The sequence below is a fragment of the Spirulina sp. LEGE 11439 genome (assembly GCF_059821285.1).
This window is the reverse complement of record NZ_JCAMRX010000053.1, coordinates 1-43,093: the sequence shown is the minus strand read 5'-3', so window position 1 is coordinate 43,093 and position 43,093 is coordinate 1. Positions and strand designations below refer to the sequence as shown.

38 protein-coding genes and 3 pseudogenes are annotated in these 43,093 nt (G+C 44.2%); 22 read left to right on the top strand and 19 right to left on the bottom strand.

The features are described from left to right. Positions 1–133 precede the first annotated feature (133 nt). From AC6RV6_RS24720 to pcrA, 5 genes are all read left to right on the top strand, one after another. Positions 134–1,423, top strand: coding sequence for an FAD-binding oxidoreductase (locus AC6RV6_RS24720; protein WP_500243549.1), 1,290 nt, complete (start codon positions 134–136; stop codon positions 1,421–1,423). A gap of 389 nt (positions 1,424–1,812) precedes the next feature. Beyond that, the gene (locus tag AC6RV6_RS24715; protein ID WP_500243548.1) at positions 1,813–7,110 is read left to right on the top strand and encodes a PAS domain-containing protein; all 5,298 of its coding nucleotides are present in this window, start codon (positions 1,813–1,815) and stop codon (positions 7,108–7,110) included. A gap of 3 nt (positions 7,111–7,113) precedes the next feature. Continuing rightward, entirely contained in the window at positions 7,114–8,217 is a 1,104-nt protein-coding gene (locus AC6RV6_RS24710) for a hybrid sensor histidine kinase/response regulator (protein WP_500243547.1), read from the top strand. Positions 8,218–8,263: 46 nt separating this feature from the next. After that, positions 8,264–8,563, top strand: coding sequence for a PepSY domain-containing protein (locus tag AC6RV6_RS24705; protein WP_500243546.1), 300 nt, complete (start codon positions 8,264–8,266; stop codon positions 8,561–8,563). A gap of 61 nt (positions 8,564–8,624) precedes the next feature. After that, complete coding sequence (pcrA, locus tag AC6RV6_RS24700; RefSeq protein WP_500243545.1) at positions 8,625–10,964, top strand: DNA helicase PcrA; 2,340 nt, start codon at positions 8,625–8,627, stop codon at positions 10,962–10,964. A gap of 62 nt (positions 10,965–11,026) precedes the next feature. Here the strand turns inward: pcrA and AC6RV6_RS24695 are convergent, their stop codons facing one another. From AC6RV6_RS24695 to AC6RV6_RS24665, 7 genes and pseudogenes are all read right to left on the bottom strand, one after another. Next, positions 11,027–11,935, bottom strand: coding sequence for a heme o synthase (locus tag AC6RV6_RS24695; protein WP_500243544.1), 909 nt, complete (start codon positions 11,933–11,935; stop codon positions 11,027–11,029). Positions 11,936–12,005: 70 nt separating this feature from the next. Beyond that, complete coding sequence (locus AC6RV6_RS24690; protein WP_500243543.1) at positions 12,006–12,911, bottom strand: COX15/CtaA family protein; 906 nt, start codon at positions 12,909–12,911, stop codon at positions 12,006–12,008. A 325-nt stretch (positions 12,912–13,236) separates the two neighbouring features. Then, positions 13,237–13,842 (bottom strand): cytochrome c oxidase subunit 3, encoded by a 606-nt coding sequence (locus tag AC6RV6_RS24685; protein ID WP_500243542.1) that lies wholly within the window; start codon positions 13,840–13,842, stop codon positions 13,237–13,239. A gap of 80 nt (positions 13,843–13,922) precedes the next feature. Further along, positions 13,923–15,620: a cytochrome c oxidase subunit I gene (gene ctaD / locus AC6RV6_RS24680; RefSeq protein WP_500243541.1), complete on the bottom strand. Its 1,698-nt coding sequence runs from the start codon at positions 15,618–15,620 to the stop codon at positions 13,923–13,925. Positions 15,621–15,673: 53 nt separating this feature from the next. Further along, on the bottom strand, positions 15,674–16,675 hold the full coding sequence (locus AC6RV6_RS24675) for a cytochrome c oxidase subunit II (RefSeq protein WP_500243540.1): 1,002 nt from the start codon (positions 16,673–16,675) through the stop codon (positions 15,674–15,676). Positions 16,676–16,979: 304 nt separating this feature from the next. Continuing rightward, a pseudogene (locus tag AC6RV6_RS24670) lies at positions 16,980–17,147 on the bottom strand (CU044_2847 family protein); the annotation flags it as partial. A gap of 31 nt (positions 17,148–17,178) precedes the next feature. Then, on the bottom strand, positions 17,179–18,216 hold the full coding sequence (locus AC6RV6_RS24665) for an ABC transporter permease (RefSeq protein ID WP_500243539.1): 1,038 nt from the start codon (positions 18,214–18,216) through the stop codon (positions 17,179–17,181). A 148-nt stretch (positions 18,217–18,364) separates the two neighbouring features. Here AC6RV6_RS24665 and AC6RV6_RS24660 point away from each other — a divergent pair, with 148 nt between their 5' ends. After that, positions 18,365–18,541, top strand: a complete 177-nt coding sequence (locus tag AC6RV6_RS24660) for a hypothetical protein (protein ID WP_500243538.1) — start codon at positions 18,365–18,367, stop codon at positions 18,539–18,541. Positions 18,542–18,561: 20 nt separating this feature from the next. Further along, entirely contained in the window at positions 18,562–20,637 is a 2,076-nt protein-coding gene (locus AC6RV6_RS24655) for an AAA family ATPase (RefSeq protein WP_500243537.1), read from the top strand. A gap of 76 nt (positions 20,638–20,713) precedes the next feature. Here the strand turns inward: AC6RV6_RS24655 and rpsU are convergent, their stop codons facing one another. Both rpsU and rbp read right to left on the bottom strand, forming a co-directional pair. Continuing rightward, on the bottom strand, positions 20,714–20,893 hold the full coding sequence (rpsU, locus tag AC6RV6_RS24650; RefSeq protein ID WP_072621663.1) for a 30S ribosomal protein S21: 180 nt from the start codon (positions 20,891–20,893) through the stop codon (positions 20,714–20,716). A gap of 148 nt (positions 20,894–21,041) precedes the next feature. Further along, positions 21,042–21,290: an RNA-binding regulator gene (rbp, locus tag AC6RV6_RS24645; protein ID WP_500243536.1), complete on the bottom strand. Its 249-nt coding sequence runs from the start codon at positions 21,288–21,290 to the stop codon at positions 21,042–21,044. Between the two features lie 287 nt (positions 21,291–21,577). Here rbp and AC6RV6_RS24640 point away from each other — a divergent pair, with 287 nt between their 5' ends. The 5 genes from AC6RV6_RS24640 to AC6RV6_RS24620 are packed head-to-tail and all read left to right on the top strand — an operon-like array spanning position 21,578 to position 25,438. Then, positions 21,578–21,952 carry a hypothetical protein gene (locus AC6RV6_RS24640; RefSeq protein ID WP_500243535.1) on the top strand — a complete coding sequence of 125 codons (375 nt, stop codon included), beginning with the start codon at positions 21,578–21,580 and terminating at the stop codon, positions 21,950–21,952. Between the two features lie 24 nt (positions 21,953–21,976). Next, complete coding sequence (locus tag AC6RV6_RS24635) at positions 21,977–22,918, top strand: hypothetical protein (RefSeq protein ID WP_500243534.1); 942 nt, start codon at positions 21,977–21,979, stop codon at positions 22,916–22,918. 5 nt (positions 22,919–22,923) lie between these two features. Further along, entirely contained in the window at positions 22,924–23,667 is a 744-nt protein-coding gene (locus tag AC6RV6_RS24630; RefSeq protein ID WP_500243533.1) for an MBL fold metallo-hydrolase, read from the top strand. A 3-nt stretch (positions 23,668–23,670) separates the two neighbouring features. Beyond that, positions 23,671–24,510 (top strand): sulfotransferase domain-containing protein, encoded by an 840-nt coding sequence (locus AC6RV6_RS24625; protein WP_500243532.1) that lies wholly within the window; start codon positions 23,671–23,673, stop codon positions 24,508–24,510. Positions 24,511–24,526: 16 nt separating this feature from the next. Then, entirely contained in the window at positions 24,527–25,438 is a 912-nt protein-coding gene (locus tag AC6RV6_RS24620; protein ID WP_500243531.1) for a sulfotransferase family protein, read from the top strand. 56 nt (positions 25,439–25,494) lie between these two features. Here AC6RV6_RS24620 and AC6RV6_RS24615 read toward each other — a convergent pair whose 3' ends face one another. Beyond that, positions 25,495–25,629, bottom strand: a complete 135-nt coding sequence (locus tag AC6RV6_RS24615) for a hypothetical protein (protein WP_500243530.1) — start codon at positions 25,627–25,629, stop codon at positions 25,495–25,497. Positions 25,630–25,880: 251 nt separating this feature from the next. Here AC6RV6_RS24615 and AC6RV6_RS24610 point away from each other — a divergent pair, with 251 nt between their 5' ends. After that, a complete protein-coding gene (locus tag AC6RV6_RS24610) occupies positions 25,881–26,108 on the top strand; it encodes a hypothetical protein (RefSeq protein ID WP_500243529.1) in 228 nt (75 codons plus the stop codon). After that, a pseudogene (locus AC6RV6_RS24605) lies at positions 26,018–26,371 on the top strand (polyphosphate kinase 2 family protein); the annotation flags it as partial. The gene AC6RV6_RS24610 and the pseudogene AC6RV6_RS24605, both read left to right, overlap by 91 nt. An 82-nt stretch (positions 26,372–26,453) precedes the next feature. Here AC6RV6_RS24605 and AC6RV6_RS24600 read toward each other — a convergent pair. After that, positions 26,454–27,239, bottom strand: coding sequence for a DUF928 domain-containing protein (locus tag AC6RV6_RS24600; RefSeq protein WP_500243528.1), 786 nt, complete (start codon positions 27,237–27,239; stop codon positions 26,454–26,456). Positions 27,240–27,528: 289 nt separating this feature from the next. Between AC6RV6_RS24600 and AC6RV6_RS24595 the strand changes: the two genes are divergently transcribed. Beyond that, positions 27,529–29,211: a transglutaminase domain-containing protein gene (locus AC6RV6_RS24595; protein WP_500243527.1), complete on the top strand. Its 1,683-nt coding sequence runs from the start codon at positions 27,529–27,531 to the stop codon at positions 29,209–29,211. A gap of 75 nt (positions 29,212–29,286) precedes the next feature. Here the strand turns inward: AC6RV6_RS24595 and AC6RV6_RS24590 are convergent, their stop codons facing one another. The 3 genes from AC6RV6_RS24590 to AC6RV6_RS24580 form a co-directional block, all read right to left on the bottom strand. After that, positions 29,287–30,156: a pentapeptide repeat-containing protein gene (locus AC6RV6_RS24590; protein ID WP_500243526.1), complete on the bottom strand. Its 870-nt coding sequence runs from the start codon at positions 30,154–30,156 to the stop codon at positions 29,287–29,289. Between the two features lie 96 nt (positions 30,157–30,252). Beyond that, positions 30,253–30,909: a DUF4079 domain-containing protein gene (locus AC6RV6_RS24585; RefSeq protein ID WP_500243525.1), complete on the bottom strand. Its 657-nt coding sequence runs from the start codon at positions 30,907–30,909 to the stop codon at positions 30,253–30,255. 407 nt (positions 30,910–31,316) lie between these two features. Next, entirely contained in the window at positions 31,317–33,311 is a 1,995-nt protein-coding gene (locus tag AC6RV6_RS24580) for a protein kinase domain-containing protein (RefSeq protein ID WP_500243524.1), read from the bottom strand. Between the two features lie 330 nt (positions 33,312–33,641). Here AC6RV6_RS24580 and AC6RV6_RS24575 point away from each other — a divergent pair, with 330 nt between their 5' ends. The 5 genes from AC6RV6_RS24575 to cutA all read left to right on the top strand — a co-directional run bounded on the left by AC6RV6_RS24575 (position 33,642) and on the right by cutA (position 38,173). Further along, entirely contained in the window at positions 33,642–34,601 is a 960-nt protein-coding gene (locus AC6RV6_RS24575; RefSeq protein ID WP_500243551.1) for a ribose-phosphate pyrophosphokinase, read from the top strand. A gap of 336 nt (positions 34,602–34,937) precedes the next feature. After that, entirely contained in the window at positions 34,938–35,636 is a 699-nt protein-coding gene (locus tag AC6RV6_RS24570; protein WP_500243523.1) for an Npun_F0813 family protein, read from the top strand. Positions 35,637–35,667: 31 nt separating this feature from the next. Further along, positions 35,668–36,726, top strand: coding sequence for a transposase (locus AC6RV6_RS24565; RefSeq protein WP_500243522.1), 1,059 nt, complete (start codon positions 35,668–35,670; stop codon positions 36,724–36,726). 231 nt (positions 36,727–36,957) lie between these two features. Next, positions 36,958–37,806, top strand: a complete 849-nt coding sequence (locus tag AC6RV6_RS24560) for a pentapeptide repeat-containing protein (protein WP_500243521.1) — start codon at positions 36,958–36,960, stop codon at positions 37,804–37,806. 4 nt (positions 37,807–37,810) lie between these two features. Further along, positions 37,811–38,173: a divalent-cation tolerance protein CutA gene (gene cutA, locus AC6RV6_RS24555; protein WP_500243520.1), complete on the top strand. Its 363-nt coding sequence runs from the start codon at positions 37,811–37,813 to the stop codon at positions 38,171–38,173. 2 nt (positions 38,174–38,175) lie between these two features. Here cutA and AC6RV6_RS24550 read toward each other — a convergent pair whose 3' ends face one another. Together AC6RV6_RS24550 and AC6RV6_RS24545 are read right to left on the bottom strand one after the other, a co-directional pair. Next, positions 38,176–38,607: a hypothetical protein gene (locus AC6RV6_RS24550; RefSeq protein WP_500243519.1), complete on the bottom strand. Its 432-nt coding sequence runs from the start codon at positions 38,605–38,607 to the stop codon at positions 38,176–38,178. 19 nt (positions 38,608–38,626) lie between these two features. Next, positions 38,627–40,120 carry a Ycf46 family AAA ATPase gene (locus AC6RV6_RS24545; protein ID WP_500243518.1) on the bottom strand — a complete coding sequence of 498 codons (1,494 nt, stop codon included), beginning with the start codon at positions 40,118–40,120 and terminating at the stop codon, positions 38,627–38,629. A gap of 263 nt (positions 40,121–40,383) precedes the next feature. Between AC6RV6_RS24545 and AC6RV6_RS24540 the strand changes: the two genes are divergently transcribed. Then, positions 40,384–40,716 (top strand): type II toxin-antitoxin system Phd/YefM family antitoxin, encoded by a 333-nt coding sequence (locus AC6RV6_RS24540; RefSeq protein WP_500243550.1) that lies wholly within the window; start codon positions 40,384–40,386, stop codon positions 40,714–40,716. Here the strand turns inward: AC6RV6_RS24540 and AC6RV6_RS24535 are convergent. Both AC6RV6_RS24535 and AC6RV6_RS24530 read right to left on the bottom strand, forming a co-directional pair. Beyond that, positions 40,691–40,774 (bottom strand): annotated as a pseudogene (locus AC6RV6_RS24535) (hypothetical protein); the annotation flags it as partial. The gene AC6RV6_RS24540 and the pseudogene AC6RV6_RS24535 overlap by 26 nt on opposite strands. A gap of 12 nt (positions 40,775–40,786) precedes the next feature. Beyond that, entirely contained in the window at positions 40,787–41,368 is a 582-nt protein-coding gene (locus AC6RV6_RS24530; RefSeq protein WP_500243517.1) for a Uma2 family endonuclease, read from the bottom strand. 146 nt (positions 41,369–41,514) lie between these two features. Here AC6RV6_RS24530 and glyQ point away from each other — a divergent pair, with 146 nt between their 5' ends. After that, the gene (gene glyQ / locus AC6RV6_RS24525) at positions 41,515–42,390 is read left to right on the top strand and encodes a glycine--tRNA ligase subunit alpha (protein ID WP_500243516.1); all 876 of its coding nucleotides are present in this window, start codon (positions 41,515–41,517) and stop codon (positions 42,388–42,390) included. A gap of 34 nt (positions 42,391–42,424) precedes the next feature. On the opposite strand, the gene AC6RV6_RS24520 is transcribed toward glyQ, so the two are convergent. Then, complete coding sequence (locus AC6RV6_RS24520; RefSeq protein WP_500243515.1) at positions 42,425–43,039, bottom strand: TIGR04282 family arsenosugar biosynthesis glycosyltransferase; 615 nt, start codon at positions 43,037–43,039, stop codon at positions 42,425–42,427. Positions 43,040–43,093: the final 54 nt, after the last annotated feature.

The window sequence follows — 43,093 nt, the reverse complement described above, 5'->3', positions numbered from 1 at the left end:
TGGTGACTGGTGACTGGTGACTGGTGACTGGTGACTGGTGACTGGTGACTGGTAATTGGTGACTGGTGACTGGTGACTGGTGACTGATGACTGGTGACTGATACTATGATGCTATTGTCATAGGATCGAGTTTATGGAGCGAGGGATTGCTACGACCTTAGAAACGCTAACTGGGGTTGAATGGGTGGCTGGAGAGAAACTCAGAACAGATTGGCAAGAGCAACTCTATAATCTTAATTTATCTTCGATTGATGCGGTTTTTCCAGCAACGAGCGAACAACTTTCCCAAGTCATCACCGCCGCCGCTCGAGAACATTGGACAGTGATTCCTTGCGGAAATGGCAGTAAACTTTCTTGGGGAGGACTGGCACAGGAAGCACAACTCCTCATTAGTACTCAAAAACTCGATCGCATTATAGAACACGCTGTGGGCGATCTCACCGTCACTATTGAAGCTGGAGTCAAACTGGCTGATTTACAAGCCGCCTTACAACCCAGCCAGCAATTTTTACCTCTCGATCCCGCCTATCCTCAAGATGCAACTTTAGGAGGAATTGTCGCCACCGCAGACTCGGGCAGTTGGCGACATCGTTATGGGGGCGTGCGAGATTTATTGTTAGGATTCTCTTTTGTCCGGGCTGATGGAAAAATAGCCAAGGCTGGGGGACGAGTGGTTAAAAATGTGGCCGGATATGACTTAATGAAATTATTTTCCGGGTCTTATGGCAGTTTGGGGATTATCTCTCAATTAACCTTTCGGACCTATCCTTTACCGGCAGCATCGGGAATGATTTTATTAACCGGAGAAGCCGATAAAATTGCCTCGGTGTCGCAAACTCTGCTCAATTCATCTCTCAGTCCCACTCGAGTTGATTTGCTGTCGTTTGGGATATTGCAAGCCTTAGAAATAAAAGGAAAATTGGGTTTAGCCGTACAGTTTGCCAGTATCCCGGAAAGTGTCAAAGAACAACAAAAGAAAATCGCGAGTTGGGGAAAACAATTAGGATTAACGCCGATCTACGATCGCGAACTTTGGCCGCAGGTTCAACAACTGACTCGAGTTCGCACAAATCCCGATTCTGTTATTGCTAAAATTGGTATTCTTCCTTCCCAATCTGTTAAATTCTTACAAGAATTAGAGAGGATTTCACCACAGCAAAATTTAGGAATTATTCACAGTGGAAGCGGTTTGGGTTATTTGCATCTTCCCAGTGAAAATATTATTAGCAATCTCGAAAAATTGCGAGAGATGTGTCAAACCGAGCAAGGATTCCTAACTATTTTAGAAGCACCGATCGCAGTGAAACGAACATTAGATGCGTGGGGATATTCGGGAAATGCTTTAGAATTGATGCGACAAATCAAACAAAAATTCGATCGCGATCGCTTATTCGGTGCAGGCCGCTTTCTGGGAGAAATTTAATTATATTTTTGCGATCGCAACTATCTTCAATATTAGCTTTCGGTATTTTTGTGATTAATTTTTATTTTTCGCAGCGTTTTTTTGCTCTCAAACACTACCTTGTGATACTTCGTTGTGAAAAATGAGATAAACTTAACGTTAAGAAAACTTCATTTAAAAACTGGCTGCTCCGATTTTTTCCGATTACAATTGAGATGAAATTCACTGCATTTGTCCCGTCTCTCAAGTCGCAATTACAAATCAATGTAACGCTTTATCTTAATCTTTTAGTTATGTTTTTGACGACTCACGAACTGAATTTTGTCAACTTTTCCATCAGATCGGACTGAGGCGCGATCGCCGTATTGCCGATCGCTCGAGATTATTGACCATAATTCCTCGCTCAACTCATGTTACCTCGCGTTATGGCTCTTACTCCCCCAGAACTCGGCTTAGCAATCCTTCGCAATCCTGCGATTGTCTCCCCCAATATGACCCTCAGAGCGGCGATCGCCAAAATGAACGCTGAAGGCCATCAAAACGAACTCGAGAAAACTTCTCCCGCGAGTTGCGTTCTCGTCGTCGAAGCAGAACAGGCGATCGGTATTTTAACAGAGCGAGATGTGGTGCGTCTGATTGCTCGACAGCAATCCTTAGAGAATAAGACCGTAATACAAGTGATGGCTCATCCCATCGTTACCTTACGGGAGTCCGCCTTCACGGATTTAGCATGTGCCATCGACCTGCTCGGGCGGCATAACATTCGCCATTTACCCATCGTAGACGATCGCGATCGCCCAATTGGACTGGTAACCCCGGAAAGTTTGTGGCAAATCTCCCGAGAATCTTGCCATCTTGTCGAGACGTTGGCGGCCAAGGTGGCACATTTAGAGGCCGAGAAAATCGCGTTGCTGGAAAGTCGCACCGCCGAACTCGAAAAACAGGTAGAAGCGCGAACAACCAGCCTCAACGCGAAGGTAGAACGGGAAAAGCTGGTCGTTGAACTGGCTGCAAAAATCCAATCATCCTTAAACTTACCCCTCATTTTAGAGACCACCGTAGAGCAGATCCGCCAAGTATTAGACTGCGATCGCTTCTTAATCTACCAGTTTCAACCGGATTGGAGCGGCGTTGTTATTGCCGAATCCGTCCGAGGGGACTGGCTTTCAGCCCTCGGCAATCAAATTAATGATTCTTGCTTTCAACAGCAGGCTGCGACCCTCTACAATAACGACATTCCTATTGCCGTCAACGATATTAACAGCGCGGGTTATAGCGATTGCCACCTTCAACTGCTAGAGCGCTATTGCGTCAAAGCCAATCTCGTCTCGCCCCTTCGAGTTGCCGGGCAATTGTGGGGATTGCTCATCGGACATCAATGTACTGGCCCTCGCCAGTGGCATCCAGAAGATGTGACACTGTTGCAAGAAATCTCCCTTCATTTAGCGATCGCCCTCCAACAAGTCACCACTCACCAGCAATTACAGGCGGAATTGCAAGAACGCCAGCAAACCGAACAGACTTTAAAAAAAGCAGAAGAACGCTACAGTCTTGCCACTCGCGCCGCTCGGGTCGGGGTATGGGAATGGAATTTACGTACCGAGGAGTTTTATCTCGATGCCAATCTCAAAGCCCTCCTAGGCTACACCGATGGGGAAATTGCCAACGATCTCGAGGACTGGGCAAAATTCGTTCATCCCGACGATCGCGAAACCGTCATGACCGCCGCCCGAGACTGTATCGACGGGAAAACTCCTGAATATGTCTGCGAACATCGAATGCTGCACAAAAATGGTTCAATTGTGTGGATTTTGGTGCGGGGTCGGGTGTTGCGAGATGCCGAGGGCAACCCAGAACGCTTTTTAGGCACCGATACCGATATCAGCGATCGCAAGCAAGCTGAAATGCGCTGGCAAGAGAGCGAAGAGCGTTACGCCAGCTTAACCGCGACGGCTCCAGTGGGAATTTTTCATACAGATGCAGTGGGGCATTGTACCTACGTGAACGATTGTTACTGTCAGATCGCCGGACTGACTCCAGAAACCGCCGCTGGAGAAGGATGGCAAAAAGGTTTACACCCTGACGATCGCCCGGAAATCATTATCGAATGGGAAAGCTCTGTCCGAGAGAACCGCCCTTTTCGACTCGAATATCGCTTTCAACATGCCGATGGTGAGGTGAGATGGGTGTACGGTCAAGCCGTTGCCGAACGAGATGCTAACGGGGAAATCATCGGTTATGTGGGCATCATTACCGATATTAGCGATCGCAAACAAGCCGACGCTCAAATTCAAGAAATGACGCAACGGCTGGCACTGGCCACCAACTCCGCTAATATTGGCGTTTGGGATTTCGATGTGGTTGCCAATCGACTCATTTGGGACAAACGCATGTACGAACTTTACGGCATCGATCCCACAGAGTCCGGTGCGGTTTACGAAACTTGGAAAAAGGGCGTTCATCCCGACGATATGCCTATGGCTCATGCTGCGGTTCAAGCCGCGATTACTGGGGAACGGGACTTTCATACAGAATTTCGCGTTGTCTGGCCTGATGGGCAAGTGTGCTTTATCGAGGCTCACGCGATCGCCTTGCGAGATGAAACAGGAATCGCTCAACGCCTGATCGGGGTGAATTGGGATATTAGCGATCGCAAGCAAGCCGAAGCCGAGCGCTTACAAGCAAAGAAAGTCCGCCTCGAACTTAAATTACTCGAACAACTCTTTGACATTATCCTCGCGGGGTATTGGGATTGGGATATTGCCAACCACCAAGCCTATCTCAGCCCCAGCTTTAAGCGGATGTTTGGCTACGAAGATGATGAATTGGCCAACACCCTCGAAAGCTGGCAAAATTCGATCTTCCCCGAGGATTTGCCTTCAGTGCTGGACTGTTTCGATCGCCACGTTCGCAGTCGGGGTCAAATTCCCTTCTATAACGAGGTTCGCTATCGTCATAAAGACGGCTCCACGGTTTGGGCGATCTGTTCCGGGCAGGTCATTGAATGGGACGAAGAAGGCAATCCCTTGAGAGCGATTGGCTTTAATATGGATATCAGCGATCGCAAATGGGCAGAAGAACACCTGCGCCAGCTATCAACCCGCCTGAATTTGGCAGTAGAGTCCGCCGCGATCGGCATCTGGGATTGGGATATCGGCACAGATCGTCTCATCTGGGATCGACGGATGTGCGACTTGTACGGTATTGCCCCCGATGATTTTGCGGGCGTTTATGGTGCATGGTTGGCTCGCGTCCATCCCGACGATCGCCAGAGTGCCGAAGCAACCGTGCGCCAAGCCATGCAAAACGGCACGGATTTTGACAGCAAATTTCGCGTCATTCATCCCGACGGCAGCATCCATTTCCTGCAAGCCAATGCCCTCGTCCAGTACGACGATCGCGGCGAACCTCATCGGATGATCGGCATTAACTACGACATTAGCGATCTCAAACAGGCTGAGAGCGAACGACAGCAATTAATTCAAGAACTCTCCACTTTTAAACTCGCTCTCGATCGCTCGGCAATTGTTGCTATTACCGACGCTCGCGGCATCATTGTCTATGTTAACGATTACTTCTGCAATATTTCGGGCTACTCCAAAGACGAACTGATCGGCCAAACCCATCGTCTTGTCAACTCGGGCTATCATCCTCCTTCCTTTTTCCAAGAGATGTGGCAGACGATCGCGAGGGGCAAGATTTGGCGGGGTCAAATTTGCAATCGAACCAAAGACGGGCAGCCCTACTGGTTGGACAGTACTCTAGTTCCTTTTTTAAACGAAAAAGGACAACCCTTTCAGTATCTTGCCATTCGCTTTGACATCACCGATCGCCAAGAAGCCGAGCATATTATTCTCCAACAGGCAGGCCGAGAAAAACTCCTGCGCGAAATTACCCAGAAAATCCGGCAATCCCTCGACCTCCAGACGATTTTTGACACCGCTTGTCGGGAAATTCGCTCGGTACTCCAAGCCGATCGCGTTGGGATCTTTAAATTCGCTCCCAGTGCTGACTTTAGCGAGGGAGAATTTGTGGCAGAATCTGTAGTTACGGGGTTTGACTCTATTGTGGGAATTCCCGTGCGCGATCGCTGCTTTGGCGAACACTATGCCATCCTTTATACCCGGGGTCGGGTTTTGATTGCCGACGATATTTATCAAAATAATCTCAGCCCCTGTCATGCGGACATCTTGACTCGATTTAAAGTGCGTGCCTGTCTGGTGATGCCCTTGCTCTGCGGACAGGAATTATGGGGTTTGCTTTGCGTCCATCAATGTCGGAGCGATCGCCACTGGCAGCAGTCAGAAGTGGATTTAACCCATCAACTCGCCACCCAAATCGCGATCGCGATCCAGCAAGCCAACCTTTACGAACAGTTACAGCAAGAACTCAATGAACGCCAGCACGCCCAACAATTACTCACCGAGCGCAATCAACAATTGGCCATCTCTAACGAAGAACTCGCCCGCGCCACCCGTCTCAAAGATGAATTTTTGGCGAATATGAGCCACGAACTCCGCACCCCTCTCAATGCCATCTCGGGTATGACCGAAGGGCTGCAAGAGGGCATCTTTGGCGAGGTGAACCCGCAGCAACTTAAAGCCTTACACACCATCAAACAGAGCGGATCTTATTTATTGGAACTGATTAATGATATCCTCGATCTCGCCAAAATCGAATCGGGACAGATCGAACTCGAAATCGCCCCGACTTCCGTGGCTTCTCTGTGTCGCTCCAGTGTAGCCTTTATCAAACAACAGGCATTGAAAAAACGCATCCAAGTTGAGATCGAACTGCTTCCCGAGTTGCCCGATTTACTCGTAGACGAACGACGAATTCGCCAAGTCTTGATCAACCTGCTCGCCAACGCGGTCAAGTTTACACCGCAGGGGGGACGCGTCACTCTCAAGGTCAGTCATGAATGGGTTGCCCCTCCCGATCTAGCCGGCGTGACTTGGATGCAAAGTTACCGCACAAAACTTAAGGACAATTCAACGCAGAAAAACAAGGGATATCCCCAAAAATACTTGCGAATTGCTGTTATCGATACAGGAATCGGTATTGCTCCCGAACACATGGATAAACTCTTTCAACCCTTCGTCCAGATTGATAGTACCCTCAACCGTCAATATACAGGGACGGGTTTGGGGCTGGCTTTGGTCAAGCGCATTATCGAACTCCACCGGGGGGAAGTTGGACTATCCAGTGCGTTAGAGGTGGGCAGTTGCTTTGAGATCGGCCTTCCTTGCGTTAAGGCGATCGCCACTTCTTCTCACTCAGTAAATCCTAGTCTCAGTGGGATCGAAACCTGTCAGCCTTCTGGAGGGATATCCCCCCTAATCTTGCTGGCCGAGGATAATGAGGCTAATATTGTGACAATTTCAAGTTACTTGAAAGCCAAAGGCTATCGCCTACTTGTGGCGAAAAATGGAATCGAGGCGATCTCTCTCGCTCGGGACAAGCGCCCCAATTTAATTCTCATGGATATTCAAATGCCCAAAATGGATGGGTTAGAAGCCATTCAGCAGATCCGCCGCGCTCCCGATACCATTAACGTTCCTATTATTGCTCTAACGGCTCTAGCCATGCCTGGCGATCGCGATCGCTGTCTCGCTGCTGGAGCCAATGATTACCTTAGCAAGCCTATCCGACTGCAACAGTTAGTCGCGACCATTCAACATCATTTAGCCCCCCGAGAGGATAGATAGCCCATGAAAACCCCAATCATTTTAATCGTTGATGACGAACCCAATAATTTTGACACTCTCGAAACTCTCCTAAGCTCTGCCCCCAGCCAGATACCGGAGAAGCCAGACTATGAATTGTATTATGCGGCGAGCGGTCAAGAAGCGATCGCTTTTCTCGATATCTTACCCCCCGATCTGATTTTGCTGGATGTCATGATGCCGGGGATAGATGGGATTGAAGTTTGCCGACAGATTAAAGCCAATTTACAATGGCAATCGATTCCTATCATTATGGTGACGGCACTCACGGCCAAGGAAGATTTAGCTCGTTGCTTGGCAGCCGGAGCCGATGATTTCATCAGCAAACCCGTAAATCGATTTGAACTGCGTGCCCGCATTCAATCCCTTTTGCGAATCAAGCACCAGTACGATAACCTGCAAACTCTATTCAAACTGCGGGACGACATGGTAAAAATGATCGTTCACGATTTACGCAATCCTTTAACGGGAGTTTTAGCGAATTTGGAGATATTTAGAAGTATCGAACACCCCAAAAACAAACTCGCTTGCGAACTTTTGGATCGTGCCGAATCCTCGGCTCAAACCTTACGGAAACTCATTGACGATCTGCTGACTATTTCTTTAATTGAATCGGGAAAAATTCGCCTCAATCGCACGGAAGTCGATCTATGTGACCTCATCCATACAGCGATCGAAAATTTTGAAGCGATCGCCGCCCAAAAAAATCAGGTGCTAATCTCTCATTGCTCTCAAGACGCAAAATGTAAAATTTCCGTAGACTTTGCCATGATGCGGCGCATGGTGGATAACCTGATCTCGAATGCGATTAAGTTCTCTCCTAATGATAGTGAGATTCTTGTCAATGTCGAACTCCTCACTTCTGGCGACTCCAAAATTCAAGTGATCGATTCGGGATCGGGGGTTCCTGAAGCCTTACAGAAAAAGATTTTTGAGAAATACGAAGTCGGAACACCCATGCCGGATATCTCGCAAATTGGCTTGGGTTTAGCATTTTGTAAGATGGCAGTCGAGGCTCATGGCGGCAATATTTGCGTGAAAAGCAATCAACCCAAGGGGGCAATTTTTGAAATCGCTTTGCCCGCATAATGCCTTGATTTTCGGTACAATTGAAGACAACCCGTTCGACAGGCCAATGAATAAACGCACGTTTCGCCACTTACATCGCACCCTTGCCCCCATTGTAATGTTGCCCTTTGCAATTACGGCTTTAACTGGGATGGCTTATCGATTGGGACGAGCGTGGTTTGGCCTGCCTAAAGATAGCGTTCATTTTTTAATGAGCATTCACGAAGGTGAATATTTAGGCGATACCTTAAGACCGTTTTACGTACTGCTCAATGGTTTGGGATTGCTTTTCATGTTGGGCACAGGAGTCTTTGTTTGGATTCAAAGTTGGCGAATGGGTCGCGATCGCACCATCCAAGAAGATTGAGAAAAACGCGATCGCAATAGACTACAATAATTAGGTTGCCTATTTTGCACCAACATCTTTAATGAGTGCCCATTCCGATTTTTTGTCTCATCTCAACCCCTCCCAACGTCGAGCCGTCGAACACTTTGAGGGACCACTTTTAGTGGTTGCAGGAGCCGGATCGGGAAAAACCAGAGCGCTTACCTATCGCATTTATCATCTCATCAACGAGCATCGCGTCGCACCCGAGAATATCTTAGCCGTTACCTTCACGAATAAAGCCGCCCGAGAAATGAGGGAACGGATCGAACGCTTATTTGCTCAAAAATTGGCACTCGATAAATACCAAAAACCTTTGGATTCTCTCACTCCAGAAGAACAAATCCAACTCAAATCTAGAGTTTATCGTAAATATACCAAACCCCTTTGGGTCGGAACATTTCACAGTCTTTGCGCCCGCATTCTACGTTATGATATCAATAAATATCAGGATGAAAAAGGGAGAACTTGGCAGCGAAATTTCACTATTTTTGATGATTCTGACGTGCAAGGGGTTGTTAAAAATATTGTTATCAAACAACTCAATTTAGATGATAAAAAGTTTGAACCGCGCAGAGTTCGCTATGCCATTAGCAATGCAAAAAATCTAGGCTTATCTCCCGAAAACTATCAAAAGGAAAATCCCGATTATCGAGGGCGCATTATTGCTGAAGTTTATAACGAATATCAATCCCAATTAGCGGCGAATAATGCCCTTGATTTCGACGATCTCATTTTGATTCCCGTTCACCTTTTTCAACAAAATCAAACGGTTTTAGATTATTGGCATCGACAGTTTTATCATGTTCTTGTTGACGAATATCAAGATACCAATCGCATTCAATACGATTTAGTGCGTTTATTGTCGATGAATGGAGAAGAAAATAAAAAGAATTGGAATTGGCAAAAACGCTCTACTTTTGTCGTTGGCGATGCGGATCAATCGATCTATTCTTTTCGCATGGCAGACTTTACCATCCTTTTAGGCTTTCAAGAAGATTTTGGCGATGGCTTATCCGATGTCAAAACCAAAACAATGGTGAAATTAGAGGAGAATTACCGATCGCGAGAAAATATTCTTCTTGCTGCCAATGCTTTGATTGAGAACAATACTCAACGCATCGATAAGGTGCTGAAAGCCACTCGAGGAGAAGGAGAAAAAATCTTCATTTATAAAGCCGATGACGACCAAGGAGAAGCACAATTCGTACTTCGACAATTGCGACGGCTGACCCAAGAAAATCCCGAATTGGGTTGGGGAAGTTTTGCCATTTTATATCGCACTAATGCCCAATCTCGTGCCTTTGAAGATGTCTTGAGAACGGAAATTCCTTATACGATTGTCGGTGGTTTGAAGTTCTACGATCGCAAAGAAGTTAAAGATGCGTTGGCATATCTGAGAGCGATCGCAAATCCTGCGGATACCGTGAGTTTACTGCGGATTATTAATACCCCTTCTCGTAGAATTGGCAAAGCAACGATTGAAAATTTAGTGAAGGCGGCTCAGGAATTGGGTGTTCCTTTATGGGAAATCCTCAGCGATGAAACTTCCGTCAATACTTTAGGGGGACGTGCAGCGAAAGCGATTAATCAATTTTCTGCGACCATTAAAACTTATCAAGAACAACTGGAAAAGGCAGAAGCTTATCATATTTTAGACGGAATTATGAAGGATTCAGGGTATGTGCAAGCATTACAAGATAAAGGCACAGAAGAGGCAAATAATCGCCTCGAAAATATTATCGAACTCGGTAACGCAGTCTTACAGTTTCAAGAAGATAATGACGAAAAAGATTTACCTGCATTTTTAGCGAATGCCTCTCTTGCTTCCGATTTAGATAACTTAGAAGATGGACAAGAAGTGGTTTCTTTAATGACTTTACATTCTGCTAAAGGTTTAGAATTTCCCGTCGTATTTATGGTAGGGGTGGAACAAGGATTGTTACCGAATGCACGTGCCATGCGGGATCCTGCGGGATTAGAAGAAGAACGCCGTTTATGTTATGTGGGAATTACTCGGGCGCAAGAGCAATTGTTCATTACCCACGCACGAGAGCGTTATTTTTGGGGATCGAAAGAACATTGTTTGCCTTCACAATTTCTCGAAGAATTACCCGAAGATTTAATCGATCGCAATATCAAAATTACCCCCTCTTCTCGTCGCAAAAAGAAAGGTCGTAAAACGGCGATCGCGCTTCCTAACGATGCCGTAACCGAAATTTGGCAAGTTGGCGATCGCGTGTTACATAATATTTTTGGGGAAGGAGAAATTACTCATGTTTTCGGTACGGGAAAAAAGACCAATATTGCCATTAAATTTCCCGAACTCGGTCAGAAAATCATCGATCCGAAAGTGGCAAAATTGGCTAAGTTAAATGAGTAGTAACAAGCCATGAAATGAGTAGAGACAAGATATGCCTTATCTCTACTATCCTAGCTCAAAACTTAGCCCAGAAATAAACAATCCACGACCATTGCTGCACATAACAGCATCATGTAGAGAATGGAATATTTGAAAAGAGATTTTGCTAAAGTTTTATCCGAGGGATTCTGTTTGAGTTGCCATGCTTTTTGCAGAAAAACAGCATTCAGAAACAATGCGATCGCGCCATAAATCCAGCCTAAAACAGTGAAAGGATAAATCAATAAGAAAGTGCAAGGAATGACCGCCAAAGTATAAAGCCAAATTTGCTTTACGGTTTCTTCTTCGCCTTTGATGACCGGCAACATAGGAATATTAACCTGTGCGTAATCATCTCGGATCATTAATGCTAATGCCCAAAAATGCGGCGGAGTCCAGAGAAAAATAATCGCAAAGAGTAAACCAGCAGCCCAACTTAAACCCCCCGTAACAGCAGCCCAACCTACTAAAGGAGGAATAGAACCGGCTGCCCCACCAATGACGATATTATGAACCGTCGATCGCTTTAAAAAGCGCGTATAAATCACCATGTAAAACCCGATTCCGGACATGGCTAAAAAGGCACTGGCTAAATTGGCAAATAGTGCTAATAAAGAGAAAGAAAGCGAACCTAAGATAATTGCAAAGATAAGGGCGTGATGAGATTGAACTCGACCCGAAGGAATGGGACGTTTGCGAGTTCGCAGCATTTCGTAATCGATATCGCGATCGTAAACGCAATTAAAAGTTTGGGCGGAAGCGGCGGCTAAGGTTCCTCCCAGCAGGACAATTAACAACAAAATCGGATCGATGCGTCCTTCCGAAGCGATCCACATGGATGCGGCGGTCGTAATTAACAATAGGGGAATAATACGAGGTTTTGTCAGTTGGAGGTAACTTTGGCAAACTTCCCGAAAATTCTCGTGGCGCGGGGATAAACTGGTTCCTAACATTCTGATACCTCTTTACAATGAGCAATGAACAATGAGCAATAAACAATGAGGACTTGAGAATTGTTCGAGATTAAGATTGGTGTTGGGTGATATTTCGGCGTGCTAGGACTGCAAACATGACGAGAACGCCTAATAATGCTGCCCCGATCGCTTGATGGGAAATGGTTAAGAGTTCTACTTGCAACCGGAAGCGATAGGTGGAAACACCGAGAAGAATTTGCAGGAGGACTAAAAGTGCGGCGGAGTTGGCTAGGGTTCGCAAGATGGGATGGAGGGCGGGAGTTCGCCAAGCGAAGACGATCGCGGCTAAGGTTGCGAGGGTGGCGGGAATGATTCCGAGCAGGTGACTATTCATGACGGTGCAAAGGTGAGAACCCCACAAGCATTGATGAAGCGCCCAACGAGAAGCCACTAACGCCCCTAATAAACTTTGTAAATAGATAGCGATCGCGGCAGTCCAACCCAAGCCAGAGAGATATTTTCCCGTTCCTGTGGCTTCGTAGGGCATCAGGGCTGCTCCCATAGACAGCAAAATACAGAAGAAGAGTAAAGCTGAACCTAAGTGAGCCGTAACAATATCAAATCGCAAGAGTTCCGTCACTGTCAGTCCGCCTAAAAGCCCTTGAATGAGGATCGATCCCAAGGCTAAGGTTGCCGCGTAAGGCACCCATCGAGGCAGTTGTGTCCGCCACCACCACGACAACCCAGCTAAAGCGATCGCGCTAAATCCGACAATCGCTGCATCCAAGCGATGAAACCATTCCAAAAAGACGCGCAGGTTCATCTGTTCAAAGGGTAAAAATTGCCCGTAACAGAGGGGCCAGTCGGGGCAAGCGAGGCCGGCATTCATGACTCGCGTGGTACTTCCCACCGCCATTAATAAAAAGGTGGCAATGGCAATTTTCCAAACCAAGCGACGAATTTGCACTTGAGGAGAGGGAGAAGCCAAGGAAGGTTTAAGAACTGATTCTGTCATACTCGTTTTTTCGTTTTAAATTCATCAATAGGGATGCGATCGCTTAGGTTTTAACAAGGGCTTTTTTGCTTGAGTTTGATGAGAGTGTACGCTCATACTCGTACAATCTTAACGAAATTCCGATGAGTTCTGGATTAACTTCAAGTATTCTTCAGATTGCTTGTTGCAAATCTTAAGAAAATGAGAAAAAATGAAATTATTTACTTTTCTTCTCATGGATTGCTGATAACTATTACTTATTCTCGAAAGCAAAAAAGAGAGAAACAAGTAAAATGTTTCTCTCATCACAGAAAACAATTCATGGGTGTTGTCAATTTGCCAATGTTTAAAAGCGTGTCAAAATATACAACAAGGCAAAGAGAATAATCCAAATGACATCCACAAAGTGCCAATAGATTTCTGCCATTTCCACGCCGGTGTGTTTGTGTTCGTGATAGTGACCGGGACGGCGCGATCGCCAAACAACTCCCAGAATGAGTAGAACTCCTACGAAAACATGCAAGCCGTGGAAGCCGGTCATGACATAAAAACAGTTAGAAAATACGTTTTCAGTCAAACCGTATCCCAAACTTAAATATTCATAAACCTGACCGCCGAGGAAAATGACTCCCATTAAAGCCGTCACGACATACCACAAGCGCAGCCCAGAAACATCATTCTTTTTAATGGCTGAATCGCCGCGATGAATGACAAAACTACTCGAAATAAGAATAATCGTGTTGATCGCTGGGAGTAAAAGTTCGACTTCTGTTCCTTCTGGCGGCCAAGTTTCTTGGGCCGAACGATAGATGAGATAAGAGGCAAATAAAGCGCCAAACATTAAAGATTCAGAAATCAAGAAAACCAACAGCCCGAAAGTCCGAAAATCATGTTCTTCGTGAGGGGCGGCTGCGGGTTTTGTTCCATTTGCAGAGGTGTCAATTGAGGTCATTTTTATTTTGGGTAATTGGTAACAGGTAATGGGTAATCGGCGATTGACAATTTCCGATTAACCCATGACCCAAACAAAATTTACTTCACTTCTTGAGAAACTTCTTGCAACATTTCTTCGACTGAGGGAACTTCTAAACCTTGCGTATCAATACCGTAGTCGTAGGGACCCGACCAAACAATGGGATCTTCGTCAAAGTTTTCGATCGCAGGGGGAGAAGTAGTTTGCCATTCTAAGGTTAAGGAGTGCCAAGGGTTGCGTCCAGCTTCTTCGCCAGCAATCCAACTCCAGATCATATTGATCATGAAAGGAATCACCGATAATCCCAAGAGAATTGCGCCATAGGTGCAAATCTGATTGATAAATTCAAATTTGGGATCGTACATGGCGACCCGTCGAGGCATTCCCTGTAAACCGAGGGAGTGCATGGGGGTAAAGGTGATCAATGTGCCGATAAAGGTCATCACAAAGTGAATTTTGCCCAAGGTTTCGTTGTACATCCGTCCGGTCATCTTGGGGAACCAGTGATACATAGCGGCGTAAACCCCAAAGACGGAACCACCGAAGAGAACGTAATGGAAATGCGCGACGACATAGTAGGTATCGTGAACGTGGAGATCGAAGGGAACCGCACCGAGGGTCACGCCACTCAGTCCCCCAAAGACAAACATGGCTAATAAACCGACGGCAAATAATAGGGGCGTTCTCAAGCGAATTTTGCCCCCCCAAAGGGTCGCCACCCAACTAAAAATCTTCACTCCTGTCGGGACGGCGACGATAAAAGTGGAGATGGCGAAAAACATCCGCATCCATGCAGGGGTCCCACTGGTGAACATATGGTGAACCCAGACAAATAGGCCGACAAAACAAATTGCCAAACTGGAGTAAGCGATCGCTTTATAACCAAAAATCGGTTTGCGGACGTGGGTGGGAATGATTTCCGACATAATGCCGAAAATGGGCAGGATCATCAAGTAAACGGCGGGATGGGAATAAAACCAAAATAAGTGCTGGTAAACCACGACATTTCCTCCCATTTCTGGGCGGAAAAAGCCGGTACCGAAGTTAATATCGAAGAACAGCAAAACCAAGCCGATCGCTAAAACTGGCGTGGAAAGAAGGGCGAGAAGAGAAGTCGCAATCATTGCCCAAACAAAGAGGGGCAACTCATCCCAGCGCATATCGGGAATTTTCAGTTTATAAACGGTGACGAGGAAATTCAGCGCCCCCATAATGGAGGAAGTCCCCACTAAAATAACTGCCAGAATCCACAAACTTTGAGCGGTATTATTGGTAATCAAACTTAAGGGGGGATAAGCCGTCCAACCTGTTTGGGAACCGCCAAAGAATAAACTCGCCAAGATTAAAATTCCGGCGGGAGGGTTGACCCAAAAAGCGATCGCATTCAAATTGGGGAAGGCCATATCCTTGGCCCCCACCATCAAAGGGAGGAGATAATTGCCAAAACCGCCAATGGCAACGGGGACGACCCAGAAAAAGATCATCATCGTGCCGTGATTGGTCAGCAGGGCGTTATAGAGGCTGGGATCGAGGAAATCTGAGTCGGCGGTGTATAATTCTGCCCGCATGAACATCGCCATCATCCCAGCAATGAGATAGAAGAAGAAAGAGAGGACAATATATTGAATGCCGATGACTTTGTGATCGGTGTTGTACCAAAAGTAGTGATACCATTTCCACGCCTCGGGATGGTGATGCCCGTTGCTCTCGTCTGGAGATGCGGGGGGGGTATTGAGGGGAATCTGTGCTTGTGCCATAAATCAGTTGAGAGTTAAGAGTTGAGAGTTGCGAGTTGGCAATTCAGGAAAATTTATCCTTTGTGGTGTGCTAAGTGAGCTAAATTGTGTCCATCAATCCCCAAGTCTTCGGCATAGAGGGAGAGGAATTCGCGATCGCTTAATTCATGGGAATTCACCGCAATGGTTTCTGCTAAGTCTGGATTTTGGGCGATTTGATTTTCTTGCACCCAGCTTGTAAATTCCTCGGGTTCGTGAACGATCACTTTTGTCCGCATGGAGCCGTGATAAGCACCGCAAAGTTCCGCACAGACGACGGAATAAGTGCCGGTTTTAGTGGCGACAAACCGCAGTTGAGATTTTTGACCGGGAATCGCATCTTGTTTCAGGCGAAATTCTGGCAACCAAAAAGCGTGAAGAACGTCTTGAGCGGTAATATTCAATTGCACGTCGGTTCCGACGGGAACGTGGAGTTCTCCAGACACAATGCCCATATTGGGATAGGTGAAGATCCAAGCGTACTGCACTCCCATAATATCGACGGTTAAATCGGGAGGTTGCAAGCCTTCAATGGGGGTTGCTCCGATGCCGTATTGAGGATTTCCTTCCGCATCAACGGCGAGTAAGGAATTCATGCGACCGAGGGGAGCATCTGCGACTTCTGTGGCATGTTGGTGGCTGTGGTGTGCCACTTGACCCACGGTATCGAATCCCCCCATTTCGTTATAGACTTGCACGCTATAAATGCCCAATCCCATGACGATAAAGGCAGGAATTGCCGTCCAAACAATTTCTAAGGGTAAATTGCCTTGGTCATAAGCGGCATCGGTTTCATCGCCCTTGCGATAGCGGAATTTGATCAGGGCAAAAACAATGGCTCCTTCGACCAGTAAGAAGAGTGCTGTGCCGATCGCGACCATCAGGTTGAAAAGATTATCAACTAAGGGGGCTTGTTCGGAAACCTGCACGGGGAGCAACCCATTATTTTGACCGTACCAGACGGATATTCCTGCTACGGCTAACCCTACAGTTAGGGTAATGAAAGAACCGGGGACTGTCTCTTTCTCTTTTGCCATAAGTAATCTTTCCTCTGGTTGCTATTAAGAGTTAAACGAAATTTATACATACACTGTTTTCTATGAAAGCACTGGCTCGAGCAGTTGGCTTGAAGCTACTAAATGTCTTAACAACCCTTTCCGGTTGATGGGGAATCTAAAAAAAAACGAAAATCATTGCGATCGCTGTTCGTTCCGTTTTTTCACAGTTTGGTATAGAGGTTTACAGTGTAATCGTGAGGAAATGAGTCACAAACAATCCTTCATAAGGAAATAAAAGAAGAGATAAAAATCTATCAATTGTCTCTAATTCATTGCCGATTACCTAAGATGGATTTTGGGGAAATTTACACTTAATTTCAATTTCAAAGTTTGCTTCTGCGGATCCTTCTGTCAGAATGGGAATTCCGGTTTTACCACCGATATTCATGCCAAATTTCAGGGTAATTTCTTCGATTTCTGTTCCTGCGATATTTTTGAAAGCACCGATCGCATATTTTGTATAGTGCTATATTACCAACCTGCTAAATTTGCAGGGATGAGCGATCGCTGTAACGGGATTCGCTGAAAAGAACAACGAGGAAAACTAAACCTTGGAAAACTAATACGGTGGCATCGGGAAGGCCGTGCGATCGCTGCAAAATTCCTCCACTGGCAAGGATACCGCCTAAGAGAATCGCCACTAATGCCGCCGCTATGGGGTTTTGACGGGCAACAAAGGCGACCAATATTCCCCCATACCCGTAGCCCACCGTGAGAGACTCGTTGGCTCTCCCGTGGACGGCGGCAACCTCCACCATCCCCGCCAGTCCCGCACAAGAACCCGCTAAAAAGCAAATGATTAGTGTGAGTTTGCCTACAGGTAAGCCGGCAATTTTCGCCGCTTGCGGATTTCCTCCAGTCGTGCGGACGGCAAAACCAAAAGGAGTGCGTTGAATGAGAAAATAAGCGATCGCACAAGCAATCAGTCCGTAAATTAAACCGTAATGAATGCGGGTACCTGGAATTTCTCCTAGACGGTTGATGGCGGCGAGAGGAAAGGTGGAGGGTTTGTTGAGAGAACTGGGATCGCGTAAAGGCCCTTCCACTAATTGATTGAGCAAGGCGATCGCAATATAATTCAGCAATAAACTACTGATAGTTTCATTGACTCCGCGATAGTGTCGCAGTCCTCCCGCGATCGCAATCCAAATGCCCCCAAAACTCATCCCTGCCAATGCCATAGTAATTTGAACCATAAGAGGGGGCAGATTATCTGCGATCGCAAGTCCGGTAAGAATAGCTCCTAACCCTCCCATCACTAATGCCCCTTCATTGCCCACGATCGTCAGTCCTAAACGGGCGGGTAAAACCGTACATAAGGCACTCAGCATCAAAGGAGAGGCGCGAATTAAGGTATTTTGCCACGAACTCCAGCGACCGAATGCAGCTTTGTAAATTGACCCGTAAACGGCAAAAGGATTAGCTCCAGCAAAGGTGCAGAATATCCCAAATAGGACTAAGGCAAAAGCGATCGCGGCGATGGGAATGAAAATTGTTTCTAGATGTTGGCGGGAAATCATTGAACTATCAATCAACTAGATTTGATATAATCGGGATGGTTCTTGTAAAATAGGGCAAACTCATGAAACTTTCTACGGCACTTATTTCTGTCCCAGACTATCGTGAAAATCCCAGTCCACCTACGGATTTGCTGATTACCGATTACCCATGATAAAAACTCACGTTGATATCCAAAAAGTTCAAGAACCGATTACCAGCGCATCACCAGCAGTGCGAGAAATTATCGAACGAGTGCTGAAATTAGAAAAAGAAAAACTATATCAGCGCCGACCTCGCAATATTAACGATGATATTCTCAAAATTGTCAAAGAAACCATTCAGTAAAGCCCAAAAACAAATAACCAATGAAATTAATTTCTTTGAAACTGTGTAACTTTCGTCAATTTTATGGAAAAACTCCCACAATTAAATTGGCGAGTGGAGACAAAAATACAACAGTGATTCATGGTAACAATGGAGCAGGAAAAACGACATTGCTCAATGCCTTTACATGGGTACTTTATGAAAAATTTACGGCTGCCTTTGCTTTTCCAGAGCTTTTGATCAATCAACGCGCCATTCAAGAAGTGAAGATCGGGACATCGGTAGAATGTCACGTTGAACTTTATTTTGAACATGAAGATAAACGCTATCATTTAAAGCGACAATGCTATGCTTGTCGCGATCGCAATGATAAAATTCAATACAATCAAAGTACATTGTTTCTGCGAGTTGGCAAAGAGGATGGACGTTGGGTTTGTCCCGATCAACAAGTCGAGGATATTATCAGTCGCATTCTTCCGGAAAGTTTACACCAATATTTCTTTTTTGATGGCGAACGAATTGACCATTTCTTCCGCTCCGATCGCGCTAACAATATCGCCGAAGATACGAAAGAATTATTAGGGGTTAAAGTTCTCGATCGCGCGATTGACCATTTAAAAGTCGTCAAGCGAAAACTCCAAGATGAATTAAAATCAATCGGCGGCTCTGAAATTAGAGATTTACTCAAACAACAAAATAAACTGGAAAAAGAAAGCGATCGCTTCACTGAAAAACAAGAAGAACTCAAACAGAAACTCTCTCTCTATACAGATTTCAAACAAAAACTCAGCCAGCAACTCCTACAATTAAGTGGGGCAAAAGACCTACAAAAATTAAAAGATAAATTAGAGAAACAAGAAAAAACAATTCGTAAAAATCTCGGACAAGCAAAAGCAGAACTAAAGCGCTTAATTTCCAGTAATGGCTATACTGTTTTAACACCGAAAATTAATACACAATTCAAAGAAATTGTCAAGGATTTGCGCGATAAAGGAGAACTTCCTTCTGGGATTAAACAACGTTTCGTAGAGAATCTCTTAAACCAAAAACGCTGTATTTGCGGGACAGAATTACTCGAACAAACCTCCAACTATCAAGAGGTCTTGACATGGATGAATAGAGCAGGAATGGCAGATGTCGAAGAAACGGCTATTCGTTTAGAAGAAGGAGTCAAAGAGTTAGAAAAACAAATTCCCGAATTTTGGCAGAATGTCGATCGCACTCAAGCGCAAACCGATCGCGATCGCCGAGAATTAGCCAGAGTTGAAAACGAACTCGACGATCTCAAGCAAAAACTGCGAACGTATCCCGATGAAGATATCCAAGATTTACAGAAACGCTTAGATGAAACCGAAGACACGATCCGCGAACTCACTTTAGACCAAGGAGCCACCCAACAAGAATGCGATCGCCTCGCCAAAGAATTAACGACTTTAGAAAAACAAATTAGCAAGCAACAATTAAAAGTTGAAAAACAAACCCTCGCACAACAGCGTATCGCAGCCACACAAGATGCGATCGCGCGACTGATCGAAGTGCGATCGCGTTTAGAAAAACAATTTCGCTTATCCCTAGAACAACGAGTCCAAGAGATTTTCAGTGATATTTCTTTTACTCCTTACCTTCCCCGTCTGAGTTCGGAATACGAACTCACATTAATTGAAAATACTTCTGGAATTGCCCGATCCGTTGCCGCATCCACGGGAGAAAATCAAATTCTCAGTTTATCTTTTATTGGCGGTATTATCGATCGCGTGCGCGAGTGGAGTCAAAACACCACACTGATGGGGCCCGATAGCAGCACCTTCCCAATTGTTATGGACTCTCCTTTTGGTAGTTTAGACGAAATCTATCGCCGACAAGTCGCCCGATCCATTCCTCAACTTGCCAACCAACTCATTATCTTAGTCACAAAAACTCAATGGCGCGGCGAGGTTGCCATAGAAGTTCAGAATTCTATTGGCAGAGAATATGTCTTGCTCTATCATTCTCCCAAACCCGATTGCCAAGAAGACGCGATCGCGATCGGGGGGGTTGACTATCCCCTTGTCAAACAATCGTCAGAACCTTACGAATATACAGAGATCGTAGCAGTCCCATCAAATCTGGCTGTATGAGGGTTTAGGGCAAGGAAAACGGGAAACACTTTACCCGATCGATTACCAATTACCCATGACCCATGACCCAATTTATCTAACTGAAGCGCTTTTTCCGTCGTCTGGCGATCGCCTTGCGTTTCTTTTTTTCTTGAGGGGTTTCAAAATGGCGCAGGCGCTTCATATCTGCGAAAATTCCAGCTTTAGATACTTCTCGTCGAAAACGGCGTAATGCTGATTCAATTCCTTCGTTTTCACCAACGGTGACTTGAGTCATTCGGATTCCTCCTAAACTATTGAACAATTTAATTTTATTATGGCCGATGAAAGTTGGCCAAGTCGCCTTGAAAGGCAACTTAGCTAAACAAACTTTCTTTAAATTTTATTGCATCGCTTTTTAAGTGGCGTTTTTGAACACCAAGCGCTTAGGATTCTCGAGGCCTTGCTTTATTGACCTTTAATACTCGGCCGAACCACTCAGCACCGTCAAGCTCTTCTATTGCCTTGTCTTCGTCGCCCTCATTTTCTAGTTCGACAAACCCAAAGCCCCGAGGGCGACCCGTTTCCTTTTCCGTGGGAAGGTAAACCCGCTTAACAGTGCCATATTCGGCAAAGGCGGATTCTAGTTCTTCTTGAGTTACGCTGTAAGCGAGATTTCCCACATAAATTGACATCGATCGTGTATCTCCAGAATCAAACCAAACCAAAAAGAAAGAAACCAAGATTCAGAGAGTAGTCTGTTTTTGAGATCCCAGACTTTTCTACCGATTCTAAATTTCCATTCTCTAGCGTAGCATAGAAATCTCCAGAGAGCCGATGAAATATGAGAGATGAGAGAAAAAAAGTAATGATGCGATCGCGATCGCAAGGGGATTTCGTTCACTATAATGGTTGCAGGCTGAATTGCATCTCACTCATCAAGTTCTCTGTCTTATCAAGTTCTCTGTTTCTATAAAAAATTATGAAACGCCAATCCTTATCGATTCTTACAGGTATGAGTCTGGTTTTAGGCTTGGGGATCGCCCCGGTTTTCCTTGGGCAAGAAAGCCTCGCACAACAAGCGCCAATCCGCCATAATTCAACAACGGAAGGCTTTCAGGGTAATGAGAGCGATCCTTTGTTTGGAGAAGGAGGGGACAATTTTAATCCTTTCGAGTTAATTCATAATGCTAACTTTAGCAATGGGCGATCGCTAGGACAATTCCAACAAGACACCCAACGCCAATTAAATCGGGCAAGTGAAGACTTTCGCCGCCAACAACTCGAACTCATTCGACAACAGCAGCTTAACGCTCAACCCGAACCGCCGACAACCGAACTAGACACGGAAAGCTAAAATCACAAAGGACGCAAATCAGATTTGCGTCCTTTATTTTCCAATCAGCGATCGCTAATGGATACGGTTGTTATTCTCGCCTATTTTAATTTTTCCGCTCGTCAAGATAGGTATATTGCTCTGATTAAAACGCTAGCCTCTTTGGATCGACAGGTCGATATAATTCTAGTTTGTTATGGTTTAGATCCCGATCGCATTGCTCCCTCTCAGAACCTTAAAATCATTGAGATTCCTTTTGCTTCTGTCGTTTGGCAAAAAGAAAGATTCTATAATATTGCCTTATCGCATTTACAGAAGAATCATCAATATATCGTTTGGGCTGACGCTGATATTATTTTTAATAATAATTGGCAAGAACAGTTAAAAGAAAAACTGGAAAGCGCTCGACTGATTCAACTCTTTAATCGAGTAGAAGATATAACCCTTGAGAAGGGAAGTTTTGTTCCTACTGGCTCGATCCGAAAATCTGTTGTCGAGAGTTGCGATCGCGATATTACTCTTCGTGACTATTTCTCTCAAAGCGGTGTTAGTTTAAAAATTGGTTGTAATCCCGGTTTTGCATGGGGAGCAAAAATAGATACAGTAAAACATCTAGGTTTTGCCGATTTTATGATCTTAGGAAGCGGTGACAAGGCTTTATTCGCATCGGCGATGGGATATCACCCCACTTTTTTGCAAGCACTTTCTTTGAATCCCAGATTATCTCGTCTATTTAATTCTTGGGGAGATCGGGTTTTTCAGACTATTAATGGACAAGTTTCTTGCCTAAAAAACAAAATTTATCATCTTGTTCAAGGGAATTATCAAAATCGTCGTTATAGTAATCGCTACCAAATTATTCAAGACGATCGGTTTGCGATCGATGATTACCTGAGAATCAATGAGAATGGAGCATGGCAATGGCAAAATGAAGAGAACGAATATGCTATCAGAATCAGGAATTACTTTCGAGAAAGAGGAGATTAAAACCTTTGAATATTGTTTTTTACGGAACTTCTGGCTGGTTTGAGAATGAATCCGGTTGTACCAGTTGTACGGGAGTCTTTATCGATAATAGAGATATTGTTCTGTTTGATTTAGGAACAGGAATTCGCCGCTTAGATAGAGAAAGTATTCGCAATAAAAATGTAACTGTTCTGCTTTCACATCTCCATTTAGATCACTGTTATGGATTGCATATTTTACCAATGTTTCAACCTGCCTCCTTAACTCTTATTATCCATGAAGCGCTTAAGACTTATTTAGAAACTTTATTTTCTTATCCTTTTATGAAACCGAGCCATCAACTCGGATTTCCGGTTCATATTTGCTCGGTTGACAATACAACTATTGATTTTGATGGATTTACCATCAAGACAAGAGCATTAAAACATAATACTCCAGTGATTGGCGCTCAATTGCAGCTTAAAAACACCTCTATCAGTTATTGTGTCGATAGCACATTATGTCACGCTCTCCTCGATATAACCCAAGATTGCGAGACTCTTATTATCGAATCTAGCCCTCTTGCAGGAAAGAAAACCAATGGATTTCATTTGACTTTAGAAGAGTTAAAAGAAATCATTACTGCAACTCATGCTCAAAAGATTGTCATTACTCATTTTGGCGTATTAAAGTATCCAGATCGCAAAAACAGAACATTACTCTTTGATTCTATCAAACATTGTCATGATAATATTATTATGGCCTACGACGGTCTCGTTATTCAAAATTGATTCATGGAAAATCAGCAAAATCAACATTGTATTATTATTGGTGCAATGAAATGCGGGACGACTTCATTATTTCATTCTTTATCTAAACATTCCTCATTGATTACCGCATCGAAGGTGAAAGATACTCAATTTTTTGTCGATCGCGATCGAGGAGGGAATTGGGACATGGGGCTTAGCTGGTATTTAAAAATGTTTCCTCAAAGTACGGGAATCAAGCTAGAAGCCTCGACTCACTATGCAAAATATCCAGATTATCCCGGCATACCAATGCGGATCGAAAAACTTTTAAAAAATGTTAAATTAATTTATCTCGTTCGCGATCCATTACAAAGAGCAATTTCTCATTTTTTCCATAACTTATTGGTCGATCGCGAGCCATTAGAGATCGATCGCGTATTTTCAACGATTCCCAACAAATATCTAAATTATAGTAATTATGCTTGGCAGTTATCACAATACTATCAATATTTTCCTCGAGACGATATTCTCATTATCAATATTGTTGAAGAAAAATATCGAAAAAAATCACTAGAAGCATTAAAGCATTTTTTGGGAATCGAGAATGATAGCGATCGTTTCTTTTTAGAATATACTAATACAATGCAAGAGAATTTTATGAAAGCACAGAAAAATATAAAGATTCCCGCAAATTTTATGGATTTTTCAGAGAACAACATTCAACGCGCTCTAAACTTTGGCTTAAGACATAAAACACTTCATAAAATGATTCAAATTTGTACTAAAAATGCAATAAATTTTCAAAAATACTACCCTTTTTCGATCGACTGCTGGCTAGAAAAATATCCAACTTACCTCTCTTATTCTGAATACAAAAAACTCTAAAATATATAAAATATTTATGACGAAAAAAGTAATCTATTATCCTGAAATTACACTCCACGATCTGGATGCAGGAACTGTTATTGCTTATCCATTATCTGAAGGAAACCATGCTTATTATGCAGTCCCAAGTTTTCTAATTATTGGCGCACAGAAATGCGGCACTCGCGAACTCCATACTTGGCTCGATCTTCATCCCAATCTCAAAGGCGCACCTGAAGAATGCCACTTTTTTGATGAAGTTATAGATATGGAAAACGAATGGATTCGTTATCTTCTCAATCCTGCTTATTTGTTATCGAAAGACAAGCATCAGTTTTTATCGCGTTCTCTCCAAACATTTGAGAAAACGCCAGCTTATTGGGATAAATATAATCGCAATTTAGCCATTCCCAAATTGATTTCGCGAATGATGCCTTCAGGGAAATTTATTGTTTTATTGAGAAACCCAACCCTACGCACTTACTCAGCTTATCAAATGGGAAAAGCTGCACAAGAAGTTATCGGATCGATTCCTGAATATGTGAATACCGATTTTGTCTCCTTAATTAAAAAACGACTATCAGCAAAAGAAGCAAATTCTTGCGATCGCTTGTTAAGTATTGGACATTATGCCTTACATTTAGAAACATGGTGGCGATATTTTCCGCGCGATCGTTTATATATTGTCTTATTAGAAAACTTTCAACGAGATCCATTTCAAATGATGGATAAAATCCTTGCATTTCTCAAATTACCGCCTTTTGATTATCAACCTTTAGCCGAAAAAAATAAACGTGATTTATGGGTGATTCGAGGACGGTCTTCAAAAGGAAATACCCAGCCATATAAACCCATACCCAAGGAAGCAAAAACATTGTTAGATGAGTACTATGCACCTTGGAATCAAAAACTGAGAGATTTACTGCCTTCTCTCCATATTCCGTGGTGATAGGCTCAACAGATTAACATGAAGCCAATTTTACTCGATCGCACCGATGAAAGCCTTTAACTCAAAACCTTTGCCTTTTCTGTTCGATCGCGACGGAGATTCTTCTCTGGTGCGATCGCTATCATATTTTGCCAACAATTCCCCTTGCGATCGCCCATCGCTCTTCTTTTAGTACTGTTTGCTCGAGACATTTTGGGTTTATTTGATATAGAAGCATCCATTGCGAGGAAAAATCCGGATTTCTCGAATCTTTTTAAAATCGAGATTGCTGGGGAAAAGTAACAGGAAAGTACTGACTCCGAATGCTGCTTTGACCTTCAAATTCAAAGGGATTCTGATGTTTTTTTTTGCTGACCAAGAGAGACAGAGGAAACCATCAATCTCCTGATTTTTCTCGTATGCTCAAGCTGAGAAAGAGTAATTGATAAAGACCATTTGTGTAATGAAAACTAAACCCATGAATGAGAATAATTCCGCACCTGCGATCGCAGACAAAAAAAACAACAATCTCCCCAAAGCCAGTCAGAAAAAGAAAAAGAAGAAAAAACGCAAGCAAGAGAAGAAAACTAAGCTCAAAACTTCAGAACGAAAGATGAAGAGCAAGAACGCCGTTTTCAATCTCGTACCACAGATCCGGCTCGTCGTTGGAAACTTAGCCCGATGGATTTAGAATCGCGCGATCGCTGGGTGGAATATTCTCAAGCTAAAGATGTCATGTTTGCCCATACCAATATTCCCGAAGCACCTTGGTTTACGGTAAAAGCAGATGACAAAAAACATGCTCGTCTCAATTGCATCAGTCATTTTCTCAGCAAGATTCCCTACATTGATATGACCCCTAAACCCCTAGAACTTCCTCCTCGCAAAAGCGCTCCTCAAAACTACATTCGTCCCCCGCTCAACGAGCAGTTTTTTGTTCCTCAATTGTATTAAACTACGAGACCCGAACCTTAAATACAAAAAACTGAGGGAGCATTCTCTCTCAGTTTTTCAGAAAACTGCACGATCGCATCCTCTAAAAGGTGCTGGATGTAACTGTTTCCGGAACGAGAAACGCATTGGCAGAGAGTTTGCTAACACTCTCCAACCCTGCCGCTTGCAGCAATTGTTGCCAATCTTGCGCGATCGCAGCATCCGTGGGATTTTCTTGATAGGCCAGCGCCAATTGATTTAACGCCCCATACCAAATCGAGTTCTCGGCCAAAAGGCGAGCTTTGTCGCGAGCCGATTTACCGGACAATTGCGCGGCCATTTCTCCAGAAACGGGAACGCGGCGAATCCAACTTTCTAACACCAAGGCTTCATCAGTTTCGTCGTACATCGTCACGATCCAATAATAATCGCGCCCTTCAACTAACAAATTTTCTCCTTTCTCGTTCGTTTCGGGAATGGCAATGCGGAGAATTCCCTCAGCCCCAGAAACCTCATACTCGGCGGCGTGAACCACGCGATCGCTTGCATCGATGAGTTCAAACTGGAGATCCCGGGTTTTGTTCTCCTTCCCTTGGGGCAAATAAACAAAAACAGAAGTATTATCCGCCACTGTCACGCCAAAATTGGCCGCCGGTACTAATGCTGTCAATTCCAAAGAACCTCCACCATTGCGAGTCCCGCCAGCTTGTCTGCGATCGGGAGCGCCCAAATTAGCAGGAGGGGTAAAATTAGCATTGGTCCACTGGCTGGGAATGCTCTGAGCTAATAATTCTCCCGTTGGGGCGATCGCGCCAGATAATCCGGTTAATAAAGCCGTTCCCACGGCCAAACCCAGAGCGGGAAAAAGACGAGATGTTAAAAAACGCATAATTTGCTTATCCTGATAACGCGTAATGTATAAGATGAGTATTTGCCCGTTGCACCCCGATAGAAATCCAATATAAATCCGATGAGATGAGATAAGATAGTCCCGTTCTTTGCTGTAGATGCTCTTTCCTGCCCTCGAGTTTCATTGTTATTAAAACCTTTAAAAGTTCATCCCGAGCATTGAGATCGGTCTGGATTCTGTTAAGTTAATCGATCTGAGACAATTCAATCGAAGACGAGACATCATCAAAAACCCAATCGTGACTCCTTGACCTTCACCGAAATCCAAAATGATTCCAGATCCGCCTATCTCTGTTTTACCTCATCTGGCTCAAAAGTCCAGAACTATTCGCCCGATCGCGGCGGCTTCTATTCGCGGCATTGCTTTCCAAGGGGAGATGCTCTATGCCTTAGATGCCACCAATGGCTACTTGCTTAAGATAGATCCCGCCACGGACGATACGACAATTCTCAACCATCATTGCTGGCAAGATTTTGTCGGAGCAACAGGATTGGCGATCGCGGAAGATACGCTTTGGTTTACTCGCAATGAAGATGTTTATTTTTGTTCTTTAAGCGAAGGCCTTCAGCCTCATCGTTTTATCAGCCTTTATCATCCTGCCAATGGCATTGCGGTCTTAGATTCTACGATTTATGTGACTTCCATGCGCGAGGGTTGTATTTTTATTTTCTCCCGAGAAACGCGGCGAGAAATTACGCGCTTGTTTCTACCGGGAATCGGGGTCGAAAATATTACTGTCAAAGGAGAAGAATTGTGGTTGTGCGATGATGACGAACAAAGTGTTTACTGTCTCGATCGCGCCACGGGAGCATTAAAATTTAGCGTTTTAACGCCTTTTGAAAATCCGACAGGACTGGCATTTCATGCCGATTCTGCATCAGGAAAAGACATGCTTTACGTCGCTTATGCCCACGAGGAACCCTATATTCGCGACAACCCCAACGCCCACCCCAATCACGAATTACAGTATCGCGATCGCACTTTTATTCATCCTCTTTATTTCCATTACCATCCCGAGGAAAACTTTGCTCGGTCTAATGGGTATTTAGTGGAGATGTCTTACACCGAAGAATTATCCCCCCTCGATCCGATCGAACTGCAAGATTTAGAATGGCGTATTGCTCTCCCCGCCGAAACCCAACGGCAGAAAGTGCGAAAAGTCGAACCCATTGGCTTGCCTTTTGAAGAAAGAATCATCGACGGCCAGCGTATCGCCGTGTTTAAATTCGAGAAATTGACCTCAGACCAGCGCTATATTTTTGGTTGGAAAGCCCTCTTAGAAGTTTGGGGTATCAAGTATCAATTCGGACCGAAAGACGGGGAAAACGTGCCGGAAATGCCCTCAGAATATTGCGATCGCTATCTGGTCGATAATGATAATTTGGCCATGGATAAAGAGATCATTCAACGAGCCGCCAAAGATGCGATCGATGGTGAAACCAATGTTTTGCGGAAAATGTATAACATTCGCAATTATGTTTACGATCGCCTTTCCTATGGTATCAAACCCCATATTGATACTCCCGATGTGGCTTTAGCAAGGGGAGTGGGATCGTGCGGCGAATACTTGGGGGTTTTACTGGCTTTGGCGCGGTTAAATGGCATTGCTTCCCGCACTGTCGGACGCTATAAATGTCCCAGCAAACCTTTAGAACAATCCCTCCCTCTCGAACCGGATTTTAATCATGTTTGGATGGAGTTTTATCTCCCCGGTTTTGGTTGGTTGCCGATGGAATCCAACCCCGATGATATTAACGAAGGGGGACCTTATCCCACTCGCTTTTTTATGGGTTTGGCTTGGTATCATGCGGAAATGGCTAAAGGCGTTCCCTTTGAAAAATTATACATTCAAGATACTCCCATTTCCAAGGAAAAAGTTTCCATTGGAGAGTTAGCCATCAATCACGTCCGCTTTACCATTCTGGATGAATTAGATCCAAATAATTATTAGTTGTTGGTTATTGGTTGTTGGTTACTCCTCTCTTAGGAAATTTTTGGGTTAATTTAACTCATCGCTAATAACCATTCAATTTATCTCAATGGGTTCTACGGGAGGGGAGTTATTGGGAGTTGTCTCAACTGGGTTTTCAGGAGGAATTACTTCTGCTTCTGGTTGACAGCCTTGTTCTGAAATCGTACCATCGGGCATGGCTGCACTACATAAATTAGCATTGCTTAAATCCGTTCCAAAAAGAAATGCACCTCTTAAATCGGCAAATTCTAAGGTTGCATTGCTCAAGTCGGCATCGCTCAAATCTGCTTTTCTCAAGTCAGCACCACTGAGGTCGGCCTGACTCAAATTCGCCTTTTGCAAGCGGGCTAAAGTTAAATTGGCCCGGGTTAAATTCGCCTCTTGTAATTGTGCGCGATCGAGAGTTGCTCGATTGAGATCGACATCGGTTAAATTAGCTTGAAATAATGAGGCATCATTGAGATTTGCTCCTCCGAGTAAAGCACCAGTTAAATCAGCTTCAATGGCTGTTATTTGTGTTAAATTCGCTTGAAATAAATCGGCACCAATTAATTTTGCTTCTCGTAAATCCGCATGGCTTAAGTTACTGCTGCCGAGGTTTGCTCCTCGTAAATCGGCATATCTCAAACTTACAAATCTTAAGTTTGCTTCTTCTAGATTACTGCTTCTTAAATAAGAACGTTCTAAGTTTTGACCTCTCAAATCGGCACCGATCAAATTGCAACGTTCGCAATCTCTCGTCTCGATTAATTGTTGAGAATTGGCCTCAACAATTTTACTGGCATCCATGTCGGCAGGATCCGCAGAGAAAAAGCGATCGGGTTTAACCGTTTGGGCAGAAGTTTTAGAGTAAAGAGTAAAGAGTAAAGAGTAAAGAGTTAGACATGAGAGTTTTACGATCAGTTGTAAATATTTTCTGTTCATTTTTCTGCTAAAGTTGATTATTTTATATTGCAAGAAACTATCTTTTATTTGTTATCAGTTATCGGCAAGGCAAAAACTAATAACAAATAACCAATTCTATTTTGCTGAATAGAAAGCAATCTCAGCAACATCGCGAATTCCAGTAATGCCTTGTCCGATGAATAAAAGCAGGGCGAAACTATTGAGAGCAATATGAAGCCTGCGCCATGCTAAAGAGCGATCTTTATAAATTTCTGGCACGATCGCTAAGGAAATGACCATGAAAATTGCGGCAAATAAACCGTAGTAATAGTGCGACCAGTACCACTCATTGCCACGGCGAAAAATCCATTCCTGAGAGCCAATAATAATCAATCCCATGCTGGTTAAGGTTGCAAAAAGAGCGCGCCAAAGTTTGGGTTTGGCACGATAGAGTAAAATCAGAGAAATTAATGTAAATACAAAAACGAGAATCAAGAAAATGCCCCGAAAAGGTGCTTCAGCCATTAAATTTTTGCCGATAAATCCTTTGGCGATCGTGGGGTGAGCAAATCCGATTAGAGATAAAACAACGACGCTTCCTGCCAGCCAACGACCCATTTTAACGTGTTCGAGACCGACGGCGGGGGGGATCTTACTTTTTGCTCCTGCTGCCGCTTGCAGGCGACGCTGGCGCGTTTGTAGGGAAAAATAGGTGACAATCCCAATCAGGGGAAACACCCAAATTACGGCTAACATGGGGTGAATCCAAGTCGTGAGAAGTTCGATATTCATTGTTTGGTTCTCTTGGAAACAATCGATTCTGTCGGCATTGTATTATAAGGGGTTGAAAATTGAGCTAGAAAATATCGATATTGTGAACTTCTCCAGACAAAAAATTCCGATTTTGACCTGTTTCAAGTTTTGTAACAAAATTTTACGCTTGCGATTCTGGAATGAGATGAGATACGCGATCGCACGGCTTTGGAATAAAATAGTTAAGATAGCGATCGCAAATATAAAGTACAATCGAATTTTCATATTATTTTTACGATTCCAATTTCGGTATTGCGAGATGTTAATCTTTCAACAATACTGACCACAGAAACTAACGGTCAAATTGTAACTTTACCTGTTTCTAAACTCTTCGATCGCGGCGAATCTCGTCCAGATAATGCGCGTCCTCTTGAATTTGGTCGGCATCATTGCGATTTAACTCTCACATCCAGCGCAAAATCCGTCACTTCCGCCGCCATGATATCAATTTGATAATCTCCCGATCGCGGCGCTTCCACCTCCCATAACACCACCTTTTCCGCCTCTTCCATCAATTGCCCATTGGGATAGTGAATATTCATCGTCGCGCGACCGGACTGCATTTCCGCCGATAAGGTTTGCCCCTGTTCCACAAAGACCAAATAACGTTTAACGCGATCGGGGGAAGTCGTACCAAACAATTGTATTTTCGACCCTTCAATATTTGGCGAAACCTCTACAGGTTCAACATCATAGCGAGGTTGTTGGGCTTGGGGTGAAGGAGAGGGCGAAGGAGAAGGCGAAGGAGATGGGGGAGAGGGTTCAGGGGTAAAGACAGGATCGGGGCTGAATTCTGGTGTCGGTTCGGGTTTGGGAGTCGGAGAAGGCGTGAACTCTGGTGTCGGTTCGGGTTTGGGAGTCGGAGAAGGCGTGAACTCTGGCGTGGGGTCGGGTTTAGGTTGCTCGGGGTCGGTCAGCACCAAAGTTAAACGATAGCGATAATTATTTTGCGGAACATTGGGGATCGCCACCAGTTCGATCGCATATTCCCCTGTTTCCGGTAACTTTCCTTCCCAGCTTTGCACATTTTCCGTATCAGAACTTAAACTACGCCCTCGCGAGTTCAAAATCGTCATCCATACGCCCCCACTTCTCGCGATCGCTTCCAAAGTTTGTCCTTTTTGCGCCGAAAACTTATAGCGCACCCGATCCTTCTTTTTCCCTAACGAATATCGTTCGCTAAACGGTTGACCCACAGAAAGCACGATGCTGCGTTCGGAAAGTTGCGGCGGCTCTGGGGTGGGCGTAGGAGAAGGGGAGGGAGAGGGAGAAGGAGGAGATGAGGAAGGCGGTACAATCGTTTCTTCAACTTGAGGCGATCGCGATTTCAGCCACCACGTCACCAAACTCCACGACCCTACCCCTGTCACCAAACTAATAACGAGGGTCATCCCCAAAAAAAATAAAGGATCGAGACGGCCTTTTTGGGCTTGAGGAACAGTGGTTTTTGGAGTTGCTGCTTGAGTTTGCGATAACGGTGTTGGCTGCGTTCCTCCCACTGCAACCGTTGCCATTTGGGACAGTTCTGCGGTAGGCGGTTGGGTCAGGACGAAATCTCCCTGTAATGACTGCAAAACGGCTGTTGCAGAAGGATAACGATCGCCGGGTCGCTGGCTCAACATTTTCTTTAACACCAGTCCCAAGCGATCGCTCATCTCAACCCATTGTCCCCAATCCCACGCTAAATTCTCCTCATCGAATAAATCCCTCGGTTCGCGTCCCGTCATCAACACCACCATTGTCGCGGCCAAACTGTAGAGATCGCTGCTGGGATACGCTTCCCCGCGTTGGAACTGTTCGCTGGGAGAATAACCGATTTTACCCACCACCGTTGCTCCTTGAGGACGTTGAGGAGACTGAATCAAAGTGACTAATTCTTTGACCACCCCAAAATCAATCAAAACCGGCAAGCGATCGCTTTCCCGCACAATGATATTTTCCGGAGAAATATCTCGATGAATAATCCCTTCCCCGTGGAGATAATCCAAAACCGGGAGAATTTGCTCTAATAACTGCCCCACCTCCGCCTCAGAAAAGAGGGTATTTGTATTCAGACGCGCTCTCAACAATTCCCGCAGAGTTTTCCCTTCAATATAATCCTGTACCAAAAACCAACTCCCCTTTTCTTCAAACGTGGCGCGAAATTGAGGAATCTGAGGGTGTTGTAAATGGTACAGAGTTGCCCCTTCCCGTTGAAATAATTCTCTCGACTTCGCAAGAATTTCTGGTGACGAGCGATCGGGGATAATTTCTTTGAGGGCGCACAATTCGTTAAAACGCCCCGTATCTTCCGCGAGATAGGTGCGGCCAAACCCTCCTCGACCCAAAATTTTTTTCAGGCGGTAGCGTTGATTTAAGAGCTTATCGGGCGTGAATGACATGGGGCTAGAAATAGGAGGAAATTTTCCGGATAGGATCGAGAGAATTTACGGATATCTCTGTTTAAATTTTGCATCCTTCCGTGCAGTTTGGGCTAAAAATGACCCAGAATTTCCCCGCAACATCAGGAAAGTTATTAGGATGCTTGAAGATTTCCCCGCAAATTCCCTAACATTATCTTTAGATTTTCATCTTTATCTAATCTTTAACAAACTTTCGTTTTCTTTAAAAAAATAAATTCTCTTATAGCATAATCGGAATGGTAAGATTGCGAAGAAATGAGGTTCTTTTAATTTGCCGTGAGCCGTATTGCAACTGTTAATCTTCAGCCAATGCTGACCCCCCTTTCCGATAATAATCGCCTTCGGCTATTTTCGGGTTCGGCGAATATTCCGCTCGCGCAGGAAATTGCTCGCTATTTGGGGATGGATTTGGGACCGATGATCCGCAAGCGTTTTGCTGACGGAGAACTCTACGTCCAAATCCAAGAATCGATTCGAGGGTGCGATGTCTACTTAATTCAACCCTGCAGCCATCCCGTTAACGATCGCTTGATGGAATTATTGATCGTGATCGATGCCTGTCGCCGAGCTTCGGCCAGACAAATCACGGCGGTAATTCCCTATTATTGTTATGCGAGAGCCGATCGCAAAACTGCCGGACGAGAATCGATTGCAGCGAAATTGGTCGCCAATTTAATGACGGAAGCGGGGGCCGATCGCATTGTGGCGATGGACTTGCATTCTGCTCAAATTCAAGGGTATTTTGATATCCCCTTCGATCACGTTTACGGTTCTCCCGTCATCTTGCAATATCTGCAAAGTAAAAATTTACACGATCTGGTGGTAGTTTCTCCCGATGTCGGTGGGGTCGCCCGAGCGCGGGCTTTTGCCAAGAAGTTAAATGATGCCCCTCTCGCCATTATTGACAAGCGCCGTCAAGCTCACAATGTTGCCGAAGTGATGAATGTGATCGGTGATGTGAGAGGCAAAACAGCAGTTTTAGTCGATGACATGATCGATACGGCGGGGACGATTACAGAAGGGGCGAAGTTTTTACGGGAGCAAGGGGCGCGGCAAATTTATGCTTGTGCGACTCATGCAGTATTTTCTCCTCCAGCGATCGAGCGTCTTTCGAGTGGTGTTTTTGAGGAAGTGATCGTCACCAATACCATTCCCGTTCCCGATGCTAATCTATTCAAACAATTGAAGGTCATTTCGGTGGCAAATTTGATTGGCGAAACCATTTGGCGCATTCACGAAGATAGTTCGGTCAGTAGTATGTTCCGCTAGTTCAATAAACAATGCTAGATAAATAGAGGGTTGTCGTGTAACCCTCTTTTTCAATGAGCAATTAATCAATTCTTTGACGATCTCACGCTTTATCACAATATCGTCGTTGTTCTTGCAGAAACACAAAACTTAATGGCACAAATCGATCGCGCGATCTCAAAATAGAGTGGCTTCTTCATCGTTTAACTCTGACATCGCCGCGATCGGGTAAAGATCGGGGTAAACTAGGAGAGCGCCCCAAAGCGCGATCGCCAAACCGGGCAGCCTAAAATCCCGATCCTACGATTGCCCGAAGCTGTCTATGCCTCACCCCCTCTCCGAACGCTCGAGCCGACTATGTTTATTCTCAAAAGGCAGGATGTTGAAATTATCAACATTCAGCACCCCAAGCAAGAAGATCGACAAATTCCCATCCTCAAATATCAAGATCAGACCTTTCGTCTGATTAATATCTATGATGCCGCTCAAGCCGAAGAAGCAAAAAACTTCTGGAAAGATCTGACCGATAATCAGGGAAAATTCTGCATTCTCTTGCAAGAAAAAAAGCGCCACAGCATTTGGGAACGCGCTCAAATCGATAAAATCGATCTCCTCAAGGAAGAAGCGAAAACCGGGGAAAACGCGATCGCCCCCGCTCCTTGCATTCAAGCCAGTTTACTCCTCTTACAAGCAGTTTATTTCGATCTCGAGGAACTCTTGGGAGGACGACAAGCAAAAGTTTTTCAAAAAGAAGTAAGCAAAGCGCTTGCTGCCCAACAAATCCCCCAAGCTGACACAGAAGAAGCCCTCGATCGCCTCCTTGATGTCGATCCTCTCAAAGATAATTTTGAAGTGCCGTTATGGCAAGAACAACACCTCACCCTCTTTCTCGAAGAACTCTATCGGCTTGGGAAAAGTTTTTTTGGCAATACCAACTTTGCTCTAGGAATTGAGGAAATTCTCCAAGATATGGGAGACAAAGAGCGACAAGAATTTATCAATTGGCTGGAACGATCGCCTCTCGCTCGAGAATGGGAAGTCCAAACCAACAACTAACAACCAACAACTAACAAAAAATAACCAAAAAATGAGCCCCAGAAAGTTAACGGAGTCCGACAAAAAAGAAATTCTCGATCTGTATCGGCTACCCAAAGAAACAACCTCAACCTTAGCAGAACGATATAGCGTCAGCAGTTCTACGATCAGTCGATTTTTAAAAAGTCGCCTTGCTGGTGATGAATATGAAGAACTTATCCAGCAAAAACGCTTGAGCCGAACCCCAAGCGGTGCCGCTCAAGTATTGAACCAGTTCAAAGAACAGAAAGAACAAGATAATGGTAGTGTCGGAGCTTCTTTAGGGTTAAGTTCAAAAACCGATCTCGTAACTGATGCTGAAGAAGAAAAAAAAGAACCATCTGCTAAAGATGAATCGCAAAGTAAAATAAGGCGATCGCGCCGCCGTCGCTCCTCTGTTAGCGAACCCGAACCCGAACTCGAATCTGTACCTGTACCTCAACTCGAACTCGAACCCGAACCTACACCTGAACCCGAACCCGAACTCGAACTTGAAGGAACTCCCGCAGTAACCTCCAAGCCAATGCCAACGTTAAAAGTTAAGGAATCTCAACAATATTTTGACTTCGAGGAAGACGAAACAGAGGACAACGAAACAGAGGTTGACGTTCATGCTCTTGAAGAAATGTTGGGAGAAGATTTAACCGATCTCGATGACGAACTAGATGAAGAAGACGAAGAAGATGAGTTAGATGAAGGAGATTGGGACAGAGAAGACAGCTTGCCTCACCTAAGATCCAAGATTTCTGATATTAATATACTTCCCTTGTCCGCAGCTAGTTTTCCGCGCAATTGTTACCTTGTCATCGATCGCGCCGCCGAATTAATTACCCGACCTTTAGAAGAATTCAGCGATCTGGGTGATATTCCCCCAGACGAGTTTCGCCAGCAAACCCTCCCCGTTTTTGACAATCATAAAATTGCCCGTCGTTTCTCCAAGCGTTCTCAGCGCGTCATCAAAGTACCAGATTCACAAATGTTTCAAAAAGCAAAGCCGCACTTAAGAGCGAAAGGGATTACTCGTTTATTGATTGACGGACAAGTATATTCTCTAAGCAGGGATGAAAATTGAAGCGATTTTGTGCTTTTTCCTCTCGAGAAAATTTTACCTACCCTGCTAATCCTGTAAATATTGAAGCTATTGTTAAGAGTTGCAAATTTTGCAGAAATGTAACGCGTAACTTTTTAAAAGTTTTTTAACAATTCGCAAATCTTTGAGCAATATAGGGATCTTCGACTCGTAAAATGGGAAAAATAAAAGTACCATCCAGCAGTCAATATTTCTCAGTTAAATTATAAAAAGATGAAAGTTCGTCACCTAATTCGACAATACGAACAAGGCGAGAGAGATTTTTCCAGAATCGATCTCAGTGGAGCCGACTTACAAGGCATAATGCTCATTGGCGTGATCTTGAAAGAAGCCAATCTTGCGGGAGCCAATTTAAGCCGTGCTTTTTTAACCAAGTCAGATTTAAGTGGAGCCACCTTAAATTGGTCTAATCTGAATTTTGCCAAACTCAGTGGCTGTAAATTCGTTGAAGCAGACTTGACTAAGGCTAATTTAAACGGTTCTTTTATGATCGACAGCAAACTCCCTAGAGCAAGGATAAGTGGCGCAAATTTATCCTATGCGAATTTGCGGCGTGCCAATTTATGGGGCTGCAATCTTTGTGGAGCAACTTTACAAAAAACCAATTTACGACAAGCCAATTTAAGTGGCGCGAATCTGAATTGGGCAAATTTGTACGAGGCGCGACTAACCGGGACTAAATTCTATGGTGCATCTTTTAACGGGACAAATTTGAGTCAAACTTTTCTCAAAGATGTCGATCTCGCTGGAGTCGATTTAGAAGGAGTTGATTTCAGTGGTGCAAGGTTGGGAGGATCGAATCTAGAAGGGGCAAATTTAGTAGGTGCAAACTTCCGAGGAGCACATTTACAAAATGTTAGTTTCCAAAGTGCCAATCTCGCCCGAGCTAATTTTACCGAGGCTTTATTAGATCGAACCAACTTAACAGGCGCGATTTTGCAGCAAGTGGATTTGGAGAAAGTCAAGATGAAGAAAAGAAGTGCTAAAGCAAGGGAAATAGAACCAAGAGCAATTGCTTATCAATTCTCGACGATCGATTTGCAATGGAGTATTCCCAATTAAAATAATGATTGATGAATCATGGGAAATTCAGAGTTCAAACCAATATGGGCTTGTTTTCGTGACAGCAGGATCGGAAGAAGAAGCCCATGCGATCGCATCAAGTTTAGTCGAAACAAAATTAGCGGCTTGTGTTAGTATTGCGCCGATTCAGTCGGTTTATCGCTGGCAGGATAAAATTGAATGCGATCGCGAGTGGCAATTAACGATTAAAACCGATCTGGCATTATTTCCCGCTCTCGAAACGAAAATTCAATCGCTTCACTCTTACGAAGTTCCCGAAATTATTGCAATTCCTCTTGTTGCCGGATCTAGCGCTTATCTCAATTGGATCGGCGAGTCTGTCAATACCAAAATGAAACATCAATAAAGTTAATCCTCATCCACATACCATCCACCCGGAATAACCTCAAAGTCCCAGTAGTCTTGAAAAAGATACATTCTATCGATTATCTCTTGGGAAGTAAGAGAACCTTGATTTCCTTGTTTCCAATCTCGTCTCTCAAGAGTCCCCATCACTAAATATTGATTGCCTACAATTTCAGGATCGACTCGGTGAAATTGAGCAGCCATCAAAGATTCAAGCTGCTTCTGTTTGACAATAATTAAGTCACAGTCAGTGCAGTATTTACATTTTTTATTCAGCAATAACACCTGTTTGGGTTCAATATGAATAACCAAAGGAAATTTACGGATTTTTGTTTTTGCGTCACATTTTGGACACTTTGTAAAAGCACAGTCTGCGTAAGGATTGAGAAAAAAATAATGCTTTTGTTTGGGTTGATTCGCTCTTTTTTTATTCATTTGACTGATGCTAAAACATTTATCGTTCGTCTATCGTTTTCCGAGAGGCAAGTCTTGCTTTTCCTGCTGCTGCCCAATCTTGCAAAAATTGAATTTTTTCTTGTGCCGTGCGTGCGAGAGGGACAATTTGACTGGCTGCTTCAATAATATCATCGTTGGTAAAATCGCGGTTTTGACTGAAGCCAATGTGCATTGCTTCAATGAGAATTTGCTCGATTTCTGCGCCCGAAAAATCTGGTATTTCGTAAGCCAATCGTTGCAAATCGTAGTTTTGTAAATTATGAGGGCGAAGGCGAGTTAAATGTACGGATAAAATGGCTTTGCGTTCTTCTTGAGAAGGCAAACCCACGAAAAAGATTTCATCAAATCGCCCTTTTCTTAACATTTCTGGGGGTAATGTCTGAATATTATTCGCTGTCGCCACCACAAAGACTGGCGATCGCTTTTCTGCCAGCCAGTTGATAAAGGTCCCAAAGACGCGGCTGGTGGTTCCGGAGTCTCCCTTGCCTTCAAAACCTGCAAATCCTTTATCAATTTCATCTATCCAGAGAATGCAAGGGGAGAGGGCTTCGGCGAGGGTTATCATTTGTCTGGTGCGGGATTCTGATTCTCCCACCAAACCCCCGAATAAGCGCCCGACATCGAGACGCAGAAGAGGAAGATGCCAATGGTGCGCGATCGCTTTTGCAGTGAGGGATTTACCGGTGCCTTGAATGCCCACTAACAATAACCCTCGAGGGTGAGGCAAGCCATACTCCCGCGCTTTCTCGCTAAATGCCCCGCCTCGTCGCAACAGCCAATCTTTTAAGTTATCCAAGCCGCCAATATCAGAAATTTGTTCTCTGGCAGGGTAAAAGTCGAGGATTTGGGTTTGACGAATCGATTGGCGTTTTTCTTCGAGGACTAACTCCACATCTTCTGCCTCTATTTTTCCATGTGCCGCGATCGCTCTGGCTAAAACCCGCCGAATTCGCTCTTTAGAGAGTCCTCGTGCCGATCGCGTCAGTTCATCTAAAAGATTTTCACTTAAAGTTTGTCTTGTGGAGCTTAATAAGCGTTGAATTTCGGTTTTAATGTCTTCAGCAGTGGGGAGAGGAAAATCAACAATGGTAAAAACTTCAGTTAATTCTGATGGGATGGTAATTTCTGGGGAAATAATGACAATATTTTTCGGTTGGGATTTTAATTTTCGCGCTAAATTGCGTAATTTGCGGGAGATAGAAACATCCTCTAAAAAGCGCTGAAAATCTCGTAGGACGAAGATAACTGGAGAAGCATCCGGGAGTTGTTCGATGAATTCTAGCGCCTGTAGGGGGTTGCGGCGACCCATTCCGGCATTGTTGGGGTTATCTTGATAGCCTTCGACAAAATCCCAAGTATAGACGGCGCGATTTCCCGATCGCTTTGCCGATGCTGCGATCGCGTTTTCTGCTCGTTCTTCTTCCGGGGTAGGAATATAAATAAGGGGATAGCAGGCTCGCAATAGTAATTCAAATTCGTCTCGAAAACTCATAATTGGGGCGCGATCGACTGAATTTGGGTATTATACCGCGATCGCTGGGGGGCCATTTTTCAATCTTGTTTGATTTCGAGTTCTGCGATCGCGTTAATCAAAATATAATAACATTCAATTAAATGCAAATTTAGTGAAACTCCGACCATGCTCAACCTGAGTCGCGATATAGCGTTTCTCGATTTACCGAGGTACATCAACAGCACCCAAAAGCCTTGTCTTTACTCGATTGAACTGTACTCCATCTATTTGAGAACCGTTATATCCAATCTCTATCTAGTTTCAAGCGCAATACATCTGAGTTTATCGAACAGATGAAGCAAACGGGAAACCCTATTGTATTAACAGTCAATGGGAAAGCTGAATTGGTCGTTCAAGATGCCATTTCCTATCAAAAATTGCTGGATATGATGGAATATCTAGAAACAATTACAGGCATTCAAGAAGGTTTAGAAGATATCAATGCGGGACGAACTCGTTCTTTAGAAGATTTTAAACAGGAAATGCAGCAAAAACCCAATGACTGTTTACCCACCCCACTTGAATTAATAAATAGCGATCGCGATCGAAAACAATCTCAGTTGGAACATAACTAGACTGATGTAAATCTGCTTGTTCTTGAATAATGGTTTCAATGATATTACCGTAATTCATATTCACTCCTCTTCACTCCTCCCAAATCACAGACAGATCCAAAACAAACCCCGGAAGGATATCCTCTCCCTCCAAGCGATCGCAATGTTCCAAAATTTCCTTATCCCGATCTTGTCGATAGATTTCAACTTGTCGATTTCTAGGGTCAATTAACCACCCCAAACGCAATCCATTTTCGATATATTCTTCCATTTTTCGCTGCACTGGAGGCAAAGAATCGCTCTCGGAACGCAATTCAATGAGAAAATCGGGACAAAGTGGGACAAATTTCTGACGCTGTTCTCGTGTCAGTGCTTCCCATCTTTCTAGAGCAACCCAAGCAGTATCCGGAGAACGATTTGCACCATTAGGAAGGATAAAACCCGTTGAAGAACTAAATACCTTACCGAGACGCGATCGCTGATTCCAAATAAATAAATCGCTAATTAGACTAGCTTCTCGATTACCGCTTTCTCCTCCTAAAGGTGGCATAATAATTAATTCTCCGCATGCAGTCCGCTCAAATCGCAAATCTCGATGATTTTGACACAGTTCGTAAAACTGGTCATTGCTGAACTCGATAAAAGGTTTGAGATTGAGAACAATTCCCGTCATAGCAGCAGTTTACTCAACTTTCCTCAATTATACCGAGTCTCCCACGCTATAACTCCTCTCGACTTTCCCTCAATCATGCGAGCCAGATTGCGAATTATGAACCGATCGCTGATAATAAAATATTGCCAACCGATACCTGAATTTTTGTGTCTTTAAGTTTTCAATCCATCATTGCCCAACTCCACGACTTTTGGAGCGATCGAGGCTGTCTCATCGCGCAACCCTACGATACGGAAAAGGGTGCGGGAACCATGAGCTATCATACCTTCCTGCGAGCGATCGGCCCGGAACCTTGGTCTGTTGCCTATGTTGAACCCTGTCGTCGTCCCACGGATGGACGCTATGGGGAAAATCCTAATCGCTATCAGCATTACTATCAATATCAAGTCCTGATCAAACCTTCTCCCGATGATATTCAAGAAGTCTATCTCGACTCCTTAAAAGCCTTGGGAATTCACCCAGAAGATCACGATATTCGCTTCGTCGAGGATAACTGGGAATCTCCTACATTAGGTGCTTGGGGAGTCGGTTGGGAAGTGTGGTTGGATGGGATGGAAATCACCCAATTTACCTACTTTCAACAGTGCGGAGGAATTGATTGTCGTCCCGTTTCCATTGAGATTACTTATGGGTTGGAAAGATTGGCCATGTATCTGCAAGATGTGGAAGCGATCGCCAAAATTCAATGGAACGAAAATCTCAATTATGGGGATATTTTTATTCAAGGGGAAATCGAACAATGTACCTATAATTTTGAAGCCTCAAATCCCGATCTTTTATTTAACTTGTTCAAACTCTACGAACAAGAAGCCAAACAACTCATCGATCGCGGTTTAGTTCTCCCCAGTCACGATTATGTATTAAAGTGTTCCCACACTTTTAATTTACTCGATGCAAGGGGCGTTATTTCTGTAACTGAACGCACCGGTTATATCGGACGCATTCGCAATTTAGCACGCAAAGTTGCTCAATTATATTTACAACAACGAGAAACTCTCGGATTTCCGCTTTTAAGCAGTTAACAGTTAACAGTCACCAGTTAAGGAAAAGAAACCATTATCCAGTACCCATTACCCGTTCCCAAATTTGTAAATCTTCGGGATAATCAACATCGCTTAAAACGGGAAGTTTGGCGATCGCGCATCCTAAAGATTCTGCAATTTCAAGAGTTTGTCGCAAAACTTGCGAAGTCCCCCAGTTAATTTCCTGAAATAACTGCGGAATTTCTCGACTCAACCCGACTAAATAATAACCCCCATCATCAGCTTCCCCTAACACTAAATCTTTGTTTTCAAGGGTCTCAAAGGCTTCATAAAGGCGATCGCAATCCAATTCCGGACAATCTATGCCAATAATAACGATGCGCCTCATTCCCTCGGAAAACCCCTTCTCAAAAGCCGTTTGAATTCGTTCTCCTAAATCTCCTGTTGCTTGGGGAAAATAAACCCACTCCGATCCCAACCACGATCGCATTAATTCCTCTGTTCCTCCCGCAAAATGAACCTCTAGAGAAAGAGATCGAAATTTAAGTAATTTTTGCGCTTGTTTTAAGGTATGTTCTGTCATTTGACGCTGCAATTTTGCCGCAGCTTCCGCACCCAATGCAGGAATGAGACGAGTTTTCGTTTTTCCCGGTTCGGGATACCGCGTAAATATAATTAAACGTTCCACTTTTCAGTTATCAGTTATCAGTTATCAGTTATCAGTTATCAGTTATCAGTTATC

What these genes read in the sequence shown, in the direction of transcription:
- AC6RV6_RS24720 (WP_500243549.1), top strand. Translation starts at nt 134, where the DNA reads ATGGAGCGAGGGATTGCTACGACCTTAGAAACGCTAACTGGGGTTGAA.
- AC6RV6_RS24715 (WP_500243548.1), top strand. Translation starts at nt 1,813, where the DNA reads ATGTTACCTCGCGTTATGGCTCTTACTCCCCCAGAACTCGGCTTAGCA.
- AC6RV6_RS24710 (WP_500243547.1), top strand. Translation starts at nt 7,114, where the DNA reads ATGAAAACCCCAATCATTTTAATCGTTGATGACGAACCCAATAATTTT.
- AC6RV6_RS24705 (WP_500243546.1), top strand. Translation starts at nt 8,264, where the DNA reads ATGAATAAACGCACGTTTCGCCACTTACATCGCACCCTTGCCCCCATT.
- pcrA (WP_500243545.1), top strand. Translation starts at nt 8,625, where the DNA reads ATGAGTGCCCATTCCGATTTTTTGTCTCATCTCAACCCCTCCCAACGT.
- AC6RV6_RS24695 (WP_500243544.1), bottom strand. Translation starts at nt 11,935, where the DNA reads ATGTTAGGAACCAGTTTATCCCCGCGCCACGAGAATTTTCGGGAAGTT.
- AC6RV6_RS24690 (WP_500243543.1), bottom strand. Translation starts at nt 12,911, where the DNA reads ATGACAGAATCAGTTCTTAAACCTTCCTTGGCTTCTCCCTCTCCTCAA.
- AC6RV6_RS24685 (WP_500243542.1), bottom strand. Translation starts at nt 13,842, where the DNA reads ATGACCTCAATTGACACCTCTGCAAATGGAACAAAACCCGCAGCCGCC.
- ctaD (WP_500243541.1), bottom strand. Translation starts at nt 15,620, where the DNA reads ATGGCACAAGCACAGATTCCCCTCAATACCCCCCCCGCATCTCCAGAC.
- AC6RV6_RS24675 (WP_500243540.1), bottom strand. Translation starts at nt 16,675, where the DNA reads ATGGCAAAAGAGAAAGAGACAGTCCCCGGTTCTTTCATTACCCTAACT.
- AC6RV6_RS24665 (WP_500243539.1), bottom strand. Translation starts at nt 18,216, where the DNA reads ATGATTTCCCGCCAACATCTAGAAACAATTTTCATTCCCATCGCCGCG.
- AC6RV6_RS24660 (WP_500243538.1), top strand. Translation starts at nt 18,365, where the DNA reads ATGATAAAAACTCACGTTGATATCCAAAAAGTTCAAGAACCGATTACC.
- AC6RV6_RS24655 (WP_500243537.1), top strand. Translation starts at nt 18,562, where the DNA reads ATGAAATTAATTTCTTTGAAACTGTGTAACTTTCGTCAATTTTATGGA.
- rpsU (WP_072621663.1), bottom strand. Translation starts at nt 20,893, where the DNA reads ATGACTCAAGTCACCGTTGGTGAAAACGAAGGAATTGAATCAGCATTA.
- rbp (WP_500243536.1), bottom strand. Translation starts at nt 21,290, where the DNA reads ATGTCAATTTATGTGGGAAATCTCGCTTACAGCGTAACTCAAGAAGAA.
- AC6RV6_RS24640 (WP_500243535.1), top strand. Translation starts at nt 21,578, where the DNA reads ATGAAACGCCAATCCTTATCGATTCTTACAGGTATGAGTCTGGTTTTA.
- AC6RV6_RS24625 (WP_500243532.1), top strand. Translation starts at nt 23,671, where the DNA reads ATGGAAAATCAGCAAAATCAACATTGTATTATTATTGGTGCAATGAAA.
- AC6RV6_RS24620 (WP_500243531.1), top strand. Translation starts at nt 24,527, where the DNA reads ATGACGAAAAAAGTAATCTATTATCCTGAAATTACACTCCACGATCTG.
- AC6RV6_RS24615 (WP_500243530.1), bottom strand. Translation starts at nt 25,629, where the DNA reads ATGTCTCGAGCAAACAGTACTAAAAGAAGAGCGATGGGCGATCGCAAG.
- AC6RV6_RS24610 (WP_500243529.1), top strand. Translation starts at nt 25,881, where the DNA reads ATGAAAACTAAACCCATGAATGAGAATAATTCCGCACCTGCGATCGCA.
- AC6RV6_RS24600 (WP_500243528.1), bottom strand. Translation starts at nt 27,239, where the DNA reads ATGCGTTTTTTAACATCTCGTCTTTTTCCCGCTCTGGGTTTGGCCGTG.
- AC6RV6_RS24595 (WP_500243527.1), top strand. Translation starts at nt 27,529, where the DNA reads ATGATTCCAGATCCGCCTATCTCTGTTTTACCTCATCTGGCTCAAAAG.
- AC6RV6_RS24590 (WP_500243526.1), bottom strand. Translation starts at nt 30,156, where the DNA reads ATGAACAGAAAATATTTACAACTGATCGTAAAACTCTCATGTCTAACT.
- AC6RV6_RS24585 (WP_500243525.1), bottom strand. Translation starts at nt 30,909, where the DNA reads ATGAATATCGAACTTCTCACGACTTGGATTCACCCCATGTTAGCCGTA.
- AC6RV6_RS24580 (WP_500243524.1), bottom strand. Translation starts at nt 33,311, where the DNA reads ATGTCATTCACGCCCGATAAGCTCTTAAATCAACGCTACCGCCTGAAA.
- AC6RV6_RS24575 (WP_500243551.1), top strand. Translation starts at nt 33,642, where the DNA reads ATGCTGACCCCCCTTTCCGATAATAATCGCCTTCGGCTATTTTCGGGT.
- AC6RV6_RS24570 (WP_500243523.1), top strand. Translation starts at nt 34,938, where the DNA reads ATGTTTATTCTCAAAAGGCAGGATGTTGAAATTATCAACATTCAGCAC.
- AC6RV6_RS24565 (WP_500243522.1), top strand. Translation starts at nt 35,668, where the DNA reads ATGAGCCCCAGAAAGTTAACGGAGTCCGACAAAAAAGAAATTCTCGAT.
- AC6RV6_RS24560 (WP_500243521.1), top strand. Translation starts at nt 36,958, where the DNA reads ATGAAAGTTCGTCACCTAATTCGACAATACGAACAAGGCGAGAGAGAT.
- cutA (WP_500243520.1), top strand. Translation starts at nt 37,811, where the DNA reads ATGATTGATGAATCATGGGAAATTCAGAGTTCAAACCAATATGGGCTT.
- AC6RV6_RS24550 (WP_500243519.1), bottom strand. Translation starts at nt 38,607, where the DNA reads ATGAATAAAAAAAGAGCGAATCAACCCAAACAAAAGCATTATTTTTTT.
- AC6RV6_RS24545 (WP_500243518.1), bottom strand. Translation starts at nt 40,120, where the DNA reads ATGAGTTTTCGAGACGAATTTGAATTACTATTGCGAGCCTGCTATCCC.
- AC6RV6_RS24530 (WP_500243517.1), bottom strand. Translation starts at nt 41,368, where the DNA reads ATGACGGGAATTGTTCTCAATCTCAAACCTTTTATCGAGTTCAGCAAT.